The following is a 55,800-nucleotide window of genomic DNA, read 5'->3' as shown; positions in this document are numbered from 1 at the left end:
TTCGAGGTGACGTCCCTGTTCGACGGGTACGGCACCCGGCCCATGAACGACCAGTTCGTCGTCAATGCTCCGCTCGACCAGGTCCAGGCGGCTCTGAAGGATGCCTTCCGCCCGACGGACAGCCTGCGCATCACCTACACGCCGGCGGTCGTCCATACCGGCAGCCAGGTCGTCCTGCTGGACGCCGGTTCCGGCGGCAAGCTGGGGCCGACCACCGGCATGATGAGCCGGAACATGGCGGCGGCCGGGATCGACCCGGCCTCGATCACCACCTTGGTGATCTCGCATTTCCACGGCGACCACATCTCGGGGATCAAGGGCACCGACAACGGCCTGGCCTTTCCCAATGCGGAGATCCTCGTTCCCGAAGCGGAATGGGCGTACTGGATGGACGAGGGCGAGATGAGCCGGGCGCCGGCGGGGCGGAAGCCGGCATTCGAACTGGTCCGCTCCACCTTCGGCGATCTCGGCGACCGGGTCCGGCGCTACAAGGCCGACGAGGAGATCATTCCGGGCTTCACCGCCGTGGAAGCCTACGGCCACACGCCGGGGCATACGGTCCTTCAGATCTCGTCCGGCAACGACACGGTCATGGCGCTGGCCGATACGACCAACGTGCCGTTCCTGTTCGTCCGGAACCCCGACTGGTCGGCGGTGTTCGACATGGATGCCGACATGGCCCGGGCGACCCGCCGAAGGTTGCTGGACCGAATCGCGGCTGACCGGGCCTTGGCGTTCGGCTACCATTGGGGCCTGCCCAATGCCGGCCATGTCCGGCGCGATGGTTCCGGATACGAGTTCGTTCCGCTGAACTACGTGCAGACCCTTTGATCAACGCAACGGCCGGGACGGGACAAGGGAGGACTTGATGAAGCTCGACGGATCATGCCGCTGCGGCGCGGTCAGGTTCTCCCTGAACTCGCCCACACCCGTCCCGTTCATGCATTGCTACTGCTCGATCTGCCGGAAGAGCGCCGGCGGCGGCGGTTACGCCATCAACCTGGGCGGCGACGCCGACACGCTGCAGGTCTCGCAGGGCAAGGAAGCGGTCGCGACGTGGCGGGCTCCGATGGAGGATCGGGACAATCCCGGCAAGACCCACCTCGGCCCCTCGCACCGGCATTTCTGCAGCCGGTGCGGAGCCGCCCTGTGGGCGGAAGACCCGGCCTGGCCTGAATTGGTCCATCCCTTCGCGTCGGCGATCGACACGCCGCTGCCGGTGCCGCCGGAACGGGTCCACATCATGCTGGATTTCAAGGCGCCTTGGGTAACGGTGCCGACGGGACCGGGCGAGGTTCATTTCGCCCGGTATCCCGACTATTCGCTGGAGGATTGGCACAGGCGCCACGGCCTGCTCGACCGGTGAGACGCCGGGCGCCGGCTGTCAGCCCTGGGTCCAGGGCAGGCCGGACCGCTTCCAGCCGGCGACGGTGCCCCGGTGGCCCTGCTCGTCCTTCGGCCCCTCGAAGCCGTCGGCGATGTTGAAGACCCGGCCATAGCCGTTCTCGGCGGCCAGCTTGGCGGCGGCCGTGCTCCTGACGCCGGAGCGGCAGAGGAAATAGACCTTGTCCTCCGGCTCCACCCCCTCCATCCGCAGCTTGTGCAAGAAGTCGGAATCGACTTCCATGCCGGGATAGACCTGCCACTGGATCCGGACCGGCTGCTTGCCGATGGACGACATGTCCGGCTGACCCACGAACGACCATTCGGGCGCCGTCCGGACATCCACCAGCTTGGCGGAGGGATCGGCCTTCAGCGCTTCCCAGACGTCCTCAGGCTGCACGTTCGGAATGTCTTCGCTCATGGTTCCAGGTTCCCCCTTGCGGATCGTGACCGGCCAGCGGGCCGGCCAGCCACTCTCGGGACGGTTCGGCGGACCGTCAAGCGCGCATCATGGCACGGCCGGACCGCAGCGACGTTTCCAGGCGGCGCGCCTCGCGCTCGGCCTGGGCGGGGCTCTTGAAGATGCGGCCTTCCAATGCCCGTGCCGCGGCATCGGAGGCGAAGAATCGATAACCGCCGTCCTGCAGGACGACGACTCCGACGGCGGTTCCGGCCGTCTCGATGATGAAGGCGGGTGCTGTGGACATACTCAACTCCGAGAAGCCGCGTCGAGCGCGGCAGCGGTCTAACAACGGGATCGGGTTTACGTTCCGTTCCGAAACTTTCGAAAGGCATAGGCGTGCGAAAATGGGCGGGGCGCCCGGCGAGGATCCTTGCCGTTCCCCGACCGGGGCGGCTAGAAGACCGGGACCATGACGCTCCACACCGCGACGCTCTCCACCGCCCCGTCCCTGCCCGGCATCCAGTTTCCCGCAGCATTGACCGAAGGGCGGCTCATCCAGCGGTACAAGCGCTTCCTGGCCGACGTGGCCCTGCCGGACGGCGCCGTCGTCACCGCCCATGTGCCGAATTCCGGTGCCATGCTCGGCCTTCAAGCCCCCGGGTCAAGGGTCTGGCTGTCACGGTCCGACAACCCGGCGCGGAAGCTGGCCTACACCTTGGAGCTGGTCGAGGCCGACGGCCGCCCGGTCGGGGTCAACACGGGTCATCCCAACGCCGTCGCCGCGGCCGCGATCCGCGCCGGCGCGATCCCCGAGCTTGCCGGTTACGCGACGGTCCGGCGAGAGGTCAAATACGGCCGCAACTCCCGCATCGACCTGCTGCTGGAGGCCGACGGGCGTCCGGCCACCTATGTCGAGGTCAAGAACGTCCATCTGCGGCGCGCGGACCGTCACGGCGGGACCGCCGCGGAATTCCCCGACTGCGTCACCGCGCGGGGCGCCAAGCACCTGGTCGAGCTTGCGGACATGGTCGCCTTGGGATGCAGGGCGGTCATGCTGTATCTTGTGCAACGCGCGGATTGCGACCACTTCCGAGTCGCACGGGACATCGACCCGGCCTACCATCGGGGTCTGATCAGTGCGCGTACTGCCGGCGTCGAGGCGTTGTGCTATTCCTGCACCGTCACCCCGGAGGCGATCCTGCTGGGGCGGTCTCTCCCGGTGCATCTTGAACTTGCTTGAAACCCTATGGAACCAGAATGACCAGAGCTGAAGCCGCCCAGACCGACGACCTTGATTCCAACCGGATCCGTCTGCATGGGCCCGAGGATTTCGCGGGCATGCGCAAGGCCGGTCAGCTGGCCGCGGCGACGCTGGACTTCATCACGCCCCATGTCGCGCCCGGCGTCACCACGGGCGAGATCGACGCCCTGTGCGAGACCTTCATCCGCGACCACGGAGCCGTGCCGGCCCCCCTGGGCTATCGAGGATATCCCAAGGCCACCTGCATCTCGATCAATCACGTCGTCTGCCACGGCATCCCCGGCGACAAGCGGCTGCGCGACGGCGACATCCTGAACATCGACATCACCGTCATCCTGGACGGCTGGTTCGGCGACACCAGCCGGATGTACCTGGCCGGCGACGGCGTCAGCATCAAGGCGCGAAAGCTGGTCGACGTCACCTACGACTCGCTGATGCTCGGCATCGCCGAGGTCAAGCCGGGCGCCACACTCGGCGACATCGGCCACGCGATCCAGAAGTTCGCCGAGTCCCACCGGTTCTCGGTGGTGCGCGACTTCTGCGGCCACGGCGTGGGCCGCGTCTTCCACGACGCGCCGTCGGTGCTGCATTTCGGGCAGCCGGGCCGCGGCACCGTGCTCCGCGAGGGCATGTTCTTCACCATCGAGCCCATGATCAACGCCGGCCGGTACGACGTGAAGATCCTGTCCGACGGCTGGACCGCGGTCACCAAGGACAAGAGCCTGTCGGCCCAGTTCGAGCATTCCATCGGGGTCACCAAGGACGGATGCGAGATCTTCACGCTCTCGCCGGCCGGGTACACCAAGCCGCCCTACAACGCCGGCTGACAACCCGCACGCGACACGCCTATAGTTCGGCATGCCATCGCATGCAGAACTGTCGCGAGGATCGCGTGAACGATACGGAACCGGCCAGAATCGATGACGCCCCGGCGGCCGGGACACTGGAGGGCGGGGGGCCCGGCCATCTCGGCCACCGCGACCGCCTGCGCACCCGGTTCCTGACGGCGGGTGCCGACGCGCTCCAGGACTACGAGCTGTTGGAGCTGCTGCTGTTCGCGGCATTGCCCCGGCGTGACGTCAAACCGCTCGCCAAGAGTCTTCTCCGCGCCTTCGGCGGCCTTTGGGGCGTCCTTACCGCCCCGCCCGAGTCCCTGCGCCGCCAGTTTCCCAAGCTGAGCGACGGCACCATCGCCGCCCTGACGGTGGTCGGCGCGGCCGCGCTGCGCATGACCCGGCAGCAGATCATGGACCGGCCGGTCCTCAGCACATGGCAGCGCCTGCTCGATTACTGCCAGGGAAGCATGGCGCACCTGCCGACGGAGCAGTTCCGCCTGCTGTTCCTGGACCGCAAGAACGTGCTGATCGCCGACGAGGTCCAGCAGCGTGGCACCGTGGACCATACGCCGGTCTATCCGCGCGAGGTGATCAAGCGGGCACTCGAACTGGGCGCTTCGGCCATCATCCTGGTCCACAACCATCCCAGCGGCGACCCGACGCCGAGCCGGGCCGACATCGAAATGACGAAGGAGATCGCCCGGGCCGCCGCCGCGCTTGGCCTGCAGATCCACGACCATCTCGTGATCGGCAAGGGCAAGCACAGCAGCTTCAAGGCGATGGGCCTGCTCTGAGGCCTCAGGAGGCGTAGTCCGGCTCCTCCCGGTCGAGGATACGGAGCAGCGCCGCGAAATGCCGGTCGGAATTGTCCTCGCCGGCGATCTGGAGCGCCACCTTGCGCGCCAGGTCGTCTGGCACCCGCTTCATCGGCCGGCCGGTCGACATCGCGAGTATCTGGTTCTGGCAGGCCCGCTCCAGGTAGTACATGGTGTCGAACGCGAAGGCCACGCTGTGGCCGATCACGGTCACCCCGTGGTTCGCCATGAACATGACCTGGCGGTTGCCCAGGGCGCCGCAGATCCGATCGCCTTCCTCCTCGTCCAGGGCCAGTCCGTTGTAGTCGTCGTCATAGGCGATCCGGTCGTAGAAGCGCAGCGCGTTCTGATTGACCGGCTCCAGCCGTCCGCCCTCCAGCGTGGTCAGCGCGGTGGCATGGGGCATGTGGGTGTGCAGGATGCAGCGGGCCTGGGGAACGCCGCGGTGCAGCCTGGAATGGATGAAGAAAGCCGTGGGTTCGGGCGGCTCGCCGCCGCCCGCGACCGAGCCGTCCGGCTCGACCAGCAGCAGGTCGGACGCGCGGATCTCCGAGAAATGCATGCCGTGCGGGTTCACCAGGAAACGGTCACCGGAATCGCTGACGGCGACGCTGAAATGGTTGCATACCCCCTCATGGAAGCCGAGCCTCGCCGCCCAGCGGAACGCCGCGGCCAGTTCCACGCGCATGCGCCGGATTTCTTCGCTTTCCATCCTTGTCCCTCCCTTAGCCGTTGTAACGCCGCCCCTCCGGGGTGCGGTCGATTCTCCCAGGCAGCAGTAATTGAGAAACCGCGTGACGCCCAACTCTGCTATAAGGCGTAACTCCATACCTTTCGGATTATCCACAAGGCCCCTGCATGAGCGAATTGGATTTCCGCGATGCCCGCGTGCTGATCATAGACGATCAGGAAATGAATATCGCGATGCTGTCGGGCATGCTGAAGAAGCATGGATTCCGTCAGCGTTTCTCGGCGAACGACCCTTTCGTCGGCATCGAGATGTTCCAGCGGATCGCCCCTCACCTCGTGCTGCTCGACATCGAGATGCCCGGCCTGGACGGCTATGGGGTGCTGGCCCGGATCCGGGCGATCAGCCCCGACGTGATGATCCCCGTGATCGTGCTGACGGCCCACACGGAACAGGCCGTGCGGCTGAAGGCGATCGACGCCGGGGCGAGCGACTTCCTGACCAAGCCGTTCGACGGGATGGAGGTCATCGGCCGGGCTCGGAACATGTCGATCCTGGGCATGATGTCCCGCCGCATAGCCGACGAGAACCGGCGGCTTGACGAGGCGGTCCGCGCCCGGACGGCCAAGCTGGAACAGATGGTGGAGATCCTGCGCACCGCGGAATCGGCACTGTCCGCCAAGGTCAGCGCCGCCGACGAGTCGACGGCCCTGATGCGCAACCTGGCTTCGCGGGGTGCGCGGAGCTTCGCCGCCCTGGCCGACACCATCATGGAGACCAGCTTGGCGAACGCCGGCGAAACACCGGAATGGCTCGCGGTGAGCGGGATCGCCGAGCGGATCAAGCTGACAGCGGAGGAGATCGAACTGGTCGCCGATGCCGCGCGCCGCGACCTGACGGTGTCGCGCCAGCGAGTCGATCTCAAAGCGGCGGTCAACGCGGCGGTGGCCGCGGTCGCCGGGACGGCGGAAGCCCGGAAGGTGTCCCTGTCGGTGGACCTGGAGGCGGCTCCCGCCGCGGTGATCACGGACAAGAGCTGGTTCGGCGTGGCGGTCCAGCGGGTGCTGGCCGAAGCGATCGACTGCACGCCCGCATCGGGCGCCGTGAGGGTTGCCTGGGAGGAGTCGGGCACCGGCAGCGGCTGGCTGTCCGTCACCGACGGCGGCCCTCCGGTCGTCCTGGCGCAGCCGCGCGAGCTTGCCATGCCTTTCGACGTCCGGCGGGTCCAGCCGGCGGCGCGGGACGCGCGCACCGGCCTCGGTCTCGCGATAGCGGCAGCCCTGAGCCAGATGATGGGATCCGACCTGGAGATCGCCGGTACGGGCGAAGGTGCGGTGTATCGCATCAGGCTGGCGTCGGAGTGATGCCCGACCTGGAAGATCGAGCGACTTACAGTCTGTCCTTGAGGTTTCCGACGCCCTTCTGGACCTTGCCTTCGGCCTTGTCGAGGTTTCCCTCATCCTTCAAGGCCTGGTTTCCCGTCAGATTGCCGAGCTCCTTCTTGATGTCGCCTTTGATGTCCTTTGCCGCGCCTGCGATCTGGTCCCGATTCATCATCCACTCCTTGGTTTCGTCGGATGAGAACCAAACCGCCGACGGAACTTTTTGTTGCCGGACCGGGAAAATCGATTCGGACTTCGCCCTATGGCGGATTCCGGCCGCGCCCGCTATGGTCGCCCCGTCACCCGCTGCCCTGCCGCTGCCCTGAGAGATGAACGATGATTCCGCGCTACAGCCGCCCGGAAATGGCCCGTATCTGGGAGCCCGAGAACAAGTTCCGCATCTGGTTCGAGATCGAGGCGCATGCCTGTGACGCCCAGGCCGAGCTGGGCGTGATCCCCCGTTCCGCCGCCGAGGCCGTGTGGCAGAAGGGCAAGTTCGACATCGCCCGGATCGACGAGATCGAGCGCGAGACCAAGCACGACGTCATCGCGTTCCTGACCAACCTGGCGGAATATGTCGGTCCGGACGCACGATTCGTGCACCAGGGCATGACCTCGTCCGACGTGCTGGACACCACCCTGGCGGTCCAACTGACCCAGGCCTCCGACCTGCTGCTGGCCGACCTGGACGCGCTGCTGGCTGCCCTGAAGCGCCGCGCGATCGAGCACAAGGACACGCCGACCATCGGCCGCAGCCACGGCATCCATGCCGAGCCGACGACCTTCGGGCTGAAGCTGGCGGGGCACTACGCCGCGTTCGCGCGCAACCGGGAACGGCTTGTCGCCGCCCGCGCGGAGATCGCCACCTGCGCCATCTCCGGGGCGGTCGGCACCTTCGCGAACATCGATCCGTATGTCGAGCAGTATGTCGCGGGCAAGCTCGGGCTGGCGGTCGAGCCGGTCTCCACCCAGGTGATTCCGCGCGACCGCCACGCCATGTTCTTCGCGACGCTGGGGGTGATCGCCTCCTCGATCGAGAATCTGGCGACCGAGGTTCGCCATCTCCAGCGCACCGAGGTGCGCGAGGCGGAGGAGTATTTCTCGCCGGGGCAGAAGGGGTCGTCGGCGATGCCGCACAAGCGCAACCCCGTCCTGTCCGAAAACCTGACCGGACTGGCGCGCCTGGTCCGTGCCGCCGTCACGCCGGCGCTGGAGAACGTGGCGCTCTGGCACGAGCGCGACATCTCCCATTCTTCGGTGGAGCGGGTGATGGGGCCTGATGCCACCATCGCGCTGGACTTCGCCCTGGGGCGCACGATCGGCATGATGGAGAAGCTGGTCGTCTATCCCGAGCGGATGCGCCGGAACCTGGACGACCTCGGCGGCCTCGTCTTCTCGCAGCGCGTGCTGCTGGCGCTGACCCAGGCGGGCATGAGCCGCGAGGGCGCCTATGTCGCCGTCCAGCGCAACGCCATGAAGGTGTGGGAGAGCGGCGGAAGCTTCCTGCAGAACCTTCAGAACGACGCCGAAGTGACGAAGCACATCGACGCCGACTCGCTCGCCGTGCTGTTCAATATGGCTTACCACACGAAGCACGTGGACACGATCTTCAAGCGGGTCTTCGGCGAGTGACGGGCGCCGTCGGCTGCCGGCCCCTTCCAGGGGGACCGGCTTGGCCGGACGGCCTTACTGCGTGGTGATTTGCTGGCGCGCGACCTGGAGCAGCTGTTCGGCTTCCTTTTCGACCCGATGCCGGCTGATGTCGATGCCGTGCCGTTCCAGGTCGGTGCAGACCCGCCGGACGATGTCGGCGGGGCCGGCTTCCTCGAAGTCGGCATCGACGATGGCGCGGGCATAGGCGTCGGCCTCCGGCTTCTCGAACTTCATCTGGTCGGCCGCCCACAAGCCCAGCAGCTTCGCCCGGCGGACCTGGATCTTGAACAGCAATTCCTCGTCGTGCTTGAACTTGTTCTCGAATGCTCTTTCGCGCTCTTCAAACGTGGTCATTCGACCTTCTCCCCAGTTGACTGGCACCAGGCGACCGGCGACGGATGGATCGCTGCCCTGCCGGTGGCGGTTCTGTCTCCTACATAATGGCAAAGTGGACGGACGACCATGTGCTCTATCGTCATTCTACGCCAGCCGGGCGCGACATACCCGCTGATCATCGGCGGCAACCGCGACGAAATGGCGGGCCGGCCCTGGAAGCCGCCGGCCCGCCACTGGCCGGAGCGGCCCGACGTGCTCGGCGGGATCGACGAGCTGGCCGGGGGAAGCTGGCTCGCGCTGAACGACACCGGCGTGGTCGCGGTGGTGCTGAACCGCATGGGGACCTTGGGACCCGAACCGGGCAAGCGCAGCCGCGGCGAGCTGGTGCTGGACGCCCTGGACCACGCCGACGCGGCGGACGCCGCCGGAGCGCTGGTCCATCTCGACCCGGCGGCCTATCGGCCTTTCAACCTGGTCGTCGCCGACAACCGGGACGCCTTCTGGCTCACCCGGCGCGCGGACGGTACCCGCATCGAGATCGAGCGGATTCCCGAAGGCGTGTCCATGGTCACCGCCAACGACCTGAACGACGACTCGAGCAACCGGATCCGCTTCTACCGCCCCCTGTTCGCCCATGCGTCGGTTCCCGATCCGGCCGGGGGCGACTGGAAGGACTGGGAGAAGCTGCTGGGCAGCCGGATCTGGGACGGCGACGCCGGGCCGCGGGGCGCCATGTGCGTGGTCACCCCGACCGGCTTCGGAACCACCAGCAGCGCGTTGCTGGCGCTGCCGTCCGCCGATCACCCGGAAATCGAGCCGGTTTTCCGGTTCTGTCCGGGACGTCCCGACGAAACCCCTTGGGAGGAGGTCGATCTCTCGTGAAGGCGCATTCCGGCCGACCGAGGTCCCGAGCCGCACGCGGAGGCTCCGCATCCCGCCTCCATTGTGCTAAACGTCGTTGCTTGCTATATCAGCAACCATATTACCTGGACCGGTCCGTATAATCCGGTCCTGCCACTTCCGGAAGCCCATCATGACGCGACGCAGGCGGATCTACGAGGGCAAGGCCAAGGTTCTGTTCGAAGGACCGGAGCCTGGCACTCTGGTTCAGTATTTCAAGGACGACGCGACCGCCTTCAACAATCAGAAGCGAGGCATCATCACGGGCAAGGGGGTCCTGAACAACCGGATCTCGGAATACCTGATGACCAAGCTGGGGGAAATCGGGGTCCCCACGCACTTCGTGCGGCGCCTCAACATGCGCGAGCAGCTGGTCCGCGAGGTCGAGATCATTCCGATCGAACTCGTGGTCCGGAACGTCGCCGCCGGCTCCCTGTCGAAGCGATTCGGGATTCCGGAAGGAACCCAACTCCCGCGCTCGATCATGGAATATTATTACAAGTCCGACGAGCTGAACGACCCCATGGTGTCGGAGGAGCATATCACCGCGTTCGGCTGGGCCACGCCCCAGGACCTTGACGACATGATGGCCCTGTCGCTTCGGATCAACGACTATCTCTCCGGCCTGTTCCTCGGCATCGGCCTGAAGCTCGTCGACTTCAAGGTCGAGTTCGGGCGCCTGTGGGAAAACGACGAGATGCGGATCGTGCTGGCCGACGAGATCAGCCCCGACAATTGCCGGCTGTGGGACGTCAAGACCAACATGAAGCTGGACAAGGACCGGTTTCGCGAAGACCTCGGCCGGGTCGAGGAGGCGTACCAGGAAGTGGCGCGCCGGCTGGGTATCCTGCCGGAGGGCGGTCCCGGCGATTTCAACACACCGAAGCTGATGCAGTAGCAGCTCACGCGTTCTCGAAGGCAGATCGATCATGAAGGCAAATGTTCACGTCACCCTGAAACGTGGCGTTCTCGACCCCCAGGGCAAGGCGATCGGCCACGCGCTGCAGTCGCTGGGCTTCGACGGTGTGGACGAAGTCCGGCAGGGCAAGTTCATCGAGCTGGACCTGGCCGAGACCGACCCGGAAGCCGCCCGCAAGGCGGTGGAGGCCATGTGCCAGAAGCTTCTGGCGAACACCGTGATCGAGGACTATCGCATCGACCTCGTCGGTTGAGTCCCCACGACAGCGCGGTAGGATCCCTGCTCTCCCGGGACCCGCTGTTCCGGCGGTGCCTTGAGGCCGGTGGACCGCTGCCCGAACCCCTGCCTCGGACTCCTTCCGGCTTCCCCGGACTGCTGCGCATCATCCTGGAGCAACAGGTCTCGACCCTGGCGGCCGAGGCCATGTGGCGGAAACTGTGCGCTGCAGCCGGGACGCCGACGCCGGACGCGGTGCTGGCGCTGCCCGACGAGACGCTGAAGGCCTGCGGCTTCAGCCGTCAGAAGATGGTCTATGCGCGCGGCCTCGCCGGCGAGGTCGCCTCCGGCCGGCTGGACATGGATCGGATAGACCGGCTGCCGGACGACGATGCGCTGGACGCCCTGGTCCGCGTGAAGGGCATCGGCCGCTGGAGCGCGGAGATCTACCTGCTGCTCGTGCTGTGCCGGCCCGACATATGGCCGGTGGACGACCTTGCGATCGCCGTCGGGCTGCAATGGCTGCTCGCCCGCGAAGCCCGACCCCCGCGCGACGAACTCCTGGCGCTGGGCGATCCCTGGCGCCCCTACCGAAGCACCGCGGCCCGCCTCGTCTGGCATTACTATCTCTCTGTCGCGCCGGAACGGCGACGGCGTGCTCGCGGCGCGCAGGCACTGGCAGCGGACGACATTTCGCCTAAATAACGTCGGGCAAGGCCGCAGGACAACAGGCAGGGAGGAAAGAATGATCACCCCCACGACCCGGAGCGTCCGGCGCTGGGCGATCGGCGCCTTCGCCCTATCGGCTTCCCTGGCCCTGTCGCTGCCGGCCGGCGCCGTCCCGCGCGACTACAGGATCGATCCGGAACACGCGTCGTTCGGCTTTCTCGTCTCCCACATCGGCTATGCCGACGTGCTCGGCATGTTCCGCGACATCGCCGGCAGCTTCCGCTTCGACGAGGAGACGCAAGCCATTTCCGACGTGACGGTGACGGTCAGGACCGCCAGCGTCTTCACCAACCACGACAAACGCGACGAGCATCTGCGCAAGGAAGACTTCTTCTGGTCCGACCGGCATCCGGAGATGACCTTCGTCATGACCTCGGCGCAAAAGACCGGCGAGCGGACTGGCAAGATGACCGGCGACCTCACCCTGCGCGGAGTCACCCGGCCGGTGACATTCGACGTCACCCTCAACAAGATCGGCGAGTACCCCTTCGGGGGAGGGCTGTTCGGCAGGCCGAACTACGTCGCCGGAGTCTCCGCCCGCGGCACCATCCGGCGAAGCGAATGGGGCATGGTATACGGGACGGACAACGGCTGGGTCGGAGACGAGGTGCAGTTGATCATCGAGTTCGAGGGCATCCGCCAGAACTAGGGATCGCCCGTCGGCCGACGGGACTCCCCTCCCCCACCGCTCGTTCCAGGATGGCAGGCTCGGCATGAATGAGCAGCCGGCCTCGCCACCTGTAATTCAATTCTCCGCGTTAATGTTATCTTAAGTATTGCTGCGCACCGCCAGTTTTGGATGTGTAGATGCGATACCTGTTGACGCTTCCAGACCTTCGTTTATGCTACCGGCCCAGGGAAGAACCGCTCCTCGGCAGCCTTCGTCCAGTAACAATGGCGCTGGTCGGACGGTTCTTCGCTTATGCAGCACAAGAATAATCATCCGGACAAAAACTTGGTGTAGGGAGGATGAACATGAAGACCGAAGAGACCACGGTATCGCGCCGCAAGTTTCTGCGCACGGGCGCCCTGGGGGCGGGTGCCGCCGCCGGAGCCCTCGCCGCTCCCGCCGTCGTGACTGCCCAGTCCCCGACCGTGCTCAAGATGCAGACCTCGTGGCCATCCTCGGACATTTTCCAGGACATGGCGAAGCAGTATGTCGAACGCGTCGAGGCCATGTCCGGCGGGCGCCTCAAGATCGACCTGCTGCCCGCAGGCGCCGTGGTCGGCGCCTTCCAGGTCCAGGACGCCTGTCACGACGGCATCATCGACGCCGCCCACACCGTCCCCGTCTACTGGTACGGCAAGCACAAGGCGGCGTCGCTGTTCGGCACCGGCCCGGTCTGGGGCGGCAGCGCCACCAACCTGCTGGCCTGGATCCACAAGGGCGGCGGGCAGGAATTCTACCGCGAACTGACCCAGGACATCCTGGGGCTCAACGTCGTCGGCTTCTTCGGCTTCCCGATGCCGGCCCAGCCGCTCGGCTGGTTCAAGAAGGAGATCGCGGGAGCCGGCGACGTCAACGGCCTGAAGTACCGGACGGTCGGCTTGGCCGCCGACCTCATGCAGGCCATGGGCATGCGCGTCACCCAGCTCCCCGGCGGTGAAATCGTCCCCGCGATGGAGCGCGGCGTCATCGACGCGTTCGAGTTCAACAACCCGACCTCCGACATGCGTTTCGGCGCCCAGGACGTGGCCAAGAACTACATGCTGTCCTCGTACCATCAGGCCAGCGAGTCGTTCGAGTTCATCTTCAACAAGGACCGGTTCGAACGGCTCGACAAGGACCTCCAGGCGATCCTTCGCTATGCCGTCGAATCGGCGAGCACGGCGAACACCGCCCTGGCTCTCGACCAGTACTCGGCCGACCTGCAGAAGCTGCAGAAGGAATCGGGCGTCAAGGTGGTCCGCACCCCGTCGGAAGTCCTGAACAAGCAGCTGGAGGCCTGGGACAAGCTCATCCCGCAGCTCGAAGGCGATGCGTTCATGAAGCGCGTGATGGACAGCCAGCGCGCCTGGACCGAACGCACCGTGTTCTACCAGCTGATGAACGATCCCGACTACAAGCTGGCCTTCAACCACTATTTCCCGAGCAAGATCGCCCTCTGACCGGCAGGGCTCCGACTTTGACGCCGGCGCGGTCCCTGACCGCGCCGGTGCCTGTCTGGGCTTGAGGCTTGGGAGAAATCCATGATCCGGTACATCGAGTTTGCCGATCGCCTGTCCGCGTGGATCGGCAAGGCGTTCGCATGGTCGATCGTCGTCATGACGTTCGGCGTCAGCTACGAGGTTTTCGTCCGTTACTTCCTCGATAATCCGACGACCTGGGCGTTCGACATCACCTACATGATGTACGGCGCCCTGTTCATGATGGGCGGGGCCTATACCCTGTCGCGCGACGGGCACGTGCGCGGCGACTTCATCTACCGGCTGTGGCGTCCCCGGACGCAGGCGACGGTCGAGCTGGTGCTTTACTTCCTGTTCTTCTTTCCCGGCATCATCGCGCTGATCCTGGCGGGCTGGAAATACGCCTCGCGGTCCTGGCGCTATGCCGAGGTCAGCGTGATGAGCCCGGCCGGTATCCCGATCTTCCAGTTCAAGTCGATCATCGTGGCCGCCGGCATCCTTCTCCTGATCCAGGGGATCGCCCAGGTCTTCCGCTGCATACTCTGCATCCGGACGGGCGAATGGATGCGGGCCCGCGACGACGTCGAGGAAACCGAGACGGCGCTCGCGAAATCCGTCGCGACCGACAGCCTTCCCCATGCGTCGGAGGCGGTGGACGTCGTCACGCCCATGCACCACAAGAACAACGGCGACAGGCGGGGCTGATCCATGTCCGATCCACAAGTAGCCCTGCTGATGCTGGGCTCGTTCCTTTTCGTGATCCTGCTAGGCTTCCCGATCGCCTTCACCCTCATGGCGATGGGCGTCGGGTTCGGCTACTACGCCTATTATGACGCCGAGCGGATGCGGACGATCTTCGACAACCGCATCTTCGACCTGTTCGTCAACCAGACCTATTCGGTCATGGCGAACGACGTGCTGACCGCCGTCCCGCTGTTCCTGTTCATGGGATACGTGGTCGAACGGGCCAACATCGTCGACCGGCTCTTCCATACGATCTTCATCGCGGCCCGCCGCCTGCCGGGCTCGATGGCGATCGCGGCGCTGATCACCTGCGCCCTGTTCGCGACCGCCACCGGAATCGTCGGCGCGGTGGTGACGCTGATGGGCCTGCTGGCGTTCCCGGCCATGCTCAAGGCGCGATACGACACCAGCTTCGCCTCCGGCGTGATCTGCGCGGGCGGAACGCTCGGCATCCTGATCCCGCCGTCGATCATGCTGATCGTCTACGCCGCGACGTCGGGCGTCTCGATCGTCCGGCTGTACGCGGGCGCGCTGCTGCCCGGACTGATGCTGGCGGGGCTTTACCTGGTCTATGTCGTGATCCGTGCCGTGCTTCAACCCTCGGTCGCTCCCAAACCGCGGGACGAGGACATCGGCGACGTGCCGATCGGCAAGCTGATGGTCATGCTCGCGACCTCTTTCCTCCCGCTCGCGGTGCTGATCCTGTCGGTGCTGGGAGCCATCCTCTTCGGTCTGGCCACCCCATCCGAAGCGGCGGCCATCGGCGCGCTGGGCGGCCTCGTCCTGGCGGCGGCCTACGGATCGCTGACCTGGGACCGGTTGAGGCAGTCGGTCTACCTGACCGTCCGCACATCGGCGATGGTCTGCTGGCTGTTCGTGGGGTCCTGGACCTTCTCTTCCGTCTTCTCCTACCTGGGCGGCGAAGGAGTCATCACCGAGTTCGTCACCGGCCTGGACCTGACCCCGCTGCAGTTCCTGCTGCTGGCGCAGCTGATCATCTTCCTGCTCGGCTGGCCGCTGGAGTGGTCGGAGATCATCATCATCTTCGTGCCGATCTTCCTGCCGCTGCTGCCGCATTTCGGAATCGACCCGCTGTTCTTCGGAATCCTGATCGCGCTCAATCTTCAGACCTCTTTCCTGACCCCGCCCATGGCGATGTCTGCCTATTACCTGAAGGGGATCGCGCCGCCCCATGTCCAACTCGTCCAGATCTTCAAGGGATGCATGCCGTTCCTGTTCCTGGTGTTCTTGTCGATGATCCTGCTCTACATGTTCCCGCAGATCGCCTATTTCCTGCCCAACCTCGTCTATGGTCAGTAACCGAATGACTGCGAACCTGGAACTGACGCGCCTCGCCGCCGGCGACCTCCGCCACCGGATCAACCGGGGCGAGATCCGGGCCGTCGAGGTCGCGGAAGCCCACCTGGAAGCCATCCACGCGCGGGAGGGGGAGGTCCGGGCCTGGACCTTCCTCGATCCCGACCATGTCATGCTCCAGGCGCGGATGCTCGACAGCCTGCGTTCCTCCGGACGGCCGACCGGGCCGCTCCACGGCATCCCGGTCGGCGTGAAGGACATCATCGACACCCGCGACATGCCGACCTGCAACGGCACGCCGCTGGATGCGGGCAGAAGGCCGCAGGAAGACGCCTTCATCGTCTCGCGGCTCCGGGAGGCCGGGGCCATCGTGATGGGCAAGACGGCCACGACCGAACTGGCCGTCATGAATCCCTGCGACACCCGCAATCCGCACGATCCCGGGCGGACGCCCGGCGGCTCTTCCTCCGGGTCGGCGGCGGCTGTCGCGGCGTCGATGGTGCCTCTGGCCATCGGCACGCAGACCAACGGATCCGTGATCCGCCCGGCGTCGTTCTGCGGCGTCGTGGGCTACAAGCCGAGCCGGGGCACGATCTCGCGGCGCGGCGTTCTGGTCCAGTCGCCGGCGCTGGACAGCGTCGGCGTCTTCGCCCGGAGCGTCGATGACGCGGCCCTGCTGGGCGATGTCCTGGCCGTCTACGACGAGCGCGATCCCGCCATGCGGCCGACGGCCCGGCCGCAACTCGCGGAAGGCGCCGCCGCGCCGCCGCCGCTGGCGCCGGTGCTGGCCTTCGTGCCGTCCCCCGTCTGGGACCGAGCGGAACCGGCGACCCGGGAAGCCTTCGGCGAACTCCGCGACGAGTTGGGCGACGGGATCGACCAGGTCGACCTGCCGGAGCCGTTCGACCGGGCGCACGGACTGCACAGGACGATCATGCTGACCGACATCGCCCGCAACTTCTCGCGCTATGCCGAGCGGGGCCGGGACCAGCTCAGCCCGCTGCTCCAGGGCATGATCGACGAGGGGCGCACCCTTCTGGCCGTCGACTACTCGCTCGCCCTGGATTGGACGGAAGTCCTGAACAGCGCGCTCGACCGCATCTTCGACCGGTACGACGCGATCGTCACGCCGGCTACCACGGGCGAGGCCCCGGTGGGCCTGACCACGACCGGAGACCCGGTCTTCTGCACCATCTGGACCTATTGCGGCGTCCCGGCGATCACCCTGCCCCTCCTCCAGGGGGAGAACGGATTGCCGGTCGGGGTCCAACTTGTCGGCCGGCGCGGCGGGGATGCCCGGCTCCTGCGGACCGCGAGTTGGCTGATGCGCCGCTTCGGCATCGTCACACCCCAATGAGGATCGAGGCATGAGGATCATCGACAGCGTTCTCGCAGTCCTGGGGCTGGCCGGCTTCGCCGGGTTCCTGGCCATCGTCGCGGCCTATGTGCCGGAGCCGGTGCTGATCGTCATCTTCGTCGCCTGCGTGGCGATGGCGGCATACGACTTCGCCCAGGAGATCATGAGGAAACGGTACGGCCGCAGGTGACTTCGGGGCCTTTGGCGACGGCGGCAGCCCTTCGGCAGGGCTGCCCCGCGTCCGCGGGCTTGCAATGGCGGGGCCGGCTCTTTAGTGTCTGCCGCAATTGCCGCTGGGGCATCATCTCCAAGGAAGTTGCTGAAGCGCCTCATGAAGGCCGCCGTCATTGTATTCCCCGGCTCCAACTGCGACCGCGACGTCAGCGTCGCTTTGGAGCACGCCACGGGCGCCAAGCCCGCCATGGTCTGGCACCGCGACAGCGACCTTCCCCCGGTCGATCTGATCGTCGTTCCGGGCGGATTCTCCTACGGCGACTATCTGCGCAGCGGCGCGATGGCCGCCAAGTCCCCGGTGATGCGCGAGGTTGTGGCCCGGGCCAGGGCCGGCGTCCGCGTGCTGGGGATCTGCAACGGCTTCCAGATCCTGACCGAGGCGGGCCTGCTTCCCGGCGCGCTGATGCGCAACGCCGGGCTGAAGTTCATCTGCCGGACGGTCGACCTGCGGGTCGAGAACGCGGAGAGCGCCTTCACCTCGGCCTTTTCCAAGGGGCAGGTCGTCCGGTTCCCGGTCGCCCACCACGACGGCAATTACTTCGCCGACTCCGACACGCTCGCCCAGATCGAGGATGCCGGCATGGTGGCCTTCCGCTACGTGGCACCCGGCGGCGTGATCGACGCTTCGGGCAACCCGAACGGCTCGGCCAACGCCATCGCCGGGCTGTTCAACGAGACCCGCACCGTGCTGGGCATGATGCCGCACCCCGAGCGGGCCTTTGAGCCGCTGCACGGCAATACCGACGGCAAGGCCCTGTTCGACGGATTGGTGGAGGCCCTGTCGTGACCACGAACTCCCGCAAGGAACCCGCCGTCACCGCCGAGTTGGCCGCGGAGCACGGGCTCTCCCCCGACGAATACCAGAGGATGCTGGAGATCGTCGGCCGGTCGCCGTCCTTCACGGAACTGGGCATCTTCTCCGTCATGTGGTCGGAGCACTGCTCGTACAAGTCGTCTCGGGTCTGGCTGAAGAAGCTCCCGACCAAGGCGCCGCATGTCATCTGCGGCCCGGGCGAGAATGCCGGGGTGATCGACATCGGCGACGGACAGGCCGCCATCTTCAAGATGGAGAGCCATAACCACCCGTCCTTCATCGAGCCCTACCAGGGGGCGGCCACGGGCGTCGGCGGGATCCTGCGCGACGTCTTCACCATGGGCGCGCGGCCGATCGCGAACATGAACGCGCTGCGCTTCGGCAGTCCCGACCACCCGAAGACCCGCCATCTTATCTCGGGCGTGGTCGCCGGGATCGGCGGCTACGGCAACTGCGTCGGCGTGCCGACCGTCGGCGGCGAAACCAATTTCCACCCGTCCTACAACGGCAACATCCTGGTCAACGCGATGACCGTGGGCCTTGCCGAGACCGACCGCATCTTCTACTCGGCCGCCGCCGGCGTCGGCAATCCGGTGGTCTATGTCGGCTCCAAGACCGGCCGCGACGGCATCCACGGCGCCACCATGGCGTCGGCCGAGTTCACCGAGGACAGCGAGGAGAAGCGTCCGACCGTCCAGGTCGGCGACCCCTTCACCGAAAAGCTGCTGATCGAGGCCTGCCTGGAGCTGATGGCGACCGACGCCATCGTGGCGATCCAGGACATGGGTGCCGCCGGCCTCACCTCCTCCTCGGTGGAGATGGCCGACAAGGGCGGCCTCGGCATCGAACTGGACCTGGACACGGTGCCGCAGCGCGAGACCGGCATGACCCCGTACGAGATCATGCTGTCCGAGAGCCAGGAGCGCATGCTGATCGTCCTCAAGCCGGGCCGCGAGGATCTGGCGAAGGCGATCTTCGACAAGTGGGAGCTGGACTTCGCCGTGATCGGCCGGGTCACCGACAGCGGCCGCCTCGTCCTGAGGATGCACGGCGAAACCTACTGCGACCTGGAAGTGGGTCCGCTGGTCGATCGCGCGCCCGTCTACGAGCGCCCGTGGGAACCCACGCCGCCGCAGGCCGACATCGACGCCGCCGAGGTTCCCCTGCCCGCTCCGGCCACCGAGATCCTGCACCGCCTGGTCGGCAGCCCGGACCTGGCGTCGCGCCGCTGGATCTGGGAGCAGTACGACAGCCAGGTCGGCGCCGACACGGTCGCGGCGTCGGGCGGCGATGCCGCCGTCGTGCGCGTCCACGGGACGAACAAGGCGCTGGCCATCACGACCGACTGCACGCCCCGCTACTGCTTCGCCGACCCCGTCCGCGGCGGCGCCCAGGCGGTTGCCGAGGCGTGGCGCAACCTGACCGCGGTCGGCGCCAAGCCGCTCGCGATCACAGACAACATGAACTTCGGCAATCCGCAGAAGCCGCGGATCATGGGCCAGTTCGCCGGGTGCATCCAGGGCATGGCGGACGCCTGCACCGTGCTGGAATTCCCGGTCGTGTCGGGCAATGTCAGCCTCTACAACGAGACCAACGGCGAGGCGATCCTGCCCACTCCGGCGATCGGCGGCGTCGGCATCCTGCCGGACGCGGCGCTGGCCGTCTCCCTCGCGTTCAAGGCGCCGGGCCAGGCGATCCTGCTGGTCGGCGAGACGCGGGGCCATGTCGGTCAGTCGCTCTACCTGAGGGAGATCCATGGCCGCGAGGAAGGCTCGCCGCCGCCGGTCGACCTTGCGGCCGAACGCCGCAACGGCGATCTCGTCCGCGACCTGATCCTCGACCGCGCCCTTACGGCCTGCCACGACGTCTCGGACGGCGGCCTGCTGGTCGCCTTGGCGGAGATGGCGATGGCGGGTCGGATCGGCGCCTCGATCGACCTGCCGGACGACATGGACGCCGCCGGATTCCTGTTCGGCGAGGACCAGGGACGCTATGTCGTCACCACGACCGACGCGGAAGTCGTGATCTCGCGTGCGGAGGCGGCCGGGGTGCCGGTGCGGCGCCTCGGCGCGACCGGCGGCGCCACGTTGACACTCGGTGCGGGTGACGCCATATCGGTTGATGGCCTTAGAACGGCACATGAAGCCTGGCTGCCGTCGATCATGGCAGGCGGTGCGGATTAAACCCACAAGCTGAGCGGGAAGGCTGAAAATGGCGATGGACGCGGCTCTCATCGAGAGCTTGATCAGGGAAGGCATCCCCGATGCCGAGGTTCGCATCGAGGATTTGCGTGGCGATGGCGATCATTACGCCGCGTATGTCGAATCCGCCGCTTTCAAAGGCAAGACGCGCGTTCAGCAGCACAAGATGGTTTACGACGCCCTGCAGGGCCGCATGGGCGGGGAACTCCACGCCCTGGCCCTGCAGACCAGCGTTCCCAAGGACGCCTGATTGACCTCCAACGCCGGTTCCCACCGCCGGTCGCCCCGAACGGTCGAATTCACGAGGATATCGAGAGATGGATAACTCCGTAGCAGAGCGGATCAAGAGCGACATCGAGAGCAACGACGTCGTCCTCTACATGAAGGGCACCCCTGTTTTCCCGCAGTGCGGTTTTTCGTCCGCCGTGGTCCAGGTGCTGACCCACCTGGGCGTCAAGTTCAAGGGGATCGACGTGCTGGTCGACCCGAGCCTTCGGGAAGGCATCAAGACCTTCAGCAGCTGGCCGACCATCCCGCAGCTCTACGTGAAGGGCGAGTTCGTCGGCGGCTGCGACATCGTCCGCGAGATGTACCAGACCGGCGAGCTTATGGAGATGCTGAGCTCCAAGGGCGTGGACGTTCAGGTCAAGGCCTGACCGCGCTCCGTCCTCGCAGAGACTTCAGGGAAAGGGCTCCGCAGGCGGAGCCCTTTTTCATGCCCGCATCCAAGTTCCCGGAAAAAACCCGCAGCCGCCTTTTGACATACATCTTCGTTAAGCCGGCGGTAATGCTTAGCACGCGAAAGTCCTGACCGAGTAAAATAAAAGGGAAAAGGACTTGGTCATGGCACGCGGTTCGGCTACGGCGCTTACCGGCGGTTTCGTTCGGGGTCTGACGCTGCGGTTCGTGGGATCGGCTGTCGCCTATGCCTTGCTCGGCATCGGGGTCGTCGGCGCCTCCATGTCGGTTCTCGTCCTCCTGGGCCTTCGCCGCTTCACGCAGGATTGGACTTCACTGATGGCCGAAGCGCGGCTTCCGGGTGCCGAGAGCCTGACGTCCACCGTCTCCCTGATGTCCTTCCTGGTGACCTGGGGAAGCGTGGCGACCATCTGCACGCTGATATCGGTGGGCCTGTTCTTCCTGTGGTTCACGCGGAGCCGGGTCGTCAACCCGCTGATGCGGCTGACCGGAGCCATCGACCAGTTGGCCGGGGGCCAGTCCACCGTCACGATCCCCTATGCCGCCCAGCATGACGAGATCGGCGTCATGGCGCGAGCCGTCCTCGTGCTCAAGCAGAACACGGTCGAAAAACTCCGTTTGGAGGCCGAGCAGGCTGCCCTCAAGCAGCAGTCCGAGGCGGAGCGACGGCGCGTGCTCGGCGATCTCGCGGGCCGCTTGGACGAAAGCATCGGCCAAGTGGTGGAGACCCTGTCCGGGGCGGCCACCGCGTTGCAGTCAAACGCCCAGTTGATGCTGAATTCCTGCGACGATGCCCGTGAGCGTTCGTCGGCCATCGCCTCGACCTCGAAGACCTCGTCCGCCAGCGTAGAAAGCTTGGCCTCGGCCGCGAACGCCCTATCGGACAGCATCGCCGATATCGAGCGCCAGACCGGAAAGGCAACGACCATCGCCCGCACCGGAATGGACCAAGTCGCCGCCACGAACGACGTGGTGGCCGGACTGAACGACACCGTGCGGGAGATCGGCCAAGTGGTCGGCATGATCGGCGAGATCGCGGCACAGACCAACCTGCTGGCGTTGAACGCGACGATCGAGTCCGCACGGGCCGGCATGGCGGGCAAAGGTTTCGCCGTCGTGGCGAGCGAGGTGAAGAACCTTGCCGGACAGGCCGGACGCGCGACCGAGGAGGTGACCCAGAAGATCCACCAGATCCAGGAGGTCACCGGCAAGGCGGTCGCGACCATGAGCAGCGTCGCCCAGACCATCGAGCAGATCGGCGGCATCGTCACCGACATCGCATCGGCCGTCGAGCGCCAGAGCAGCGCCGCCCGGACGATCGCCCACAATGTGGATACCGCCTCCGACGGGACGCGGCGGGTATACTGCGACATAGAGCGGGTCGCTTCGGCCACCGAGAATTCGGGGCGGACAGCCGACCAGGTGATGTCCTCGGCCCGCTCGGTCAACGACAAGGCCAGGGATCTGCGCGTGACCGTGGACAGTTTCCTGCAGAAATTGCGCAGCGCCTGACCTGTCCGGGCGCGTCGCAGGTCAGTCATGCCCACGGTGCAGGGCGTCCGATGCACCGGTTGGTCTGCTGCCGTGTTAAGCAGCGATCATGTCCGAATCGCCTCTCGCCAACACCGGCAGCCCTCGCGTGGCCCGTAACGCGCGCGCTCCCGTCGATCCCGCCGTTTCCGGCGTGCTGTACGCACTCGGCGCCTTCCTGGTCTGGGGCGTCGCCCCGATCTTCTTCAAGGCGCTCCAGCCGGCCACTCCGGTCGAGATCCTGTCGCACCGGGTGCTATGGTCGCTGCTGTTGATGATCGTCCTCGTGCTGGTGATGCGCGACCCGCGCGATGTTCTGACCGCCCTGTCCAGCTTCCGGCGCGTCGGCATTTTCGCCCTGACCACCTGCCTCGTCACGACGAACTGGCTGCTTTTCATTTGGGCGGTCAACAGCGACCATATCGTCCAGACCAGCCTGGGCTACTACATCAACCCGCTGGTCAACGTGGTGCTCGGCGTGCTGTTTCTCGGCGAGCGGCTCAATGCAAAGCAGATGCTTTCGGTCGCCCTCGCGGCGGTCGGCGTCACCAGCCTCGTGGTCAGCCTGGGCGAACTGCCCTGGGTGTCGCTGACCCTGGCGACCACCTTCGGTTTCTATGCCCTGATCCGCAAGAAGGCGGCCATCGATCCTCTCGTCGGACTGCTGATCGAGACGGCGATGCTGACGCCGTTCGCGGCGATCTACCTGATCTGGATCGGCGCTGCGGGCACGGGGGTCTTCACCCTGGACAATCCCGGGCTGGCGGCGCTGCTGGCCGTGTCCGGCGTGGTCACGGCGCTGCCGCTGATCTTCTTCAACTTCGGCGCCCAACGCCTGAAACTGTCGACCATGGGGCTTATGCAGTACATCTCGCCGACACTCCAGCTGGCGATCGGCGTGCTTCTGTTCGGCGAAGACTTCACGCCGGCCCATGCCATCGCTTTCGGGCTGATCTGGCTGGCGCTGGCGATCTACAGCACCGACGCCTTCCTGATGCACCGGGCGCGGAGATAAGGCTCTACCCGGCCGGGGTGGGCATGAAAAAAGGGGCGCCGGCTCGAGCCGGCGCCCCTTTCGTCTTTCAGGCCGCGAAGATCAGCGGCTGTAGTACTCGACCACCAGGTTGGGTTCCATCTGGACCGGGTACGGCACGTCGGCGAAGGCCGGGGCGCGGACGAAGGTGCCCTTCAGGGCCGAGGTGTCGACGTCCAGATAGTCGGGGATGTCGCGCTCACCGGAAGCGATCGCTTCCATGACCAGCGCCATCTGCTTCGACTTCTGCTTGACCTCGATCACGTCGCCGTCCTTGACTTGGTAGGACGGGATGTTGACGCGCTTGCCGTTGACCCGGACATGGCCGTGGTTGACGAACTGGCGCGCGGCGAACGGGGTCGGCACGAACTTCATGCGGTAGACGACGGCGTCGAGCCGGCGCTCCAGCAGCTGAATCAGGTTCTCGCCGGTGTCGCCGCGGCGGCGGACGGCCTCGGCATAAAGGCGGCGGAACTGCTTCTCGCCGATGTTGGCGTAATAGCCCTTCAGCTTCTGCTTGGCCATCAGCTGCAGGCCGAAGTCGGACGGCTTCTTGCGCCGCTGGCCGTGCTGGCCGGGGCCGTATTCACGACGGTTGATCGGGCTCTTCGGACGACCCCAGAGGTTGACGCCCAGACGGCGGTCGATCTTGTACTTGGACTCTTGACGCTTGCTCATACGCTATCGCTTTCGACGCTGTTTGTTGTCCCAATAGGTCCTGCCGGTCGGATGGTCTTGAAGGACTTGATCGACCGCGGACGGGGCGTTACCGCATGCACGCCCGCCTTCTTGGGAGGAAGCGCCGCACTATACGGCCCGGGAGCGTAAAGTCAAACGGATGTCACCCGGAAAGCCCGCGCCCGGCGTCAATCCCGACCCTGCGAGGCATTGACCGACCGGATGTCGGCCAGGAACCGGTCGATCATGGTGCGCAGGTCGCTCGCCTGGCTGGACAGCGTACCCACCGCGCCGTTGACGTCCTCCGCGGCCTTGCCGGTCTCCCCGGCCCCGTCGCGGACGCCCTCGATGCTGCGGGACACGGTGCGGGTCCCGTCGGCCGCCTGCAAGGCGCTGTCGACGATCTCGTGGGTGGCTCCGCTCTGGTCCCGGACCGCGCCGGCGATGATGCCGCCGATCTCGTTCATCCGGCCGATGATCGAGGTGATCTCGCGGATCGCCTCGGCCCCCAGGCGCGTCGCATCCTGCACCGCGGCGATCTGGGCCGTGATCTCGCCGGTGGCATGGGCCGTCTGGTTCGCCAGATCCTTGACCTCGTGGGCGACCACCGCGAAGCCCCTTCCGGCCTCCCCTGCCCGTGCCGCCTCGATCGTCGCATTGAGGGCCAGCAGGTTCGTCTTGGCGGCGATGCTGGTGATCAGCTTGACCACCTCGCCGATCTTCCGGGTCGTATCGTCCATGCCGGTGACCAGATCGTTGGCCCGCTGGGCGGACGTGACGGCCTGGCCGGACACCCGGGTCGATTCACCCACCTGCCGGTCGATCTCGACGATGGCCAGCGACAGGCGCTCCGCCGTGGCCGCCACGGTATCGACGTTGGCGGAAGCCTGGGACGCGGCGCCGGCGACCGAGTCGGCCTGATGCTCCGTCTGCTGCGCGACCGCCGAGAGCGACTCGGCGGCCTTCTCCAGCGTGACGGTCGCTGCCGATACCTGGTTCAAGGTCCGGGAAATCTCCCCGTCGAGCGACAGGACGAGCTGTTCCATGGCCTGGGCGCGCCGCTCGCGCTGCTCGTGCTCGTGCCTCTGCGCTTCCCAGGACTGGTCCAGCTTGATGCCGTTGTCCCTGAATACCGCCAGCGACTCCACGATGGCTCCGAGTTCGTCGCTCCGGGACAGCGCGGCGATATCCACGTCACGCTTTCCGTCGGCGAGTCTCCGGGTCACCGCGGCGATCCGTTCGATGGAGCCGGTGGTCGACCGGCCGATGCCCCAGGAGAATCCGGCCACCGCCACGGCGGCGATCAGCGTGGACCCCAGGAACACGAACTTCATGAGGTCGGCGGCGGTCGCGGACTGGTCCGCCTGCAACCGGGCATTCTCGACTCCGGAATCGATGATGCCCGCGATCAGGACATTGAGCTTCCGATAATTCTCTTCCAGCGGCCCGATCAGCTTGACCACCCCCCGGAAATCGAACTCAAGCATCGACTCGACGACGTCGATCATCTCCCGGTAGGTGCCCAGCCCCTCGATCGCCTCATCCAGCTTGCCGCGTTCCTGCGGCTGGGCGTACCGGTCGCGCCAGGTGCCCAGATCCCGGATGATCGAATCCAGTTCCTCCCGGATCGCCGTCAGCCGCTCCGGAATGCGTGCGTCGTTGCCTTGGGCGGCCTTGGCGACCACGGCTTGGTAGAGGTGGCCGTTCACCCTGTCGATCCGGCCGCTGACCGTGGCCAGGTCGATGCCGCCCCGCAGGTTCGCCTCGACCATGGTCCGGAGATCCCCGACGAGCCTGCCGAGTCCCGTGTAACCCACCGTCGCGACCACCATCATCAGGCAGACCGCCAGACCGGGCGCGAGGGCGAACTTGAAGAAGAACGGCAGGTTGGACAGCGTCGGGCGCTTCGCCATGATGGCTTCTCCGGACAGGGTTTCCGACGCGGGAACTCAGTAGTCGGCCCGCACCGAGAAATAGAGCCTCCGCTCGACCTCGGGCAGCGAGGTCTCCCGGTGGGTCGTCTGGTTGAACGACAACCCCTCCACCGCGACGGTGATCGTGTCGTTGAGATGTTAGCCGATGCGGCCGTTGACCGTGACCCGGTCCTCGACATCGATCAGCCGCGTGCTGCTGCTGCCGACCTGGATCAGGGGCATGCGGGTTCCCGAGACGTAGTTCGCGGAGAAATCCAGCTCCAAGCCGCGCCAGGTATAGCCCACCTTGCCGTTGACCTTGTGGCGGGGCGTCGTCTCCTCGTACGCCACCGCGCTGGGACGCCCGTCGTTGAAATCGGCGATCAGGTCGTCGTCCACGATCTCGAACGAATAGTTGATTCCCCAACGCCAGTTGGAGCCGATACGGCCGTCGAGGCCGATTTCCGCACCTGTCGCTTCCGAGCTGCCGACGTTGCGGAAGAGGAAGTCATATCCCGCGGGCGAAATGTTGGTGATGCGGGTCGCATCCGCATCGCCGATCAGGTTCTTCGACGTCTGCCGGTACAGGCTGAATCGGGCCAGGCTGTCGATCTGCGGGATCCGGCGGTCGTACCCGACCTCGTAGTTCATCACCGCCATCGGATCGATATCTGGGCTTCCGGAGATGCGCGACGTCGGGATCGGGCCGAACGGCACCGGATAGCCGTCATGATACCCGAGGGCGATCATCGAGGGGAGCTGGACGCCGCGCGACGCCGTGACCCGGAACGTGTCCAGCCGCGTCGGCCTCCAGGCGAGACTGCTGTTGAAGCTGTATTCCGTCAGGGCCTTGTCGAAATCGTCGTTGGTGAAGGGACCGACGCTGCCCGGAGCGTTCCTCAAGGTCACCGGCCCGCTCCGGTCCAGGCGCAGATGGTCGACGCGGACCGCGTTGGTCAGCGAGACCGAATCGGTGACGGCCCAGTCCCACATGCCTCCGGCGGCATAGACGTCGTAGGAAACCGTCGCTTCCTTGTAGGGCACCGTCTCCATGGCGTTGTGCCGGTACTCTCCGGTCACCCGGAAGCTGTGATCGGTCCCGATCTTGAACAGGTCCTGGAGCTTGGCCACGGTCACGTGGTTCGAGATCGGCAGCGTCGGCAGCACGTCGTCCGAATCGAGGTTGGCTTCGAGCCAGTTGCGGTAGACGGTGGCTTCCCAGAGTCCCACCGCCCCTTCGCCGGTGAGCGTCGTACGTGCCGAGTAGGTATCGATCTTCGCCGCGATCGGGGTATAGATCGGGACCATCTCCGTCTGCTGGACATGGCTGCGGGTCAGCTCGACGCCCCACTGGGTATCGTCCAGAACCTGGAACAGGCCGTCGACGCTGAGCGACCGGCGCTCCGGATTCCGCCGCAGGCTGTTCTGCAGCGATGTCGCGGGGGTGTCGAATTCATCGGCGTTGGAGGCGCCCGCCGAGATCCGCAGCCCCGCCCGGTCGCCGATCTTCAGGGTATTGACCAGCGACGCCTGACGGTACTTCTGGGTGCCGCCGCGTACCGTCGCCGTGTCGACGTCGTCGTAAAGCGGCGAGAAGGTGATGATGTTGATGACGCCGGCGACGGCGTTGAAGCCGAACAAAGCCGAGTTCGGCCCTTTCACCACCTCGATCTGGCGGATCTCCGAGAGCTCCACCGGGATGGCGCTCCAGGTGGTCAGGCCATAATGGTCGAGATAGACCTGCCGGCCGTTGACCAGCACCAGGAGGCGCGGCGAATAGGCTTGGTTGTAGCCGCGCACGCCCACGTCGGAGGAACCGTTGCTCCACCGCCAGACATCGACGCCGGCGACGCTTCGCAGGACTTCCGGAATATCGTTGGCGCCCGAACGGCGGATGTCCTCCGCGCTGATGATGTCCATCGTGACCGGAACTTCGGTCTGCCGCTGCGGCTTGCCGGTGGCGCTGGTGGTCACCGGTTCCTTGAACAGCGCCTCCAGGTCTCCGTAGTTGATGGTCTGGGCATGCGCCGGTCCTGTCGCGGTCAGGGCGAGCGCGATGCCGATGGATGCGAGCGGAAACAGGGTCTTCATGGCGGATCCTCGGAGCGTCACGCTAGGCGGGGACGGCATCAGATTTCGATGATGAGCATGCGGAAGGCGGCCCTGAAGGCGACCTGGGATTGATCGGCCGCCTGCTTGTTCACCAGGATCTCGACGGCCGGCTGGCTGGCGACCGACATGACGCAGTGCCCCGTGCGCGCGCAGCTCGAATCGGTCGAAACGGTGAGGAGACGCTTCGACTTGGCCGACTCGAAGATGGCGCCCTGGTGCGCCGCCAGCCCCGTGGTCACGAAGACGACGCCGGCCCCGTCGAGCTTCTCGAGCTCGGCGACCGGCACCAGCAGCGGCTCGAGCGTCAGCGAGCCCTCCTTGAAGCCGCTGCCGAGCATGGCGGCGAGCCGGTCGGCCTCGGCCTTGGAAACGGCGATGTCCGGCGCGAAGACTATCGCCATCTTGGCAGGAGTGGCCGGCTTGGCAGCCAGGAAGCCCAACGACTTGGCGATGACCTGCACATCGTCCAGCGCCACATCGGCGCGAGCCATGGCTGCGGGCAGGCAAAGCAGAACCGTCAGGACAAGCGCCTTCCACTTCATAAGCGTGCCCTCGCTGTTTGGCGGGTAGTTTTCGGAATGCCTCTCGGTTCGAAAGCTATAGTTTGCCTTTGCATGTCTCTAGTAAAACTTAAAGGAATATCGTAAATGAAGTTGAACGCCCTATTTCAAAAATGAAATCTTATAGTTCCTGCAGTCTAAGCAATAGAAATAGAATGAATATTTGGGTATTCAGTGTCCTTGGCAGGAATCCGGGTCCCGGGCGTCAAACCGCCGCAAAGCAATATCCCTGACCGTGAATCGTCAGGATCAGCCTTGGATCCTGCGGATCGACTTCGATCTTGCGACGCAGTCGCCCGATCAGCACGTCGATCGTGCGATCGTCCGGCGATCCCGGCCGCCTGCTGACGGCGGCGGTCAGGCGGTCGCGGTCGAGGATGCTCCCGGGATTGGACGAGAGCGTCACCAGCAGGTCGAACTCGCTGCGGGTCAACCGGACATTGCGTCCAGCCGGGTCCTGCAGATGGCGCCGAGCAAGGTCCAGCGTCCACCCGTCGAAACGGCAACTGGCGCCGGCGCCCGTGCGTCCGGCCCGCAGGCGGCGCAGCAGGTTCCTGACGCGCAGCGCCAATTCCCGCGGGTTGAGAGGTTTTACCAGATAGTCGTCGGCGCCCAGTTCCAGGCTGAGGATGCGGTCGACTTCCTCCCTCCGGGCGGTGACGACGATGATGCCGAGAAGTTCGTCGCGGCGGAGTTGCCCGAGGCGGGTGAACGCTATGCCGTCTGGCAGCGCCAGATCGGTGAGCAGCAGATCGAAGCGCCGTTCCGCCAAGGACCGGTCCATCTCCCTCAGGCTCGCCGCTTCGACGATCTGGTGGCCCTCCTGCCTCAGGATCGCGGCCGTCACGGCGCGATCGGATGCATCCCCTTCCACCAGCAATATGGCATGCCGGCTGGACGCGCCGGATTCAGTGCTCCGATCCATGTCGCTCGTCTCCGGTCGGCCCCGACGCGGGTGCTCGGTTCCCGGTATTGATAATCCGGGTTCCACCGCCGGACAAGCGGCATGCCGTCTGTCCGGCTCTCTTTCGGCGCGAGCAAAGGGATCCGGTTTCCCGCCTATCCGATCCTGCGGTGGACCCCGCTGATCAAGTGGATCGCCTCATGGATCTGGGCGGTCGCCTCGCGCAGGTCGGCATACTCCAGATCGTTGCTGTTCGCGGTTTCCAACTCCATCAGAGCGAGGTCGATCTCGTCCGCCGCATCGCTCAGCAGGATTCCCGCCTCGGTCAATCTGTTCCGCGTGTTCGCACCCTGCCCCGCAAATTGCAAATGCCGAAGCGCGCGACGCAGATTCCGGCCGAATTTCTGGATACCCATTGCCCCTCCTATCCGTTAGATAGGGGTATTTCAGCAACCTTCGTGCCAATCGGCGGAAGACTATCCCGAACGTGGAGAGGCTATTCTTTCGCTGCCGACCTCTTACGTCCGGTCAATGCCGAAATGATGCCATGGAAGGTCCTGACTTCCTGTTCAGTCATATCCATGCGCTGGAAGCAGTTTCTTATAGATCGAATCATCGACGGCTTCTTCTCGGGCGATGAAAAGAAACGCGAGTTTTCCAGCTCGTCTTCCAGGTGGGAGAACAGGTTCACCAATTCTTCCTTGTTGGCCGGACGGGTCGCGCCGGTGTGCAGATAGCGTCCCGGCGCCACCTCGCCGGTCTGGTACCATTCGTACCCGATGATCAGGACGGCCTGAGCGAGGTTGAGCGAGCTGAACGCGGGATTCAGCGGAACCGTCAGGCTGGTGTCGGCCAGCGCCAGGTCGTCATTGAACAGTCCCGTCCGCTCAGGCCCGAACAGCACGCCCGTCGCCAGCCCGGCGGAGGATTGGGCCCGCATCTCCGACGCCGCCTCGCGCGGGGTCATGATCCGCTTGATCATGCCGCGGTTGCGCGCGGTGGTCGCGAAGACGTGGGACAGGTCGGCGATCGCGTCCTCCGTCCGATCGAAAAGGCGCGCGTTGTCGAGCACCAGGTCCGCGCCGGACGCGGAGGCCTTGGCGCTGCCGCTCGGCCAGCCGTCGCGCGGGCGGACCAATCGCAGGTCGGTAAGACCGCAGTTCAGCATCGCGCGGGCACAGGTGCCGATATTCTCGCCGAGCTGGGGCTCGATCAGGATGATCGCCGGTCCGCCGAGCACGGCGTCCCGCTGGGGGTTGGTTCCTGCCATATCTCTATATGTCGACTTCTATATGTCTGACCGTCTCTATATCAACGGCCGTCCCGCGCCGCAGCGATGCTGGCGCGGTACAGCCGGTAGGTGATGCTGTCATGCAGCGCGTTGTAGGATGCGTCGATCACGTTGGCCGAAACGCCGACCGTCGTCCAGCGATCGCCCCGCCCGTCGATGCTTTCGATCATCACCCGCGTCACCGCCTTCGTTCCGTCGTTCGGCGTCAGGATGCGGACCTTGTAGTCGACCAGCCGGAGCCCTTCCAGTTCCGGATAGGCGGGCACCAGGGCCTTGCGGAGCGCTATGTCAAGCGCGTTGACCGGGCCGTTGCCCTCCGCGACCGTCATCAGCGACTGGCTGCCGACGTCCAGCTTGATCGTCGCCTCGGACAGGGTGATCAGTTCGTCCCGGGCGTTCCAGCGCCGCTCGTCGATGACCCGGAAGCTCTGGAGGCGGAAGAAATCCGGCACCTCGCCAAGGGCCCTGCGGGCGAGCAGCTCGAAGCTCGCCTCGGCGCCGTCGTAGGCGTAACCGTCATACTCCCGCCGCTTCACCAGATCCACCAAGTCGGCGATGCGCTCGTCGCGGGCATCGATCTCGATGCCGATCTCGCGAAAGCGGGCAAGCAGGTTCGACCGACCGGCCTGGTCCGAGACGACGATGGTCCGGCGATTGCCGACGCTGGCGGGGTCCACATGCTCGTAGCTCGTGGGGTCCTTCTCCACCGCGGAGACATGCAGGCCGCCCTTGTGGGCGAACGCGCTTTCCCCGACATAGGGTTTATGCCGGTCGGGCGCCCGGTTCAGCCGCTCGTCCAGCCCGCGCGAGACCTGGGTCAGGCGGCGCAGGCCGTCGGCCGTGATGCCGGTCTCATAGCCCATCTTCAGCATCAGCGTCGGGATCAGCGATACCAGGTTGGCGTTGCCGCAGCGTTCGCCCAGCCCGTTCAGCGTCCCCTGAATCATCCGGGCGCCGGCACGCACGGCCGCCAGGGAGTTCGCGACGGCATTCTCCGTGTCGTTGTGGGTGTGGATGCCCAGGTTGGTCCCGGGAATGCGCTCCGCCACGGCGCGGACGATCCGTTCGACCTCGTCCGGGAGGGAGCCGCCGTTGGTGTCGCACAGCACGATCCAGCGGGCTCCGGCCTGGAAGGCGGCCATCAGGCAGTCGACCGCGTAGTCCGGGTTGGCCTTGTAGCCGTCGAAGAAATGCTCCGCGTCGAACAGCGCCTCGCCCTTGCGCTCCCGGATCAGCCCGATGCTGTCGGAGATCAGCTCCAGGTTCTCCGAACGCGGGATGTTCAGCGCAACGTCCACATGGAAGTCCCAGGTCTTGCCGACCATGCAGACCGCGTCGCATTTCGCACCGACCAAGCCGGCCAGGCCGGGATCGTTGGCGGCGCTCCGGCCGGGCCGGCGGGTCATGCCGAAGGCGGTGAAGGTGGCGTTCCGCAGCTGCGGCGGGTCGGCGAAGAAGGCGTCGTCGGTCGGGTTGGCGCCCGGCCAGCCGCCCTCCACGTAATCGATCCCCAGCAGGTCCAGGTCCCGCGCGATGGCCGTCTTGTCGGCCACGGAGAAATCGACGCCCTGGGTCTGCGCGCCGTCCCTCAGGGTGGTGTCGTAGAGATATATCCGCTCGCCCATGGTCAAGCCCGCTTCCAGGTGGTCCCGCCGGGACCGTCCTCCAGCACGATGCCCTGGTCGGCCAGCTCCTTCCGGATCCGGTCGGCCGCCGCGAAGTCCTTGGACTTGCGGGCCTGCTTGCGCTGCTCGATCAGGTCCTCGATGGCTGCGGCGTCCGGTCCGCCGGCATCGCCGCCGCGGAACCATTCGGTCGGGCCCTGCCCGAGCAGGCCCAGCACGCCGCCGGCGCCCAGCAAGGCGGCTTTCAGCGCAGCGCGCTCCGCCGGTTCCGTCGCCTTGTTCAGGGCCGTCACGATGCCGTGGACGTGGCTGATCGCCAGCGGCGTGTTCAGGTCGTCCTCCAGCGCCGCCATCACCTCGGCCGGCACTTGGTCGCCGGACGCGGGCACGTCCTCGACCGAGCGCAACGCCGTGTACCACCGGTCCAAGGTCGCCTTGGACTGCTTCAGCCCGTCCCGGGTGAAGTCGAGCGGCTGGCGGTAATGGGCGCCGAGCAGGGTAAGCCGGATCGCCTCTCCGGGGAACTCGGCCAGCAGGTCCCGGACGGTGAAGAAGTTGCCCAGGCTCTTGGACATCTTCTCGCCCTCGACCGTCAGGAAGCCGTTATGGACCCAGTAGCGGGCCAGCGGGGCGCCGCCGTGGGCGCAGGCCGACTGGGCGATCTCGTTCTCATGGTGCGGGAAGATCAGGTCGAGCCCTCCGCCATGGATGTCGAAGGTCTCTCCCAGGTGCTCCTCCGCCATGGCGGAGCACTCGATATGCCAGCCCGGCCGTCCCCGCCCCCACGGGCTGTCCCAGCCCGGCACCTCCGGGGCGGAGGGTTTCCACAGCACGAAGTCGGCGGGATCGCGCTTGTACGGCGCCACCTCGACCCGGGCGCCGGCGACCAGCTCGTCCCGGGACCGGCGCGACAGCCGGCCATAATCCGCCATCGAGGGCACGCTGAACAGCACGTGTCCCTCCGCCTCGTAGGCGTTGCCGGCGGCGATCAGGCGGCCGATCATCCGGATCATCTGGGCGACATGGGTGGTCGCCCGCGGCTCGACGTCCGGCGGAAGGGCGTTCAGCGCGGCCATGTCCCGGTGGTACGCCTCGGTCGTGCGCGAGGTGACGCTGTCGATCCCTTCCCCGCTCTCCCGCGCGCGGTCGATGATCTTGTCGTCGACGTCGGTGATGTTCCGGACATAGCGGACTTGGCCGTACAGCCGCCGCAGCAGCCGGCACAGCACATCGAACACGACGACCGGGCGCGCATTCCCGATATGGGCGTAGTCATAGACCGTCGGGCCGCAGACATAGAGGCCCACCTTGCCCGGCACCAGCGGCTCGAACCGTTCCTTCTGGCGTGTCAGCGTGTTGAAGAGATCCAGGGCCACCGGTCTTTCCTTAAAACAGAGCCACTTCAGGCAACCCGGCCGGCGAGCCGCGCTTCCGCCCGCTCGCGACCGATCAGAGGTAACAAATTCTTCAGCTCCGGTCCATGGTCGCGGCCGGTGAGCGCCAGGCGCAGCGGCATGAACAGGCCCTTGCCCTTGCGCCCGGTCGCCGACTTGACGGCGCCGGTCCAGGAGCTCCAGGTCGTGTCGTCCCAAGGCTCCGCCGGCAGATGGGCCGCGGCGGCCGAGGCGAATTCCGCGTCCTCGACCACCGGCTCGATCGGCTCGCGGGCGACATGCCACCACTCCGCCACGTCGGCCAGCCGCGACAGGTTCGGCCGCACCGCCTCCCAGAACACGGCGTCGATCCCGCCGAAACCCAGGGTTTGCAGCCGGCCGGCGACCGCCTGGAAGGGAGTGGCGTGCAGCACGCGGGCGTTCAGCCGGGCCAGTTCCTCCGGATCGAACTTGGGGGCGCCGCGGGCGACCTTGGCCATGTCGAATTCGGCCGCCAGCTCGGCCAGGCTCATGCGCGCCTCGATCGCGTCCGACGTGCCCAGCTTGGCGAGCAGGCTGTTGATCGCCATCGGCTCGATGTCCTGGTCGTCGCGCAGGCTGGCGACGCTGATGCTGCCCAGCCGCTTCGACAGACCGGCGCCGGTCGCGTCGGTCAGCAGCGGCAGGTGGGCGAAGCCCGGCACCGGTCCGCCCAGCGCCTGCCAGAGCTGGATCTGCACCGCCGTGTTGGCGACGTGGTCCTCCCCGCGGATGACGTGGGTGATGCCCAGCTCGATGTCGTCGACGACGGACGAAAGCGTATAGAGCGTCCGCCCGTCCTCGCGGATCAGCACCGGGTCGCTGAGGTCCCGTCCGTGGAAATGCTGCGGGCCGCGCACGAGGTCGTCCCACTCGACCGGCGCGTGCTCCAGCAGGAAGCGCCAGTGCGGCGTCCGGCCCTCGGCCTCCAGGCGCGCCCGGTCCGCATCCGTCAGGCGCAAGGCCGCACGGTCGTAGATCGGCGGCAGGCCCCGGCCCAGCAGGCTCTTCCGCTTGAGCGACAGTTCCTCGGCCGTCTCGTAGCAGGCATAGAGGCGCCCGGCCGCCTTCAGCCGCTCGACAGCCGCCGCGTAGCGGTCCAGCCGGTCGGACTGCCGGGCGAAGCGGTCCCAGTCAAGGCCCAGCCAGCGCAGGTCGCGCTCGATCCCGGCGGCGTATTCGGCCGTCGACCGCTCCAGGTCGGTATCGTCGAGACGCAGCAGGAAACTGCCTCCCTGGCTGCGGGCGAACAGCCAGTTGACCAGCGCCAGGCGGATGTTTCCGACATGGAGCTGGCCGGTGGGGCTCGGCGCGAAACGGACGGCGACGCTCATGGATCCCTTCGGGCTTCCGGAACATGGGGGCGGCACGGATAGCACACCGTGGCCCCGTGCGAAACGGCGGAAACCCGGTCCGTCCCCCGCCTACTCCACGTCCACCTTGAGCTTCATCTTGGGATGGATGCCGCAGAACACATGATAGGTGCCTGGCTCGGTGAAGGGCAGGCTGACATGTTCGCCCGGTTCCTGGTACCCGCTGTTGAAGTCCATACTGTCCTCGAACACGCGGATATTGTGAGCCCGCGTGTCCTGGTTCTGGATCGTCAGGGTCTCGCCCACCTTGATATGGACATGGCGGTGGCTGAACCGCTTGTCCTTCTGAACGATCGTCAGCGTATCGGACGTCTCGGATTCGGGCGCCGAAGTGACGGCGAGACTGTCCGCCGCGGTCGCGGGATCAGGGCTGAGACTGTGGAGGAAAGCCACCAGGTCGGCCTTTTCCCGCTCGGACAGCGCGTCGATCCTCGGCAGGTCGGGCGACAGCGTGTCCCGGCCGACGATGCCGCTGCGGTAATGCTCGACCACCCCTTCCAGCGTCCCGATCGAGCCGTCATGCATGTAGGGGGCCCGGTCGGCGACGTTCCGCAACGGCGGCGTCTTGAAGGCGTGGTTCAGCTTCGGCAAGCCCAGGATCGCGCCGCGGCCGAGGTCCTCGCCGGGCAGGCCGATATCGTGGAAGGCATGGTCGGTGAACTGCCAGCCGGAATGGCAGGAGGAGCAACCGGCGGGTCCGGTGAAAACCTCGAAGCCGCGCTTCGCCTCATCGCTGACGGCCCCGCCGTCGCCGCCGACCCAGCGGTCGAAGGGTGTCACGCCCGACACCAGGGTGCGTTCGAAGGTGGCAAGCGCCTTGGCGACGGTGACCGGCGTGATCCTCGGATCCTCCGGGAACGCCCGGGCGAACAGGGGCGGATAGCGCGGGTCGGCCTCCAGGGTCCGAACCATGCCTTCCAGCGTCTGGTTCATCTCTCGCGGGTTCTGGACCGGGCCGAGCGCCTGTTCCTCCAGGCTGCCGGCGCGGCCGTCCCAGAAGAACAGCTCGCCCCAGGCCGCGTCCTGGACCGAGGGCGTCCGGCGCCCCAGGGGCGTTCCGTCCAGTCCCTGGTGGGCCGGCACCCCGTCCTGCCAGCCGGAAACAGGGGCGTGGCAGGTGGCGCACGACCGGTCCCCCGCTCCGGACAGGCTGGCGTCGAAGAACAGCTTGCGGCCCAGTTCGGCCTTCGCCTCGGTGAAGGGATTGTCGTCCGGAAAGGGAACCGATCCGGGCCTGACATAGTCGGCCAGCATCGATGCCACCGCGGCATCGAGTTTCCGTTCCGCCAGGGCGGGCGTGCCGGCCAGCAGGGTGAAAACCAGGCTGCCGATCAGGAGGGGGGAAGGATCGATCGCGGAAAAGCGCATGCGACTCAAGGCCTCGGAACGGGCAAGTTACCGTGACCAAGATACTACTGCAAGTCACTCGCATTAGCGATGCGACGGATCGCCCCCCTGCCGACGGGGCGGCGCATCACAAGATCGACATGAAACCGTTGACGACCGGCAGCCTGCAGCCGGTGCCGAAGCTCCGGCCGCTGATCCTGACACCCGGCGGAAGCTGGCGTCGTTGGCATTCCGCCTGGACCACGGAGCGCCAGACCTGTTCCACGGCTACCGGGTCGTGGTCGCGGTCCAGGATCTCGGCCACGGTCAACTCCTGGTCCAACAGGCAGCGCAGGATATCGTCGAGCAGGTCGCCCGGTGGCAGCACCCATCCCATGTCCCGGCCGGTCCGCCACCCGCTGGCCGCCGTGTCGGTGATGACCCGCTCGGGCACCACGCGCCCCGCCGGCCCCTTGGCGTCGTCGGGAAGATTCCGGTTGCGCCAGGCGGCCAGCGCCACGACGGTGGTCCGATAGACGTCCTTCAGAACGGCGAAGCCGCCCCACAGGTCGCCGTGAAGCATCGACCGTCCGACCGCCACGTCGGTCCTGTTGGCCGACGACAGGGCGAGCGCATCGAACTTCTCCGCCAAGGCAAGCAGGACGGCGCCGCGCAGGCTTCCCCGCAGGTCGTCGTCCGCCTTGTCGGGGTCGCGGCCGGCGAAGGCCGGGGCGAGCATGGCATCGGCCGCCCGCAAGGCCGGCGCGATCGCGATCTCGTCGATCTTGCACCCGAGCAGTTCGGCGACTTCCCCGCCGTCCTCCAGGGCTTCCCGGCCGGTATCGGGCGACGGCAGCAGGATGCAGTGGACCCGGTCCGGACCCAGCGCATCGACGGCCAACGCCGCCGTCAGCGCGCTGTCGACGCCGTCGGTCAGGCCGACCAGCACGCCGTTCCGTCGGCTCTTCCTCACATGGTCGCGCAGTCCCAGCATGAGCGCGTGGTATGTGGCGGCCAGCCCGGACGGCGGGCCCGACATTTCGCCCTCGTGGCAGATCCAACCATCGTCATCGCCCCGTTCCCACCGGGCCACCGCCAAGCTCTCCCGGAAAGCGGGCGCGTGGATCCGCAGCGCGCGGTCCGCGCCCAGGACGAAGCTCGACCCGTCGAACACCAGTTCGTCATGCCCGCCGACCTGATTGACATACAGCAGCGGCAGCCCGGTCTCGGCGACCCGGGCCACGGCGCGGTTGATCCGGCGGTCCTGAGTGTCCAGGTCGACCGCATCGCCCCCGGCGACCACCAGGATTTCGGCTCCGCACTCGTCGAGCGCTTCCGCGACATCGGCGGTCGCCATATCCTCGGCGATCATGACGCCCAGGCGGACGCCCCGGAAGTTGACCGGGCCGGGAACCGGACCGGCGGCGAACAAATGCCGCTCGTCGAACGGACTCCCGTCCGCCAGCACATGCTTGGTCCGGATGGTGGCCACCCGGCCGCCGTCCAGCATCAGGACGGCGTTGCAGACCTGACCGTCCACCCGCCAGGGGGCGCCGACCAGCACTCCCGGCCCGCCATCGGCCGTTTCCCCGGCGAAATCCCGGACAGCCTGCTCGACCGCGTCCAGGAAGAATGGCTTCAGGGCGAGCTGTTCGACCGGCTGGCCCGAGACGCCCATGGCGGCGCAGACCATCAGGTCCGCCCCGCGGGCGGAAGCCTCCGCCCGCGCCGCGCGGATACGGTCGATGTTCTGGTCGATGGCGCCCGTGGTCGGGTTCAGCTGGGCCAGGGCGATGGCGAGGCGGTCGGTCATGGCGATGCGGGCATCCGGATGGATCGATCCGGCAATCTACCAAGACCATCGGCCCGCTCAAAGCGGCAAGGAGGAACCGTCGGTCATGCCGCCATCCGGGCCGACCGCAGCAGGCCCGCCAATTCTGCCGGCGTCAGCGTGCGCTCGAACTTCAGGTGGGTGATGTCGCGCTCGGTCGAGAGGATCTGCCCCCGGATCACGCCCTCCAGTCCGGGAAGGACAAGCTCGACCATCCCACCGGCCGAACCCGTGACGGTCCCGACGAGCCCGACGCCCCCCGCCGACAGGTCGACCAGCCCGACCTGTCTCCTGGCACCGCCGACGGATACCGTCGCCGAGAAATCGACGGGATGGCGCCGATGTCTCCGACGGTCGAATACCTCGTGCGTCCTCATCGTGCTCATCAGCCGGTCGATCTCGTTCTGGAGATGACCGACATGCTGGGTCATGGTGCCGGTTTCGGACCGCACCTCGTGCATCAGTTCCGAGGCTTCGCCGGTGTCATGGGCCACTTCCGTGATGCTGGCGGCGACCTGCCGCGTCCCCGCCGCGGCTTCCATGACGCTGCGGCTGATCTCTCCCGTCGAGGCGGTCTGCTGCTCGATCGCGGCGGCAATGCCGGCGGAGATCGCCTCCACCTCGTGGATCACGCCGACGATGCTCTGGATGCCCGACACAGCCTTCTCGGTCTCGGCCTGGATGCGCGCGATCTGGGCGGAGATCTGCTCGGTCGCGCGCGCGGTCTGCGATGCGAGCGCCTTCACCTCGTTGGCGACCACCGCGAATCCCTTTCCGGCCTCCCCCGCGCGTGCCGCCTCGATCGTGGCGTTGAGGGCCAGGAGGTTGGTCTGGCCGGCGATCTCGTTGATCACCCGGACGATCTGCCCGATCTCCCCCGCGGCGGTCGCCAGCCCCTGCACCGAGAGGTTCGCGGAGCCCGCCTGATCGACCGCCTGCCGGGTGACGGTGCGCGAGACGCTGACCTGCCGGCTGATCTCCGATACCGAGGCGGAGAGCTGCTCGCCCGCGGCGGCCACGGTCTCGAAGCTGGCGGTGGCCTGCTCGGCCGCAGACGCCACGGCGGTCGCGTTGCCGGCCACGCGGTCGATCGCGGCGGATGTCTGCGTCGCGATGTCGGAAACATGGCCGCCGCGCTCGGCGACCTGTGAGACGACCGAATGGACCTCCCGCTCCAGCGTGTCGGCAAGGTGCCACAGCTCCTTCTGCCGGTTCTGGTCGCCGCTCTCGATGTAGCAGGAGATCGCCAGGTCCATGTCCAGGAAGACGGTCTGGACGATCGCCCGGAGAACGCGCTTCAGCTGCGACGGCTGCCAGCGGTACCGGTTGACCGCCGCGTCCATCAGGTCGCCCATCGCCAGGGAGTACCCGCCGATGTACCAGCGCGGCTCAAGGCCGATACGCTGATGCGTGGTGCCGATCTGGACGGTCCGCGCCAGTTGGGCGTCATTGAAAGTCCCTGCGAACAGGCTCGTCCAGTGCCGGCGCTGCGCTTCCTTGAGGCGGTCGATCGAAACACCCGCCAGCATGACCCGCATCTCGGCATCGGTGGCGATATGGTCGTAGAACTTGTCCAGCGTCTTCGGCAGCGTCGCGTCGAGAGTTGGAGCGAAGTTCCGCAGGGCCGATCGCGTCTCATCATTGATCCCGAGGAATCCGAGCCTTGCTTCGCGATCCAGATCGTTCGACATCCTGCCTCCGGGGTTCAAGCACGCTACCATAGAACGCCGAGTATTATGACCAAAGGCTTACCAAACCGTTCCACCTGTTTCCAAACGATCATCCGGTCACCGGGGCGGCCGATCAGATGCGTTGCGCCATGGGCACAACCTACGATCGACGGCCCGCATCACCTCCGTCCTGCATTGAGCCGTAGGTTGCGCCTGTGGCGCAACAATGCGCATCTCGGCGAGTGGCGCGGCCGGCTGCGTGAACCGAAGCGGTTCAACCCGACGCGGACCGTTATTTCCGGAACAGGAACTCGCGGCCTACCTTGACCCGCTTCTCGCCGTCATACTCGATGATATCGGCGGTCGCATAGGTCTCGGTCCAGCGCTCGGGCAGGTAGCTGCCGGTCCCGATCACGTCGATCGGCGCCTGGGCTTCCGCCATGATTCGGCACTTGGCCGGGCTGAAGCCGCTGCTGGCCACGATCTTGACCTTGTCGAAGCCGGCGGCGTCCAGCGCGTCGCGCAAGTGGAAGATGGCCGCCGCCGACACGCCGGTGCCGATCAGGTAGCGGAGCTGGGTCTCGTCCCGATAGCCGCGGATCGCAGCCGGGACATGGCGCTCCAGCACCGCGTAGGAGCCGGGCGGATCGAGACCCTCGATGAAGCGGCCGCCCGGCGTGTCGATGCGCATGCTCAGCCGGCCCTCTTCGGCCAAGTGCGGCAGCCGCCGGCAGACCTCCAGGCTGTCGGTGACCTCCCGGCCGAAATAGTCCACCAGAACCGTCAGGTTCTGGTCGGGGAAGGTCTCGTGGAACATCTCGGCCGCCCGCACGGTCGACCCGGCATAGCCGATCAGGGCGTGGGGCATGGTTCCCATGCCGGCGGACCGGCCGAAATAATGGGCCGTCGCGTCGGTGGCGTTGCCGACGAATCCGACGGCGCCGACCTTCCGCTTGGCTCGGGCCGAGCCGACGCTGGCCGCGTAGGCCATGATCTCCGCCATCTCGGTGCCGGCGCAGTGACGCGCGTCCATGGCGAGGAACGCCACCTTGGGAAGGTCGGCGCACATGGTGAAGGCGTTGTAGGCTGCGACGCAGGCGGGACCCAGCTTCATCAGCAGCAGGGTTTCAAGGTCGACCAGATGATAGAGCGGGCCGGTGATGTACAGGATCGGCTCGCCGGCGCCGATCCAGCGGCCCTCGGTGTGCAGCAGGTCCACCTCGACCTCGAACCCGCGCTCGCGGGCGACACCCTGGAGCCATTCGACGGCGAGACGGGGCGCCGAGACGACGGGCCGGCGCATGAAGATCGCGTAGGTGACCCGTTTGTCGCCGAACCGGCCGACCGTGTCCTTGGTGCGCAGGAAATAGGTGTCGGTCCACCTGGCGATGTCGGATACCGACGGCCGGGGGGATTGCAGGATGCGGTCGTTGTCTCGACTGTCCAAGATTTAGCGCTCTGGTTGGCCCCGGAACGGCCTGGGACCGCTCCGGGGCTGGTTCTGTGCGGTCACTCCGCCGCGGCGATCCGGCGCTCCCGGTCCTGCTGCTGACGGCTCCGCTTCAGACCTTCCGCTATAAGGAACGCCAGTTCAAGGGCTTGGCTGGCATTCAGGCGCGGATCGCAGTGGGTATGGTAGCGTTTGGCGAGGGCATGGTCGGTGATCGCCTGGGCTCCGCCGGTGCATTCCGTCACGTCCTGGCCGGTCAGTTCGAAATGGACGCCGCCGGGATGGGTCCCCTCCGCCTGGTGGACGGAGAAGAAGTCCTTCACCTCCGACAGGATGCGGTCGAACGGCCGCGTCTTGTAGCCGGTGGACGACTTGATGGTGTTGCCGTGCATGGGATCGCACGCCCACACGACCACCCGCCCCTCGCGCTGGACCTTGCGGATCAGGGCCGGCAGCTTGTCCTGCACCTTCTCGTGGCCCATGCGCGCGATCAGCGTCAGGCGTCCCGGCTCGTTCGCGGGGTTCAGGATGTCGATCAGGCGGATCAGCTCGTCCGGGTCGCTTGTCGGGCCGCACTTCAGGCCGATCGGGTTCTTGACGCCGCGCAGGAACTCGACATGGGCATGGTCGGGCTGACGGGTGCGGTCGCCGATCCACAGCATGTGGGCCGACACGTCGTACCAGTCGCCCGTGGTGCTGTCGACGCGGGTCAGCGCCTCCTCGTAGGGGAGCAGCAGCGCCTCGTGGCTGGTGAAGAAGTCGGTCTCTCGCAGCTGGGGCGTCGTCTCCGCGGTGATGCCGCAGGCCGCCATGAAGTTCAGCGTCTCGTCAAGCCGGTCGGCCAGGTCGCGGTAGCGCTCGCCGGCCGGGCTGCGCTCGACGAAGCCCAGGTTCCACTGATGGACCTTGTGCAGGTCGGCATAGCCGCCCTGGGCGAAGGCGCGCAGCAGGTTGAGCGTGGCGGCGGCCTGGTTGTAGGCCTGCACCATGCGGTCGGGATCGGGCTCGCGCGAGGCCGCGTCGAAGTCGAACCCGTTGATGATGTCGCCGCGGTAGCTCGGCAGCTCGGTGCCGTCGATGGTCTCGGTGTCGGTCGAGCGGGGCTTGGCGAACTGCCCCGCCATGCGGCCGACCTTCACCACCGGCGTGGAGCCGCCGAAGGTCAGCACCACCGCCATCTGGAGCAGGACGCGGAAGGTGTCGCGGATGTTGTTGGGATGGAACTCGGCGAAGCTCTCGGCACAGTCGCCGCCCTGGAGCAGAAAACCGTTGCCGTGGGCCACGTCCGCCAGGGCCGCCTTGAGCCGCCGCGCCTCGCCCGCGAAGACCAGCGGCGGATAATTCGACAGACGCTGCTCGGCCGCGGCCAACTTGTCCTGGTCGGCATAGACGGGCATCTGCTTGACGGGCTTCGAGCGCCAGGTGTTCGGGGTCCAGCGTTCGGCCATGGCACCATCCTCCACATTGACCGGCGCAATCCTCATCGCTCCGGTCGCTTTTTCGACAATCCAAGAGGTCTGGCTATACTTCCTTCAGCGTTTCATTTCCAGAGCTAAAGAATCCGCCGCGACTCGGAGGGGCCGACCAACCGGCCGCGGCGATCCCCGCCCCCTACTCCGCCGCCTCGCTGCGGACCGGGTCGGGTACCTTGTCGCGCATGGTGACGAACTCCTCGGCGGCGGACGGGTGCAGGCCGATCGTGCGGTCGAACTGCCGTTTGGTGGCGCCGCAATTCATGGCGATCGCGAGCCCCTGGACGATCTCAGGCGCGTCGGGGCCGAGCATGTGGGCACCCATCACGCGATCGCTCCGGCGATCCACCACCAGCTTCATCAGCGTCCGTTCGTCACGGCCGCTCAGCGTGTTCTTCATCGGCCTGAAGGCGCTCTTGTAGACGTCGATCTCGCCGCAGACCTGGCGGGCCTGCGCTTCCGACAGGCCGACCGTGCCGATCGGCGGGCTGCTGAAGACGGCGGTCGGAATGTTGGAGTAATCGACCTCGATCGGATTGTCGTTGTACATGGTCTCGACGAAGGCGCGTCCTTCTGCGATGGCGACCGGCGTCAACGCCACCCGGTTGGTCACGTCGCCGACCGCATAGATGTTGTCGATGTTGGTGCGCGACCAGGAGTCGACCTTCACCCCGCCCTTCTCGTCCCGTTCGACCCCGATCTCCTCCAAGCCCAGGTTGCGGGTGTTGGGAACCCGGCCGGTCGCCGCGAACACCAGTTCCGTCTCGAGCCGCTCGCCGTCGCGCGCGACGACGCAATAGCCGTCGTCGAGCTTCTCCAGCCGGTCCAGCTTGATGCCGGTCCGGATGGTGATGCCGCGCTTGCGCATCTCCATCGCCAGCGCCTGGCGGATATCGTCGTCGAACCCGTTCAGCAGGTCGCCGCTGCGGATCATCATCGTGATGTCGACGCCCAGCGCGTTGAAGATGCAGGCGAACTCGACGGCGATGTAGCCGCCGCCGATGATCACCATGCGCGAGGGCAGCCGCTTCAGGTCCAGTGCCTCGTTCGAGCTGATGGCATGCTCGAATCCCGGCAAGCTCGGGCCGACAGGGTGCCCGCCGGTCGCGATCAGGATGGTGCGCGCGGTGTAGCGTCGCCCGGCGACTTCGACGGTATGCCGATCGATCAGCCGGCCGAAGCCCTCGATCAGGGTCACGCCCGCTTTTTCCAGCATCCCGATATAGATGTGGTTCAGCCGATCGATCTCCCGGTCCTTGGCGGCCAGCAGCTTCGGCCAATCGAAATCCGGGACGGTGGCGTCCCATCCGTATCCGACGGCATCCTCGAAGGCATCGCGGAATTGTCCGCCGTACATCAGCAACTTCTTGGGCACGCAACCGCGGATGACGCAGGTCCCGCCGACCTTGCTGCCCTCGCAGATCGCGACGCGGGCGCCGTGGGCGGCGGCGCGGCGGCTGGCGGCGACGCCGCCCGATCCGGCGCCGATGGTGAACAGGTCGTAGTCGTAGGACGCCATCGTCTCATTCCTCTGATGCGGACACAGCACTGCCGATACCGGCCCCGGCAATGCATAGCCTAACGCAAATGGCCCCTGAAGGCTCGAACCGGAACCCCGGCGCACGCCTTTCCAGATGAATTGCGGGCCGGGAATGTCGGCCTTGGATGGGGCGGCCTGTCCTCGACCTCGATGGTGTTGTGCCTCCCGGAAAGATCCTCCGCGGGGGCCGGTCCGGCCGCGGGAGCACCCTTGCCGCGATGCCGGCAAGGGGCGCTGGATGCCCGGCCTCGGCCCCGTTCCCGTCAGGCCTCTTCGCCGACCCGTTCGAACTGTTCCGGGTCCAGCAGGGCGGCGATTGCCAGGGTCTTCAGCGTCTTGGGATCGTCGGCCCGCTTCATCTGCGCATGGGTCGCCCCCATGACGTCTTTCCGCACGGCGACGATTTCCCATACGCTGCCGCCGGGGCCCAGCCTCCGGTAGCGCTGGCCTTCCGTTATCTCACGTTTCCTTCGCCGCATTGGCATTCTCCAGAACCTGTGATTTTTCCAACCAAGCCGGCATGGGAGATGATTAAACCAGCGGCGGTACCCTTGCGAGAGTTTCCGCACCTCCCACATCGCGGGTTTGAGTTTTGTGACGGAAACGCAACAGCGATCCGTCATTCAACGAACGTCGTATGCCGGAAGAAGCTCGGCACCAAAAGGAACAGATGCCTCATCTTGACCGTTACATGGACATGAAAACCGATCTCGACATTCTTCTGGTAGCGACTCGTCTGGTCGAAGAACTGGGCGATGACGCCGTGCGCCTGGCCAAGGTCAAGCTGGTCGAACTCATCGCCGCGAACAACCTGCGCGCCGCCGCCTTCTGGCGTGACGTCCTGCGTGTTTGCGAGGAGCAGGCCGGCATCAAGCCGGCTGATGTCCTGCAGCCCCGCCCCCCGGCGTCCGACCAGGCCAAGCTCGCGGCCCACTGACGCCTCGCCCGACTGCGCGGCGGCCAGACCCGAAAAAAGCCCGGCGCGATGCGCCGGGCTTTTCGTCGTGCCGAGTCCCTGGCCTTAGTTGGTCGTCACTTCCGCGTACTTGCCGTCGTTCCACTTGTAGAACACATAGGCCGGGGTCGTGACGTCGCCTTTCTGGTCGAACGCGATCTTGCCGATCACCGTGTCGAATTCGGTGCTCCGCAGGACCGCGGCCACCTTGTCCAGATCGGTCGAGCCGGCCTTCTCCGCGGCCTGCTTGAAGATCTGCATCGCCGCGTAGGTGTACAGCGTGTAGCCTTCCGGCTCGTAGCCCTGGGCCCGGAACTTCTCGACCACCGCCTTGGCGGCCGGCTTGTTGCGCGGGTCGGGTCCGAAGGTCATCAGGGTGCCCTGTCCGGCCGGACCGGTGATCGTCCAGTATTCCTCGGTGACCAGCGCGTCGCCCGAGATGATCTGGACGCTCATGCCCTGATCCTTCAGCTGGCGCGCGATCAGGCCGGCTTCCGTGTGGTAGCCGCCGACATACAGGACGTCGATGGCCGACTGCTTCAGCTTGCTGACCAGGGCCGAATAGTCACGCTCGCCGGCGGTGTACGCCTCGTACAGCTTCTCCTTGAGGCCGGCCGCGTTCAGCGACTTCTGCGTCTCGTCGGCCAGACCCTTGCCGTAGGCGCTCTTGTCGTGGATGATCGCGACGTTCTTGCCCTTGTACATGGTCGCGATGTACTCGCCGGCGACCTTGCCCTGCTGGTCGTCGCGGCCGCAGACTCGGAAGACGTTGTTGCCCTTGGCCTCGTCGGTCAGCTTCGGGTTGGTCGAGGCGGGAGAGATCTGCAGGATGCCCTCTTCCGTATAGACCTGGCTGGCCGGGATCGAGGAGCTGGAGCAGAAATGCCCGGCGACGAAGATGGCGCCCGCGCCGGCGAGCTGGTTGGCGACGGCCACCGCCTGCTTCGGGTCGCAGGCGTCGTCGCCGACCTCCAGCTTGATCTTCTCGCCCAGGATACCGCCGGCGGCGTTCAGGTCCGCCGCGGCCATCTGCGCGCCCTTGTTCATCTGCTCACCGAACGCCGCGTACTGACCGGTCATCGGGCCGGCAACGGCGATCACCATGTCCGCGTAGGCGGCCGACGCGGCTGCGGTGGCGAGAGTGAAAGCGGCGGTCGCCGCAAGAAGCGCTTTTTTCAACTTCATAACCACAATGCTCCCTGTTCATGAGCTGGTCGTTACATGCCTTGCGGGAAGGCCGAACCGGTTGCCGCCCGTATCGCGGGGCGATCGGCGGGCGGCACTCCCCGTTGTATTTTCATTATATCTGACCTGTCGCGCAGTGCGACAGAATCCGTCATCCCATGACTTACGAAACGGCCGCGTGGCCGCCCGCGGAGTTCTTCTCGCGCCAGCCGAACAAGCCGCTGCGTTCGTAGAGCCAGGGATACTGCTTCGTCATCTTGCGGGCCTGGGTCATCCGGTACGCCGCGATGCAGATCACCGTCAGCACGGCGGTGTGGATGACGTACCCGGTTACGCTGAGCAGTTCCCCTCCGAACAGGGCGTAGAGCAGGAACCGGTCGCCCAGCCCCAGCAGCGCCGTGTAGAGGAAGGCGGTCCGCATCGGCCGCCATTTCGACGCCATCCCCTGCCCGGTCATGAAGGCCGCGCCGCCGAACAGGACCACCGTCAGGCCGATGAACACGGGGATAGAGGTTCCGAGTAGCTGTTCCATCATGGCCTCCTAGTGCCCGCCTTCCAGGTATGCCGTGCGAACCTCCTCGTTGGCGAGGAGTTCGCGGCCGGTGCCCTGGAGGGTGATGTTGCCGTTGACCATGACATAGCCGCGGTGGGCCAGCTTGAGCGCGTGGAAGGCATTCTGCTCCACCAGGAAGACGGTCATCCGCTGCTCGCGGTTGATATCCTCGATCACCTTGAAGATCTGCTTCACGATCAGCGGCGCCAAGCCCAGCGACGGCTCGTCCAGCAGCAGCAGGCGCGGCTGGCTCATCAGCGCGCGGCCGATCGCCAGCATCTGCTGCTCGCCCCCGGAGAGCGTGCCGCCGCGCTGGGACTGGCGCTCCTTCAGGCGGGGGAACAGGGTATAGACCCGCTCCAGCTCTCGGTCGAAGCTGCCGGGCTGGGCCGTCACCGAGCCCATCTGCAGGTTCTCCAGGACGGTCATGCGGCCGAAGATCCGCCGGCCCTCGGGCGATTGGGCGATGCCTCGCCGCACGATCTCGAAGGTGGGGACCCGGGTGATGTCCTCGCCCTCGAAGATGATCCTGCCGAACTTAGCCTGCGGGTTGCCGCAGATGGTCATCAGCAGGGTCGACTTGCCGGCGCCGTTGGCGCCGATCAGCGTCACGATCTCGCCGGCGGACACTTCCATGTCCACGCCCTTCAGGGCTTCGATGGAACCGTAGAAGGTATGGACGCCCTGAATCTTCAGCATGGGCTCGCTCATGCCCCCTCCTCCCGCTCCGCGACCTCGGGCAGGTCCCGCTTCACCTCGTCCGGCAGTTCCTCGTCCTCCTCCTCGCCCAGGTAGGCACGGATCACGGTCGGGTCGGCCTTGACGAATTCCGGCGTCCCGTCGGAGATCTTGCGGCCATAATCCAGCACCACGACATGGTCGGAGATCTTCATGACCACGCTCATGTCGTGCTCGATCAGCAGCACGCCGATCTTCTCCTCGTCGCGGATATGGATCAGCAACTCGCTGAGGTCCCCCGACTCGCGCGGGTTCAGGCCTGCGGCCGGCTCGTCCAGGCACAGCAGGACCGGCTCGGTGCACATGGCGCGGGCGATCTCCAACCGGCGCTGGGCGCCGTAGGGCAGGTTGCCGGCTTCCCAGTCGGCGAACCTGGTGAGCTTGACCTTGTCCAGCCAATAGCGCGCCAGCTCGACCGCCTGCTTCTCCGCCTTGCGGTAGCTCGGCAATCCCAGCAGCCCGGCCAGGGTGAAGGCCGACGCCTTCATCAGCTTGTTGTGCTGGGCCACCACGAGGTTCTCCAGCACGCTCATGCGGGCGAAGAGGCGGATGTTCTGGAAGGTCCGCGCGACTCCGGCCTGCTGGGAGATCCGGAATGCCTCCAGCCGCTCCAGCAGGAAGATGCCGTCCGGGCGGTGCAGGGCAAGACGCCCGACCGTCGGCGAATAGAAGCCCGTCAGGCAGTTGAACATGGTGGTCTTGCCGGCGCCGTTCGGGCCGATGATCGCGGTGATCTGACGCTCCATCGCCGTGAACGAGACGTCGTTGACGGCGACCAGACCGCCGAACCGCATGGTCAGATGCTCGACTTCGAGCAACGGGGTTCCGGGTATTGGGGTATCGGGTACGGTTGTCATGCCCCCGCCTCCGAGTCGGCTTGCTGCTGCCTTGCGCTGCGCTTGGGGTGCAGCAGGATGGTGGGATCGCGATGCGCCAGCAGGCCCCTCGGCCGCCAGACCATGATCAGCACCATGCCCATGCCGAAGGTCAGCATGCGGTACTCGGCGAGCTCGCGGAATGCCTCGGGCAGGCCGATCACGATCAGGGCCGCGACGACCACGCCGATCTGGCTGCCCATGCCGCCCAGAACGACGATCGCCAGGATGATCGCCGATTCGATGAAGGTGAAGCTCTCCGGGCTGATGAAGCCCTGGCGCGTCGCGAAGAAGGATCCGGCGAAGCCGCCGAACATGGCCGCGATGGTGAAGGCGGCAAGCTTGATGTTGGTCCGGTTGATGCCCAGCGACGTGCAGGCGATGTCGTCCTCGCGCAGCGCCTCCCAGGCGCGGCCCAGCGGCAGCTTCCTGATCCTCATGGTGAAGAAGTTGACCAGCAGCGCCAGCACCAGGATCAGGTAGTAGAGGAAGATGATCCGGTGCATCGGATCGAACGAGATCCCGAAGAGCTGGTGGAACGCGATCTCGCCCTCGGGCGGGCGCCGGTCGAAATCGGCGATCCCGAAGAAGCTGGGGCGCGGGATGCCCGAGATGCCGTTCGGCCCCCCGGTGAAGACGGCCCAGTTCAGCAGCACCACGCGGATGATCTCGCCGAAGCCCAGGGTGACGATCGCGAAGTAGTCGCCGCGCAGCCGCAGCACCGGAAAGCCCAGGATCAAGCCCGAGAATGCCGCCAGGATGCCGGCCAGCGGCAGGCACAGCCAGAAGCTGAAGCCGAAATACTGCGCCAGCAGCGCGTAGGAATAGGCACCGACCGCGTAGAACGCGACATAGCCCAGGTCCAGCAGGCCGGCCAGCCCGACCACGATGTTCAGGCCCCAGCCCAGCATGATGTAGGTCAGGATCAGGATGCCGATATCCACGACCGACCGGCTGGCGAACGGCAGGAACGGCAGGATGACGGCGAAGGCCACGGCGATCGGGCCGATCCAGACGGCGGCGTCCTGGACCCTGGCGCCCAGCCGGTCCATGGCGCGGTCGCGCTCCTGCTGGCTCAGCGTGCTGCGGTCGCGCCGCACCGTGATGGCGGCGCGGATGGCCAGCACCGCGGCACCGGTGATGGTGATGACCTTGAGGATCTCGCTCGGGAACGGGACGAACCAGGACACCAGGGCGATGGCGAGGCTGACGCCCAGCACCGCGACGGCATGCCCTTCCCGGGTCAGGATCAACCCGATCCGGCCGATGAAGACCAGGAGGACGCTGATCAGCACCTCGTCGAAACGGGTCACGACGGTCAGCCGGGAGCCGACGTCGACCGTCCTGAGCCCGACCAGCGGCAGGGTCAGGGCCAGCGCCACGAGCGCCGTGAGGCCGGCCTCCTTCAGCATGGCGCCCACGTCGAGGCGTCGCCGGTCGGGGGTTTGGGATAGGATCGCGGTCATCGGATCAGACCTTCTCGATTTCGGGTTTGCCGAGCAGACCCGTGGGGCGGAAGATCAGCACCAGGACCAGGATGGCGAAGGTCGCCACATCCTTGTACTCGATCGAGAAATAGGCCGACCAGAACGCCTCGATCAGGCCGATCAGCAGCCCGCCCAGCATGGCCCCGGGCAGCGAGCCGATGCCGCCCAGCACCGCCGCGGTGAAGGCCTTCACCCCCGCCAGGAATCCTATGAAGAAGTCGATCACGCCGTAATAGAGCGTGACCATCACGCCCGCGACCGCGGCCAGGGCGGCGCCCATCACGAAGGTCAGCGAGATCGTCCGGTCGACGTTCACGCCCAGCAGCCCGGCCATGGTCTTGTCCTGCTCGCACGCGCGCTGGGCCCGGCCCAGGTCCGTCCGCGTGATCAGCAGGGTGAAGCCCACCATCAGCGCGGTGGTCAGCAGGATGATCAGGATCTGCAGGTAGCTGAGGCTGACCACGAACCCGTCCGCGCGCTCCATGATCACGAAGCCGCCCTGGATCACCGGCGGCATCGGCTTGACCCGGGCGCCCTGGACCAGCTGCACGTAGTTCTGCAGGAAGATCGACATGCCGATCGCGGAGATCAGCGGCGCCAGCCGGAACGACCCTCGGAGCGGCCGGTAGGCCAGCCGCTCGATCGTCCAGCCGTAAATGCTCGTGAACACCATGGAGATGATCAGCACCAGCATCAGCATCACCGGCACCCAGGTGATCCCGGCCGCCCCGAGCACGATGAAGCTGATCACGGCGATGAAGGCGCCGATCATGTAAATCTCGCCATGGGCGAAATTGATCATGCCGATGATGCCGTACACCATCGTGTAGCCGATCGCGATCAGGCCGTAGATGGCCCCGAGCGTCAGCCCGTTGATCAATTGTTGAAGGAAGTATTCCATGTCCTCGCTACCCAGACGTCGTTTGCGTCAGAGAGTCGGCACGCGCCTTCCCGTCCAGGCACGGGACAAGCCCGGCCGGCAAGAGGGGCGGACCAGGGGTCCAGACCCTTGCGAACAGCTCCAAAGGCCGGCGTGGCGAACCTCTGCGGCGCCGACGGAATTGCAAACAGTCGGAAGTCTCCCGATTCGAACCTTCGGCACGGCGGTTCAGCGCGCCGGCCTTATTCTTGACGCGACGTTATATTACCCTCAACGGCCGGGCAAGCGGGGAAAATCGGCTCTCCGGAGACGCGAGCGGACTTGGACGAACGCTGTGCAATTGCAGCACAAGAAACCCGCATACTGCCTGAAATGAAACAGGCCTCCGTCACTTCGCGACGAAAGCCGGAGGCCGGACGTTGTTTTAAATCGTGTAATGATCGGTTGAGTCGACCCGGTATCGGCGCCGGTCAGAACATCCGGACGCCGCCCACCGTAAGCGCGATCAGCGCCAGCGTTCCGGCGGTGACGCCGAAGAAGATGCTTTTCCGCATGATGAAGAACACGGCGAGCGCGATCGCGGCGGACAACAGGCGGGAACCCAGGTCGGTTTCCTGCAGCGGGCCGACCGGCAGGATGATCATGCGGGCGATCAATCCGGCGAGCAGCGCGTAGGCGACGCACCCGACCCATTCGAAGACGGGTCCCCCGGGATTGATCCGGCCCGACAATGCCACGCCAAGGGCACGCCATACATAGGTCGCGGCCGCCCCCACCAGCAGGACGACGAAGATCCAAGCGTCAGCCACGGCGCCTCGCGACCAGCCTGTCGGCCCCGAACGCGGCGCTCCCGGCGATAAGGCCGGTCAGCATGAGTCCCCAATCATGGGAAAAGGTGTGAAGCGTCGGCCCCATCACGGCCCCCAGGCCCAGCGCGATCACCCGCGCCCGGTGGCGCAGGTCCGTCGCGAAGATCAGCATGAAGTAGATCGGGTTGAGGAAGACCAGCCCCAGCGTGACCGACTGCGGCACCGCGTCCGCCAGGGCGAAGCCGACGGCGGTCCCGATCAGGCTTGCCAGCCACAGGACCGTTGCGAAACCGACGAAATAGGGCAGCCGGACATCCCGCGGCATTTCCGGGCACCGGCGCATCGAGAAGGCCCAGGCGGTGACCGCGACCAAATGGGAATAGAAGTAGTATCGCCAGCGCGGCACCGCCGGATCGTGGATCAACGGCATCAGGGTGATGGTCATCGGCATCAGGCGGGCGTTGGTCAAGGCCACCGCCAGGGCGATCACCAGCAGCGAAGCGCCGACGCCGTAGAGTTCGACCAGCGCCACCTGTCCCGGAAGCGCCCAGGCGGAGAGGGTCGAGAAGAGCCCGAGCCACAGGCCCATCCCGCTTTCGCGAACAAGTGATCCGAACCCGACATAGCTGGCGCCCAGAACTATCGACGGCATGCCGACGGCTTCACGGGCGGCAATAAGGAACATTGTGCGCCGGGCCTTTGAATCGGCCGGCGTTGCGGTACCTGTCATGAATGTCCTGCGCGGCGGCCGGAATTCCGGAATGGTGATCGGCCGCCGCCGGAAGCGAGAATTACCCCGCCGCCGTCCTCAGTCAACTTTGGCGGCGGTCACGACCGTCTTGTTCGGCTTGGCCGGCGCCGACTTGCCGGTGCTCGCCACCTTGGCCGGACTGGCCTTCGAGGCGGTCTTCGAAGCCTTGGAACCCTGGACCTGCGGCTTGCTGGAGGCCTGGGCCACCTGCGGGACGCCCTCGTCGCCCAGCAGTTCCGCGACCTTCACGCCGCACGGCGGCGCCGCCGCGATCTGTCCCGCGTCCTCGGTCGACAGGTACTTCTTCAGTTCCCCGTCGGTCATGGCCATCGCCTGGTCCACCCGGTCGCTGTGGGACTGGCAGAACACGGGCGGCGTCAGCAACGCCGCGCGCTGCGCGATCTCGTTGGCGAGAACGGTCCGGAAATCGTCGAACCTGCGGGTCGGGTTGGACTTGTCGGTCTCGCGGAAATGGCCGATCAGCACCTTTTCCCAAGTCATGAGCTGGGTGCGGTGCTTGGTGGTGAAGCTCTGGTACTTGGCGAACAGGTTGCGTTCCTGCTGGACCGAGTTGCAGGTCAGGCCGATGACCATCAGCTCGGTATGGAGACGCATCGCCTGCTCGGCGTCATACTCCGCCGGGGAATAGCACGCGGACTTGGCCCACGCGGACGACGATGCCGCCAGCACGCAGGCGGCCGTGACGGCGGTGACGATGCGGCGCGCGCTGCGGCGCGCCGGCTTCTCGCGATGGGGTTCGATGGCACTGCTCATGGAAAACGGCCCTGTCGAGATTCCGGATGGGTGGGATTGAACGAAAGAATTACTTCCTTGGGGGCAGATTGCCTGAATACGCCGTGAGATACAACGTCTGCCTGCCGCAATTTTTGGCGGTGAGGACTGGCGGTCCATCGGCTAAGCTCCGGCTTCATATTCGTCAAACGCTCAATCCGCTGGTTTTCCTCAATGATCCGCATCGGCATCGATCTTGGTGGCACCAAAATCGAGGGAATCGCCATAGACCGCAACGGTCGGGAACTCTCCCGCCGCAGAATCGGCACACCGCGTGGCAATTATGCAGCAACCCTGGAGGCGCTGGCGGGACTGGTATCCTGGCTGGAGGAGCGGGCCGGCGGTTCCGGCACCGTGGGCATCGGCATACCCGGCGTCGTGCTGCCGCCCGGCGGCTTGGTCAGGAAGGCGAATTCCACCTGGCTGATCGGCCACTCGCTGGGCGACGATCTCGGCGCTCTGGCCGGTCGCCCGGTACGGGTGCAGAACGATGCCAATTGTTTCGCGGTGTCGGAAGCGGCGGACGGCGCCGGCGCGGGTTTCGACACGGTGTTCGGCGCGATCGTCGGAACGGGAACCGGTGCCGGCATCGTGACCGGGGGCAGGGTGCTGACCGGCCGCAACGGGATAGCCGGCGAGTGGGGGCACACTTCCCTGCCGTGGCCGGGCGCCGGCGAGCATCCCGGCCCGGCCTGCTATTGCGGCCGGGCCGGCTGCATCGAGACCTGGATCTCCGGGCCGGCGTTCGCCGCCGACCACGCGCGGATCACGGGAGAGCGGCTTTCGGCGCAGGAGATCGCGGCCCTGGCGGACGCGGGCGATCCCGGCGCCTCCGCGAGCCTCGAGCGCTACGCCGACCGGCTGGCGCGCAGCCTCGCCATGGTGATCGACGTGCTCGACCCCGACGTGATCGTGCTGGGGGGCGGAATGTCCAACGTCGCCCGCCTCTATCCGATGCTGCCGCCGCTGCTGAGCCGCTGGTGCATCTCCGATACGGTGGACACGCCCATCCTTCCCGCCCGCCATGGCGACTCCAGCGGCGTCCGCGGGGCCGCCTGGCTGTGGAGCGCCGCCGAGGGCGCGGCCCCGTGAAAGCGCAGTGACGGCCCGATACATGGCCTTGTCCAAGAACAGGCAAGTAACGGTACGGGAAAGCCCCGGACCGGAATGGCGACGGCCGGCGGTCTCCCGCGGTACCGGGAGCGGGCCTTCCGCGAACGGCCGGCCACGGCGTTTTCGCCATAACCGGTTGCGCCGCGCCGCCCGGGATGCGAACACTGCGCTCCCACGAACCCTTGCCCGAAGAAATCACCAGGGGAAAGAACCGATGTCCATCCAGCGTTTCAAGATCGGCCCGCGCATGAGCCAGGTGGTCGTCCACAACGACACCGTCTACCTCGCCGGCCAGGTCGCCGAGGACACCACCGCCGACGCGAAGGGCCAGACCGAGCAGATCCTGCGCCAGATCGACGAACTCCTCGCCCTCGTCGGCACCGACAAGAGCAAGCTGCTGTCGGCCACCGTCTATCTCAGCGAAATGGCCCATTTCGGCGCGCTGAACGCCGTCTGGGAAGCCTGGGTGGATGCCTCGAACCCGCCGGTCCGCGCCACCGTCGAGGCGAAGCTGGCGGCCCCCAAGTATCAGGTCGAAATCGCGGTCATCGCGGCGAAGTGACCGGACCGGGATAGCCCCACATCCGGTCCGCCGGGAAGATGTCGAAGTGAACGGCCATTCTGGCCGGACAGCGGGATAGGCCGACGTCGAGGCTGCGGCCGTCCAGCACCGCGTCGAGAGCGTCCGACGATGCTCCCTTCCTGATGCCGTCGGCGGCGGTCACCAGATCGACCGCCAGTCGCCGGGCGTCACTCCACATCGACTCCAGCGTCGCCGCCACCCGTTCCCCCGTGACCGGGTGGCGGTATCCCTGGAAGGCGAACAGATCCGTCGGCAGGCGGTCCGCATCGGCGGGATAGAACAGGGCCAGGAAAGCGCGCAGGCGTCCGTCCGTCATCCTGTTCGCCCGCGCGACGGCCCTCATCG

The 55,800-nt window shown here is 66.5% G+C and carries 58 protein-coding genes (2 of these 58 cut by a window edge); 26 read left to right on the top strand and 32 right to left on the bottom strand.

The window, feature by feature from the left end; all coding sequences use genetic code 11:
* A protein-coding gene (locus tag IGS68_RS12000; RefSeq protein ID WP_201080253.1) for an MBL fold metallo-hydrolase crosses the window boundary here: on the top strand, positions 1–831 show its 3' portion. It extends 165 nt beyond the left edge of the window; only the last 831 of its 996 coding nucleotides appear in the window; its start codon lies off the left edge, out of view; the stop codon is at positions 829–831.
* A gap of 37 nt (positions 832–868) precedes the next feature.
* Positions 869–1,366, top strand: a complete 498-nt coding sequence (locus IGS68_RS11995; RefSeq protein ID WP_201080251.1) for a GFA family protein — start codon at positions 869–871, stop codon at positions 1,364–1,366.
* Positions 1,367–1,384: 18 nt separating this feature from the next.
* Here IGS68_RS11995 and IGS68_RS11990 read toward each other — a convergent pair whose 3' ends face one another.
* Together IGS68_RS11990 and IGS68_RS11985 are read right to left on the bottom strand one after the other, a co-directional pair.
* The gene (locus IGS68_RS11990; RefSeq protein ID WP_201080249.1) at positions 1,385–1,804 is read right to left on the bottom strand and encodes a rhodanese-like domain-containing protein; all 420 of its coding nucleotides are present in this window, start codon (positions 1,802–1,804) and stop codon (positions 1,385–1,387) included.
* A gap of 76 nt (positions 1,805–1,880) precedes the next feature.
* Positions 1,881–2,090, bottom strand: coding sequence for a hypothetical protein (locus IGS68_RS11985; protein ID WP_201080247.1), 210 nt, complete (start codon positions 2,088–2,090; stop codon positions 1,881–1,883).
* A gap of 213 nt (positions 2,091–2,303) precedes the next feature.
* Between IGS68_RS11985 and sfsA the strand changes: the two genes are divergently transcribed.
* The 3 genes from sfsA to radC all read left to right on the top strand — a co-directional run bounded on the left by sfsA (position 2,304) and on the right by radC (position 4,677).
* A complete protein-coding gene (gene sfsA, locus IGS68_RS11980) occupies positions 2,304–3,026 on the top strand; it encodes a DNA/RNA nuclease SfsA (RefSeq protein ID WP_247881368.1) in 723 nt (240 codons plus the stop codon).
* A 17-nt stretch (positions 3,027–3,043) separates the two neighbouring features.
* Positions 3,044–3,874 (top strand): type I methionyl aminopeptidase, encoded by an 831-nt coding sequence (gene map, locus IGS68_RS11975; RefSeq protein ID WP_201080243.1) that lies wholly within the window; start codon positions 3,044–3,046, stop codon positions 3,872–3,874.
* Positions 3,875–3,939: 65 nt separating this feature from the next.
* Positions 3,940–4,677, top strand: coding sequence for a RadC family protein (gene radC, locus IGS68_RS11970; RefSeq protein ID WP_247881290.1), 738 nt, complete (start codon positions 3,940–3,942; stop codon positions 4,675–4,677).
* A gap of 4 nt (positions 4,678–4,681) precedes the next feature.
* Here radC and IGS68_RS11965 read toward each other — a convergent pair whose 3' ends face one another.
* Positions 4,682–5,410, bottom strand: a complete 729-nt coding sequence (locus tag IGS68_RS11965) for an aldolase (protein ID WP_247881289.1) — start codon at positions 5,408–5,410, stop codon at positions 4,682–4,684.
* Between the two features lie 146 nt (positions 5,411–5,556).
* Between IGS68_RS11965 and IGS68_RS11960 the strand changes: the two genes are divergently transcribed.
* The gene (locus IGS68_RS11960; RefSeq protein ID WP_201080237.1) at positions 5,557–6,750 is read left to right on the top strand and encodes a response regulator; all 1,194 of its coding nucleotides are present in this window, start codon (positions 5,557–5,559) and stop codon (positions 6,748–6,750) included.
* Positions 6,751–6,775: 25 nt separating this feature from the next.
* Here the strand turns inward: IGS68_RS11960 and IGS68_RS11955 are convergent, their stop codons facing one another.
* Positions 6,776–6,943: a CsbD family protein gene (locus tag IGS68_RS11955; RefSeq protein WP_247881288.1), complete on the bottom strand. Its 168-nt coding sequence runs from the start codon at positions 6,941–6,943 to the stop codon at positions 6,776–6,778.
* Positions 6,944–7,104: 161 nt separating this feature from the next.
* Between IGS68_RS11955 and purB the strand changes: the two genes are divergently transcribed.
* A complete protein-coding gene (purB, locus tag IGS68_RS11950) occupies positions 7,105–8,400 on the top strand; it encodes an adenylosuccinate lyase (RefSeq protein ID WP_201080235.1) in 1,296 nt (431 codons plus the stop codon).
* Positions 8,401–8,454: 54 nt separating this feature from the next.
* Here purB and IGS68_RS11945 read toward each other — a convergent pair whose 3' ends face one another.
* On the bottom strand, positions 8,455–8,775 hold the full coding sequence (locus IGS68_RS11945; RefSeq protein ID WP_201080233.1) for a DUF1476 domain-containing protein: 321 nt from the start codon (positions 8,773–8,775) through the stop codon (positions 8,455–8,457).
* 108 nt (positions 8,776–8,883) lie between these two features.
* On the opposite strand from IGS68_RS11945, the gene IGS68_RS11940 reads away from it, so the two are divergent.
* From IGS68_RS11940 to rarD, 16 genes are all read left to right on the top strand, one after another.
* A complete protein-coding gene (locus IGS68_RS11940) occupies positions 8,884–9,639 on the top strand; it encodes an NRDE family protein (protein WP_201080231.1) in 756 nt (251 codons plus the stop codon).
* A 151-nt stretch (positions 9,640–9,790) separates the two neighbouring features.
* Positions 9,791–10,555 (top strand): phosphoribosylaminoimidazolesuccinocarboxamide synthase, encoded by a 765-nt coding sequence (gene purC / locus IGS68_RS11935; protein WP_158045432.1) that lies wholly within the window; start codon positions 9,791–9,793, stop codon positions 10,553–10,555.
* Positions 10,556–10,586: 31 nt separating this feature from the next.
* Entirely contained in the window at positions 10,587–10,829 is a 243-nt protein-coding gene (gene purS, locus IGS68_RS11930; protein ID WP_201080229.1) for a phosphoribosylformylglycinamidine synthase subunit PurS, read from the top strand.
* Entirely contained in the window at positions 10,826–11,497 is a 672-nt protein-coding gene (locus tag IGS68_RS11925; protein WP_201080227.1) for a DNA-3-methyladenine glycosylase family protein, read from the top strand. Before purS ends, IGS68_RS11925 begins: the two co-directional genes overlap by 4 nt.
* A 40-nt stretch (positions 11,498–11,537) precedes the next feature.
* Positions 11,538–12,170, top strand: coding sequence for a YceI family protein (locus IGS68_RS11920; RefSeq protein ID WP_201080225.1), 633 nt, complete (start codon positions 11,538–11,540; stop codon positions 12,168–12,170).
* Positions 12,171–12,496: 326 nt separating this feature from the next.
* Complete coding sequence (locus IGS68_RS11915) at positions 12,497–13,630, top strand: TRAP transporter substrate-binding protein (protein ID WP_201080223.1); 1,134 nt, start codon at positions 12,497–12,499, stop codon at positions 13,628–13,630.
* Positions 13,631–13,711: 81 nt separating this feature from the next.
* Positions 13,712–14,353, top strand: a complete 642-nt coding sequence (locus IGS68_RS11910) for a TRAP transporter small permease subunit (protein ID WP_201080221.1) — start codon at positions 13,712–13,714, stop codon at positions 14,351–14,353.
* Between the two features lie 3 nt (positions 14,354–14,356).
* Positions 14,357–15,712, top strand: a complete 1,356-nt coding sequence (locus tag IGS68_RS11905; protein ID WP_201080219.1) for a TRAP transporter large permease — start codon at positions 14,357–14,359, stop codon at positions 15,710–15,712.
* A gap of 4 nt (positions 15,713–15,716) precedes the next feature.
* On the top strand, positions 15,717–17,066 hold the full coding sequence (locus IGS68_RS11900) for an amidase (RefSeq protein WP_201080203.1): 1,350 nt from the start codon (positions 15,717–15,719) through the stop codon (positions 17,064–17,066).
* A gap of 10 nt (positions 17,067–17,076) precedes the next feature.
* Complete coding sequence (locus IGS68_RS11895; RefSeq protein WP_201080201.1) at positions 17,077–17,256, top strand: hypothetical protein; 180 nt, start codon at positions 17,077–17,079, stop codon at positions 17,254–17,256.
* 141 nt (positions 17,257–17,397) lie between these two features.
* Positions 17,398–18,087, top strand: coding sequence for a phosphoribosylformylglycinamidine synthase subunit PurQ (gene purQ / locus IGS68_RS11890; protein ID WP_201080199.1), 690 nt, complete (start codon positions 17,398–17,400; stop codon positions 18,085–18,087).
* Positions 18,084–20,297 carry a phosphoribosylformylglycinamidine synthase subunit PurL gene (purL, locus tag IGS68_RS11885; protein WP_201080197.1) on the top strand — a complete coding sequence of 738 codons (2,214 nt, stop codon included), beginning with the start codon at positions 18,084–18,086 and terminating at the stop codon, positions 20,295–20,297. Before purQ ends, purL begins: the two co-directional genes overlap by 4 nt.
* A 28-nt stretch (positions 20,298–20,325) precedes the next feature.
* A complete protein-coding gene (locus IGS68_RS11880) occupies positions 20,326–20,565 on the top strand; it encodes a BolA family protein (RefSeq protein ID WP_201080195.1) in 240 nt (79 codons plus the stop codon).
* 67 nt (positions 20,566–20,632) lie between these two features.
* Positions 20,633–20,971, top strand: coding sequence for a Grx4 family monothiol glutaredoxin (grxD, locus tag IGS68_RS11875; RefSeq protein WP_201080193.1), 339 nt, complete (start codon positions 20,633–20,635; stop codon positions 20,969–20,971).
* Positions 20,972–21,158: 187 nt separating this feature from the next.
* The gene (locus IGS68_RS11870; RefSeq protein WP_201080191.1) at positions 21,159–22,526 is read left to right on the top strand and encodes a methyl-accepting chemotaxis protein; all 1,368 of its coding nucleotides are present in this window, start codon (positions 21,159–21,161) and stop codon (positions 22,524–22,526) included.
* 88 nt (positions 22,527–22,614) lie between these two features.
* Positions 22,615–23,559, top strand: coding sequence for an EamA family transporter RarD (gene rarD, locus IGS68_RS11865; RefSeq protein ID WP_201080189.1), 945 nt, complete (start codon positions 22,615–22,617; stop codon positions 23,557–23,559).
* Between the two features lie 81 nt (positions 23,560–23,640).
* On the opposite strand, the gene rpsD is transcribed toward rarD, so the two are convergent.
* From rpsD to IGS68_RS35970, 17 genes are all read right to left on the bottom strand, one after another.
* A complete protein-coding gene (rpsD, locus tag IGS68_RS11860) occupies positions 23,641–24,255 on the bottom strand; it encodes a 30S ribosomal protein S4 (RefSeq protein WP_158045417.1) in 615 nt (204 codons plus the stop codon).
* Positions 24,256–24,443: 188 nt separating this feature from the next.
* A complete protein-coding gene (locus IGS68_RS11855; RefSeq protein WP_201080187.1) occupies positions 24,444–26,168 on the bottom strand; it encodes a methyl-accepting chemotaxis protein in 1,725 nt (574 codons plus the stop codon).
* 159 nt (positions 26,169–26,327) lie between these two features.
* On the bottom strand, positions 26,328–28,259 hold the full coding sequence (locus tag IGS68_RS11850; protein ID WP_201080185.1) for a TonB-dependent receptor plug domain-containing protein: 1,932 nt from the start codon (positions 28,257–28,259) through the stop codon (positions 26,328–26,330).
* 38 nt (positions 28,260–28,297) lie between these two features.
* Complete coding sequence (locus IGS68_RS11845; RefSeq protein WP_201080182.1) at positions 28,298–28,822, bottom strand: YfiR/HmsC family protein; 525 nt, start codon at positions 28,820–28,822, stop codon at positions 28,298–28,300.
* A 223-nt stretch (positions 28,823–29,045) separates the two neighbouring features.
* On the bottom strand, positions 29,046–29,687 hold the full coding sequence (locus IGS68_RS11840; RefSeq protein ID WP_247881287.1) for a winged helix-turn-helix domain-containing protein: 642 nt from the start codon (positions 29,685–29,687) through the stop codon (positions 29,046–29,048).
* 212 nt (positions 29,688–29,899) lie between these two features.
* Positions 29,900–30,073 (bottom strand): hypothetical protein, encoded by a 174-nt coding sequence (locus tag IGS68_RS11835; protein ID WP_201080178.1) that lies wholly within the window; start codon positions 30,071–30,073, stop codon positions 29,900–29,902.
* Between the two features lie 167 nt (positions 30,074–30,240).
* Entirely contained in the window at positions 30,241–31,014 is a 774-nt protein-coding gene (locus tag IGS68_RS11830) for an RNA methyltransferase (RefSeq protein ID WP_201080176.1), read from the bottom strand.
* Between the two features lie 41 nt (positions 31,015–31,055).
* Positions 31,056–32,660 carry a citramalate synthase gene (gene cimA / locus IGS68_RS11825; RefSeq protein ID WP_201080174.1) on the bottom strand — a complete coding sequence of 535 codons (1,605 nt, stop codon included), beginning with the start codon at positions 32,658–32,660 and terminating at the stop codon, positions 31,056–31,058.
* A gap of 2 nt (positions 32,661–32,662) precedes the next feature.
* Entirely contained in the window at positions 32,663–34,036 is a 1,374-nt protein-coding gene (gene cysS, locus IGS68_RS11820; RefSeq protein ID WP_201080172.1) for a cysteine--tRNA ligase, read from the bottom strand.
* A 26-nt stretch (positions 34,037–34,062) separates the two neighbouring features.
* A complete protein-coding gene (gene gltX, locus IGS68_RS11815) occupies positions 34,063–35,406 on the bottom strand; it encodes a glutamate--tRNA ligase (RefSeq protein ID WP_201080171.1) in 1,344 nt (447 codons plus the stop codon).
* Between the two features lie 90 nt (positions 35,407–35,496).
* Complete coding sequence (locus IGS68_RS11810) at positions 35,497–36,813, bottom strand: cytochrome c peroxidase (RefSeq protein ID WP_201080169.1); 1,317 nt, start codon at positions 36,811–36,813, stop codon at positions 35,497–35,499.
* A 106-nt stretch (positions 36,814–36,919) separates the two neighbouring features.
* Positions 36,920–38,584: an NAD+ synthase gene (locus tag IGS68_RS11805; RefSeq protein ID WP_201080167.1), complete on the bottom strand. Its 1,665-nt coding sequence runs from the start codon at positions 38,582–38,584 to the stop codon at positions 36,920–36,922.
* Positions 38,585–38,667: 83 nt separating this feature from the next.
* Entirely contained in the window at positions 38,668–40,293 is a 1,626-nt protein-coding gene (locus tag IGS68_RS11800) for a methyl-accepting chemotaxis protein (protein ID WP_201080165.1), read from the bottom strand.
* A gap of 271 nt (positions 40,294–40,564) precedes the next feature.
* Positions 40,565–41,719, bottom strand: a complete 1,155-nt coding sequence (locus IGS68_RS11795) for a nicotinate phosphoribosyltransferase (RefSeq protein WP_201080163.1) — start codon at positions 41,717–41,719, stop codon at positions 40,565–40,567.
* 62 nt (positions 41,720–41,781) lie between these two features.
* Positions 41,782–43,170 carry a class II 3-deoxy-7-phosphoheptulonate synthase gene (locus IGS68_RS11790; protein ID WP_201080161.1) on the bottom strand — a complete coding sequence of 463 codons (1,389 nt, stop codon included), beginning with the start codon at positions 43,168–43,170 and terminating at the stop codon, positions 41,782–41,784.
* A 163-nt stretch (positions 43,171–43,333) separates the two neighbouring features.
* Complete coding sequence (gor, locus tag IGS68_RS11785; protein WP_201080159.1) at positions 43,334–44,713, bottom strand: glutathione-disulfide reductase; 1,380 nt, start codon at positions 44,711–44,713, stop codon at positions 43,334–43,336.
* Between the two features lie 284 nt (positions 44,714–44,997).
* Complete coding sequence (locus IGS68_RS35970; protein ID WP_256445765.1) at positions 44,998–45,129, bottom strand: hypothetical protein; 132 nt, start codon at positions 45,127–45,129, stop codon at positions 44,998–45,000.
* Between the two features lie 242 nt (positions 45,130–45,371).
* On the opposite strand from IGS68_RS35970, the gene IGS68_RS11775 reads away from it, so the two are divergent.
* Positions 45,372–45,671, top strand: coding sequence for a hypothetical protein (locus tag IGS68_RS11775; RefSeq protein ID WP_201080155.1), 300 nt, complete (start codon positions 45,372–45,374; stop codon positions 45,669–45,671).
* A gap of 84 nt (positions 45,672–45,755) precedes the next feature.
* Here IGS68_RS11775 and IGS68_RS11770 read toward each other — a convergent pair whose 3' ends face one another.
* The 9 genes from IGS68_RS11770 to IGS68_RS11730 all read right to left on the bottom strand — a co-directional run bounded on the left by IGS68_RS11770 (position 45,756) and on the right by IGS68_RS11730 (position 53,741).
* Positions 45,756–46,874, bottom strand: coding sequence for a branched-chain amino acid ABC transporter substrate-binding protein (locus IGS68_RS11770; protein ID WP_201080153.1), 1,119 nt, complete (start codon positions 46,872–46,874; stop codon positions 45,756–45,758).
* Positions 46,875–47,037: 163 nt separating this feature from the next.
* Complete coding sequence (locus IGS68_RS11765; RefSeq protein ID WP_371821892.1) at positions 47,038–47,409, bottom strand: DUF6867 family protein; 372 nt, start codon at positions 47,407–47,409, stop codon at positions 47,038–47,040.
* Between the two features lie 6 nt (positions 47,410–47,415).
* Positions 47,416–48,126 carry an ABC transporter ATP-binding protein gene (locus tag IGS68_RS11760; RefSeq protein WP_201081265.1) on the bottom strand — a complete coding sequence of 237 codons (711 nt, stop codon included), beginning with the start codon at positions 48,124–48,126 and terminating at the stop codon, positions 47,416–47,418.
* Between the two features lie 8 nt (positions 48,127–48,134).
* Positions 48,135–49,022, bottom strand: coding sequence for an ABC transporter ATP-binding protein (locus IGS68_RS11755; RefSeq protein ID WP_201080151.1), 888 nt, complete (start codon positions 49,020–49,022; stop codon positions 48,135–48,137).
* Entirely contained in the window at positions 49,019–50,506 is a 1,488-nt protein-coding gene (gene livM, locus IGS68_RS11750; protein ID WP_201080150.1) for a high-affinity branched-chain amino acid ABC transporter permease LivM, read from the bottom strand. The genes IGS68_RS11755 and livM overlap by 4 nt, the downstream gene beginning before the upstream one ends.
* 4 nt (positions 50,507–50,510) lie before the next feature.
* Positions 50,511–51,428 (bottom strand): ABC transporter permease subunit, encoded by a 918-nt coding sequence (locus IGS68_RS11745; RefSeq protein WP_158045399.1) that lies wholly within the window; start codon positions 51,426–51,428, stop codon positions 50,511–50,513.
* A 449-nt stretch (positions 51,429–51,877) separates the two neighbouring features.
* Positions 51,878–52,216 carry an AzlD domain-containing protein gene (locus IGS68_RS11740; protein WP_201080148.1) on the bottom strand — a complete coding sequence of 113 codons (339 nt, stop codon included), beginning with the start codon at positions 52,214–52,216 and terminating at the stop codon, positions 51,878–51,880.
* A complete protein-coding gene (locus IGS68_RS11735; protein ID WP_247881286.1) occupies positions 52,209–52,868 on the bottom strand; it encodes an AzlC family ABC transporter permease in 660 nt (219 codons plus the stop codon). The genes IGS68_RS11740 and IGS68_RS11735 overlap by 8 nt, the downstream gene beginning before the upstream one ends.
* Before the next feature lie 156 nt (positions 52,869–53,024).
* Positions 53,025–53,741, bottom strand: coding sequence for a hypothetical protein (locus IGS68_RS11730; protein WP_201080144.1), 717 nt, complete (start codon positions 53,739–53,741; stop codon positions 53,025–53,027).
* A gap of 192 nt (positions 53,742–53,933) precedes the next feature.
* Between IGS68_RS11730 and IGS68_RS11725 the strand changes: the two genes are divergently transcribed.
* Together IGS68_RS11725 and IGS68_RS11720 are read left to right on the top strand one after the other, a co-directional pair.
* Positions 53,934–54,851 (top strand): ROK family protein, encoded by a 918-nt coding sequence (locus IGS68_RS11725; RefSeq protein ID WP_201080142.1) that lies wholly within the window; start codon positions 53,934–53,936, stop codon positions 54,849–54,851.
* 235 nt (positions 54,852–55,086) lie between these two features.
* On the top strand, positions 55,087–55,434 hold the full coding sequence (locus tag IGS68_RS11720) for a RidA family protein (RefSeq protein WP_201080140.1): 348 nt from the start codon (positions 55,087–55,089) through the stop codon (positions 55,432–55,434).
* Here IGS68_RS11720 and IGS68_RS11715 read toward each other — a convergent pair.
* Positions 55,418–55,800 carry the final stretch of a zinc dependent phospholipase C family protein gene (locus IGS68_RS11715; RefSeq protein ID WP_201080138.1) on the bottom strand. The gene runs 670 nt beyond the window's last position, so only the last 383 of its 1,053 coding nucleotides appear in the window; its start codon lies off the right edge, out of view — the gene reads right to left on this strand; it ends in the stop codon at positions 55,418–55,420. The two genes, IGS68_RS11720 and IGS68_RS11715, sit on opposite strands and share 17 nt — an antisense overlap.

Source organism: Skermanella sp. TT6 (assembly GCF_016653635.2).
GTDB lineage: Bacteria > Pseudomonadota > Alphaproteobacteria > Azospirillales > Azospirillaceae > Skermanella > Skermanella cutis.
The sequence above is the reverse complement of the archived record's forward strand: the minus strand, read 5'-3'. Positions and strand labels throughout refer to the sequence as shown.

Excerpts from the sequence above, each read along its gene's own strand:
- IGS68_RS11945 (WP_201080233.1), bottom strand. The coding sequence starts at position 8,775 with ATGACCACGTTTGAAGAGCGCGAAAGAGCATTCGAGAACAAGTTCAAG.
- IGS68_RS11990 (WP_201080249.1), bottom strand. The coding sequence starts at position 1,804 with ATGAGCGAAGACATTCCGAACGTGCAGCCTGAGGACGTCTGGGAAGCG.
- IGS68_RS11915 (WP_201080223.1), top strand. The coding sequence starts at position 12,497 with ATGAAGACCGAAGAGACCACGGTATCGCGCCGCAAGTTTCTGCGCACG.
- IGS68_RS11805 (WP_201080167.1), bottom strand. The coding sequence starts at position 38,584 with ATGACCGACCGCCTCGCCATCGCCCTGGCCCAGCTGAACCCGACCACG.
- IGS68_RS11900 (WP_201080203.1), top strand. The coding sequence starts at position 15,717 with ATGACTGCGAACCTGGAACTGACGCGCCTCGCCGCCGGCGACCTCCGC.
- IGS68_RS11955 (WP_247881288.1), bottom strand. The coding sequence starts at position 6,943 with ATGATGAATCGGGACCAGATCGCAGGCGCGGCAAAGGACATCAAAGGC.
- cimA (WP_201080174.1), bottom strand. The coding sequence starts at position 32,660 with ATGGGCGAGCGGATATATCTCTACGACACCACCCTGAGGGACGGCGCG.
- purC (WP_158045432.1), top strand. The coding sequence starts at position 9,791 with ATGACGCGACGCAGGCGGATCTACGAGGGCAAGGCCAAGGTTCTGTTC.
- IGS68_RS11985 (WP_201080247.1), bottom strand. The coding sequence starts at position 2,090 with ATGTCCACAGCACCCGCCTTCATCATCGAGACGGCCGGAACCGCCGTC.
- rpsD (WP_158045417.1), bottom strand. The coding sequence starts at position 24,255 with ATGAGCAAGCGTCAAGAGTCCAAGTACAAGATCGACCGCCGTCTGGGC.
- IGS68_RS11810 (WP_201080169.1), bottom strand. The coding sequence starts at position 36,813 with ATGCGCTTTTCCGCGATCGATCCTTCCCCCCTCCTGATCGGCAGCCTG.
- IGS68_RS11755 (WP_201080151.1), bottom strand. The coding sequence starts at position 49,022 with ATGACAACCGTACCCGATACCCCAATACCCGGAACCCCGTTGCTCGAA.
- IGS68_RS11735 (WP_247881286.1), bottom strand. The coding sequence starts at position 52,868 with ATGCCGTCGATAGTTCTGGGCGCCAGCTATGTCGGGTTCGGATCACTT.
- IGS68_RS11720 (WP_201080140.1), top strand. The coding sequence starts at position 55,087 with ATGTCCATCCAGCGTTTCAAGATCGGCCCGCGCATGAGCCAGGTGGTC.
- IGS68_RS11940 (WP_201080231.1), top strand. The coding sequence starts at position 8,884 with ATGTGCTCTATCGTCATTCTACGCCAGCCGGGCGCGACATACCCGCTG.
- rarD (WP_201080189.1), top strand. The coding sequence starts at position 22,615 with ATGTCCGAATCGCCTCTCGCCAACACCGGCAGCCCTCGCGTGGCCCGT.
- IGS68_RS11960 (WP_201080237.1), top strand. The coding sequence starts at position 5,557 with ATGAGCGAATTGGATTTCCGCGATGCCCGCGTGCTGATCATAGACGAT.
- IGS68_RS11765 (WP_371821892.1), bottom strand. The coding sequence starts at position 47,409 with ATGATGGAACAGCTACTCGGAACCTCTATCCCCGTGTTCATCGGCCTG.
- IGS68_RS11775 (WP_201080155.1), top strand. The coding sequence starts at position 45,372 with ATGCCGGAAGAAGCTCGGCACCAAAAGGAACAGATGCCTCATCTTGAC.
- IGS68_RS11965 (WP_247881289.1), bottom strand. The coding sequence starts at position 5,410 with ATGGAAAGCGAAGAAATCCGGCGCATGCGCGTGGAACTGGCCGCGGCG.
- purB (WP_201080235.1), top strand. The coding sequence starts at position 7,105 with ATGATTCCGCGCTACAGCCGCCCGGAAATGGCCCGTATCTGGGAGCCC.
- IGS68_RS11895 (WP_201080201.1), top strand. The coding sequence starts at position 17,077 with ATGAGGATCATCGACAGCGTTCTCGCAGTCCTGGGGCTGGCCGGCTTC.
- IGS68_RS11760 (WP_201081265.1), bottom strand. The coding sequence starts at position 48,126 with ATGCTGAAGATTCAGGGCGTCCATACCTTCTACGGTTCCATCGAAGCC.
- livM (WP_201080150.1), bottom strand. The coding sequence starts at position 50,506 with ATGACCGCGATCCTATCCCAAACCCCCGACCGGCGACGCCTCGACGTG.
- IGS68_RS11870 (WP_201080191.1), top strand. The coding sequence starts at position 21,159 with ATGGCACGCGGTTCGGCTACGGCGCTTACCGGCGGTTTCGTTCGGGGT.
- IGS68_RS11770 (WP_201080153.1), bottom strand. The coding sequence starts at position 46,874 with ATGAAGTTGAAAAAAGCGCTTCTTGCGGCGACCGCCGCTTTCACTCTC.
- IGS68_RS11850 (WP_201080185.1), bottom strand. The coding sequence starts at position 28,259 with ATGAAGACCCTGTTTCCGCTCGCATCCATCGGCATCGCGCTCGCCCTG.
- IGS68_RS11830 (WP_201080176.1), bottom strand. The coding sequence starts at position 31,014 with ATGGCAGGAACCAACCCCCAGCGGGACGCCGTGCTCGGCGGACCGGCG.
- map (WP_201080243.1), top strand. The coding sequence starts at position 3,044 with ATGACCAGAGCTGAAGCCGCCCAGACCGACGACCTTGATTCCAACCGG.
- IGS68_RS11790 (WP_201080161.1), bottom strand. The coding sequence starts at position 43,170 with ATGGCCGAACGCTGGACCCCGAACACCTGGCGCTCGAAGCCCGTCAAG.
- IGS68_RS11845 (WP_201080182.1), bottom strand. The coding sequence starts at position 28,822 with ATGAAGTGGAAGGCGCTTGTCCTGACGGTTCTGCTTTGCCTGCCCGCA.
- IGS68_RS11905 (WP_201080219.1), top strand. The coding sequence starts at position 14,357 with ATGTCCGATCCACAAGTAGCCCTGCTGATGCTGGGCTCGTTCCTTTTC.
- grxD (WP_201080193.1), top strand. The coding sequence starts at position 20,633 with ATGGATAACTCCGTAGCAGAGCGGATCAAGAGCGACATCGAGAGCAAC.
- purQ (WP_201080199.1), top strand. The coding sequence starts at position 17,398 with ATGAAGGCCGCCGTCATTGTATTCCCCGGCTCCAACTGCGACCGCGAC.
- IGS68_RS11800 (WP_201080165.1), bottom strand. The coding sequence starts at position 40,293 with ATGTCGAACGATCTGGATCGCGAAGCAAGGCTCGGATTCCTCGGGATC.
- IGS68_RS11910 (WP_201080221.1), top strand. The coding sequence starts at position 13,712 with ATGATCCGGTACATCGAGTTTGCCGATCGCCTGTCCGCGTGGATCGGC.
- IGS68_RS11855 (WP_201080187.1), bottom strand. The coding sequence starts at position 26,168 with ATGGCGAAGCGCCCGACGCTGTCCAACCTGCCGTTCTTCTTCAAGTTC.
- IGS68_RS11995 (WP_201080251.1), top strand. The coding sequence starts at position 869 with ATGAAGCTCGACGGATCATGCCGCTGCGGCGCGGTCAGGTTCTCCCTG.
- purS (WP_201080229.1), top strand. The coding sequence starts at position 10,587 with ATGAAGGCAAATGTTCACGTCACCCTGAAACGTGGCGTTCTCGACCCC.
- IGS68_RS11730 (WP_201080144.1), bottom strand. The coding sequence starts at position 53,741 with ATGAGCAGTGCCATCGAACCCCATCGCGAGAAGCCGGCGCGCCGCAGC.
- IGS68_RS11725 (WP_201080142.1), top strand. The coding sequence starts at position 53,934 with ATGATCCGCATCGGCATCGATCTTGGTGGCACCAAAATCGAGGGAATC.
- IGS68_RS11920 (WP_201080225.1), top strand. The coding sequence starts at position 11,538 with ATGATCACCCCCACGACCCGGAGCGTCCGGCGCTGGGCGATCGGCGCC.
- IGS68_RS11745 (WP_158045399.1), bottom strand. The coding sequence starts at position 51,428 with ATGGAATACTTCCTTCAACAATTGATCAACGGGCTGACGCTCGGGGCC.
- IGS68_RS11880 (WP_201080195.1), top strand. The coding sequence starts at position 20,326 with ATGGCGATGGACGCGGCTCTCATCGAGAGCTTGATCAGGGAAGGCATC.
- gor (WP_201080159.1), bottom strand. The coding sequence starts at position 44,713 with ATGGCGTCCTACGACTACGACCTGTTCACCATCGGCGCCGGATCGGGC.
- gltX (WP_201080171.1), bottom strand. The coding sequence starts at position 35,406 with ATGAGCGTCGCCGTCCGTTTCGCGCCGAGCCCCACCGGCCAGCTCCAT.